This is a genomic window from Flavobacterium sp. FlaQc-57 (assembly GCF_044007395.1).
Taxonomy (GTDB): Bacteria; Bacteroidota; Bacteroidia; order Flavobacteriales; family Flavobacteriaceae; genus Flavobacterium.
This window is the reverse complement of record NZ_JBIPDA010000007.1, coordinates 115,343-173,013: the sequence shown is the minus strand read 5'-3', so window position 1 is coordinate 173,013 and position 57,671 is coordinate 115,343. Positions and strand designations below refer to the sequence as shown.

The following is a 57,671-nucleotide window of genomic DNA, read 5'->3' as shown; positions in this document are numbered from 1 at the left end:
AAATTAGTGTTACTCTAAAGCAGTCACAATGGACAGATGTGGCAATTACCTAGACAAATCTGCCACGATCGATATTCCAACATTTTCCCGAAAAGCAGTAGGTGTAATTCCGGTGTGTTTTTTAAAATAACGGCTAAAATAATTCTCATCATCAAAATTTAATTCGGCAGCAATTTCTTTCATGCTTTTATAACTAAGGTGAATCAGTTTTTTGCATTCCAGTATCACTCTTTGATGAATTAAAGTCGAAGGTGATTTTAAAAAATGCTGTTTACAAATCTTTGAAAAATTATTGGGAGATAATCCCATTTGTTCCGCATAAAACGAAGGCTGTCTTTCTTTATGGAAATTATTTTCCAGCAATGTCTTAAACTTCATTAACGGATGATTGGTTGTTTTTTCTTCAGCAATAATAATTTCTTTCGATTTAATTTTGCTGCATAAAGCCAGAATCAATTGCAAATAGGCTTTTACAACTGCAGTCGCGTAATTGCTGGTATCTTCGAGTTCAATATTCAATTTCTGTAGAATATTATCCATTTCTATATAATCCTCTGTTTCAAGATTTATATAGGTTTGTTGGTAAATATTGTTGAATAAAAGACCGTTACAAGCCACTTCTTTTTTATGATATTCTATACAATAAAAATCACCATGAAATTGGAGTCTTTTTGTTGCAATCGGCTGTTCTGTATCAAAATAAATAATTTGATATGGTGTTGTAAACAAGACAATTTTGCCTTCAAAAGAATATTCGACTAAATCGACACTTACTTTTCCGCTTCCTTCCAAAAGAAAGATATTATACAGCGGAGAACCTCCAATTTGATTGATGTAATCTGTGTTGCATTCCTGAATAATGCAGCCTTTTTGATTGGTTTGTTTATCTTCCATTAGTTATTTCAACTGAAGACTTTATCTTCTGTTTTTAAAGTAATACTCAAAGTTAGAACATTATTCTTTGTTTGAGGCTCATTTTCTTTTGTAATTCAACATAAAAAGAAACTGCCCGAAAATTACTCTTCGGGCAGTTTTTTTATTTCTGAAATTGGTCAATACCAGATTTCAGCCATTGCTCATATTCGGCAATGTCTGGTGTATATCCAGTGGCTTTATTCAAGCTTTTTTCATTGGTATCCAATATAATATAATACGGTTGAGCATTTGCTTTGTAACGTGTAATCTGAAAATCACTCCATTTATTTCCTATTGACGTTATTTTTTTGCCAGTTTCTTTCGAGACATATTGTTCTTCGATTGGCAATTCTCTTTTGTCATCAACATACAAAGAAATTAAAACAACTTTATTATTTAAGATGGATAAAATACGTGGATCAGACCAAACGTAATCTTCCATTTTTCGGCAATTTACACAAGCAAATCCTGTGAAATCCAAAAGAATAGGTTTGTTTACACTTTTGGCATAAGCCAATCCTTTTTCATAATCGGTAAAAGCCATAATATCATGCGGACCTTTATGCGCTCCGTCTGGTAACGCTTTCGCGGATGATGTAGTTTCGCGGTTAGAACCACCTACGGCATACGGAGATTCGCTATAGGTCATTGGAGGAGGGAAGCCACTAATTAATTTTAAAGGTGCGCCCCATAAACCCGGAATCATATAAATTGTAAAGACTAAAACCACCAATCCAACAGACAATCGTCCTACTGAAATAGATGACGAAGGAGAATCGTGCGGTAAAGTTATTTTTCCGAATAAGTAGAATGCCAAAGTACCAAATATCGCGATCCAAATGGCTAAGAATATTTCTCTTTCGAACCAATGCAATTGCAAAACTAAATCGGCATTCGATAAAAATTTAAATGCCAAAGCCAGTTCCAGAAAACCTAAAAACACCTTTACAGTATTCAGCCATCCGCCAGATTTTGGTAAAGTATTTAACCAACCCGGGAACATAGCAAACAACATAAATGGTAATGCTAAAGCAGATGAAAAACCTAACATTCCAACAATTGGGGCAATTCCGCCTTTAGAAGCCGCTTCAACCAATAAAGTTCCGATAATTGGTCCAGTACAAGAAAACGAAACAATTGCAAGCGCCAACGCCATGAATACGATTCCTAATATTCCACCTTTATCCGCTTGACGATCGACTTTATTTGCCCATGAATTGGGTAACATAATTTCGAAAGCACCTAAAAACGATAAAGCAAATACAACCAATAACACAAAGAAAATAACATTAAACCAAACATTGGTAGATAATGCATTTAGCGCGTCTGCACCAAAAATTAAGGTAATTACAGTTCCTAGAAATACATAAATTAAGATGATTGAAATACCATAAATAATGGCATTTTTGATTCCTTTAGCTTTGGTTTTACTTTGTTTTGTAAAGAAACTTACCGTCATCGGAATCATTGGAAACACGCAAGGCGTAAGCAATGCCGCAAATCCGGATAAGAAAGCAATAAAGAAAATCATGTACAAACTAGAATTAGATTTCTCAGATTTGGGCTGTTTTTCTACTGCAGTTTTTGCATCTGTTTTGGTAGTTTTTTCGTTTGAAATATCTGCAGCCTGAATTTCTTTCGCTTCAAGCGTTTTAAGATTAAACTCAAAATATTTGCTTTCGCTAATACAGTTTTCTTTACAAACCTGATATGAAAGTTCTACTTGTATAATTTCTTTCGCAGGATTAATTTGTTTGATTAATTGTGTAAAAACAACTTTGTCAGAAAAGAAGATTTCATCGACACCAAAAACGTCATTAAACTCACGTTTGGTTTCACTTTCGGTTGCTTTTCCAACAAGTTCATAATTGTTTTTGTTATCATGAAAAAGGAATTCGGCAGGAAGCGGACCATCTTCTGGAGTAAATTGAGAGTATACATGCCAGCCCGATTCGATATTTCCTTTAAAAGAAAGAACAAATTCAGAGTTGGATTTTTTCTCAATTGAAGCTTCCCATTTTACCGGATTGATAATCTGTGCTTCGGCTTTAAAAAAAGCAAAAACCAGAAATAATAAATAAAAGATTTTCTTCATTTTATATGTTTAATCAGAACGATTTGTTCTGGTGATAGTTTGATTTTTCTGTGTGCTAAATTATTTTTTAGTCACAGATTAAAAAGGATTTTTGTTTCACGCAGATTCGGCAGATTAGAGCAGATTTTAATTTTATAAAAAATCTGCACATATCAGCTTAAATTTTTTTAGATCTGCGTGAAATAAATTTAGCTATAGATTAAAAAGATTTTTTCTCACGCAGATTTTGCAGAATCGGCAGATTTTTTATAAAATTAAATCTGTGTAAATCAGCTTAAATCTTTTTAAAATCTGCGTGAAATAAAATTTATTAGCTAATTAAAATCTTAAAAAAGTAATTTATTTCGTCACGTTGAAAAAAGTATATTCCAATTTCAGAAAAATACCATCAGTTGCGGCGCGCTCCATCGAGCTATACAATTGTTTTTTGTAAGCAAGGTCAATTCTAGCCTGACTATTAATGATAAACTGAATCGAAGGAACGACATCCATATATGATTTTCCGTTTTCGGTTATTGTTTGTCCCGTAAATTCAAGCATCGCATTAATATTGGTTTGTTTAAAACTCGTATATTTTTTTGGATACATTAATTTACCAACCGAGAAAGTATAGTTTATAGCATTTTTACCCAAAGCATCCGGAAAACTATAATCAGGATTGTTAAGCGCACGCACATAACTTACAGAAGAACTCAAAGCTACTTTATGAATTAATTGCGTTGCTACTAAACCAGCTTCGTAACCCGAATTTCCGTTAGCTAAATCGATCGCTTCCTGATTAAAAAAGGAGTTGTTATAACTGTAGCGCCCAAAAGCTGCCATTCTGAAATGACTCTGTAAATCATCTACAGAAAAAAACCTGTATTTGGCATAAAAACCACCACCTTTAAGTCCAAATCCGTTGTCTTGATTGCTCAAAAAAGCTGAGGTACGAACCATTAAATTTTTATTGATTCCCCAAGTAACTTCTGGTGTTAGATTGTACATTGAACCACTTTCGAATTTATTATCCATAAGTGATTGCCCAACACGAACCCCAATAGAACCCGCCGGAGCATTACTGGCGGGTTCGGTTACTACAAATAATTCTTGTGCATCTATATTGTATGAAACAAAGAATAATAAAATTATTGACAGATATTTCATTTTTATAGTGCTTTTAGATAATACTCATTTTCATTTTCTACTGCATAATCGGGGTATTTAGAATATGATTTTAGTAGTTTTTTGTATTCTTTTTGGGTTACAAAACCTTTATTTAAAATTCTGTATTTTGCTTCTGCATGAGCTACAGGGGTTTTAATATCGATGAAATTATAAGTTGCATCATCGACTTTTAGAGTTGTATTATCCTCAATTTTATCGGTATGGAATTTTGCTGTCAAAACCATAGAACCTACAAAGAAACCTGCTTTTTCGACCGCATTTTTCAAGACTTTAGGTTGTAATGATTGGTCTTTTTTAAAGTAAACCGTAAAGGTATTGGTGTTTAAATCGGTACCAATACTGTCTACTTCAGTATACGATTTTAATTGTTTGTTTATCGCATTCGAGCACATAGAACACGTTAGTCCTGTTGCCATAATTTCGACTTTTGTAGTTTGAGAATAGGAGTTTACACCAGTTAATAATAGTACAAGTGCTACGGCGATGAATTTTATATTTAGGGTTTTCATTTTATTTTTTGTTTTTTTTGATTTGAGCAATTATTTGAGCTTCAGTTGGGTTTATAGCGATCAGTTTTCCTGATGCATCAAAAAGAAAGGTTGAAGGCAAGGCATCAACTCCAAAAGTTACAGCCGTTTTGGCGTCAAAACCTTTAGGGTCTATCAATTGCTGGTGCTTCATTTTATCTTTTTCAATGGCTTTTAACCATTTTGTTTTGTCGTTATCGATTGATATTCCAACGATCTCAAAATTCTGACCTTTATATTGGTCATACATTTTTACTAAGTTTTTATTGGCCATTCGGCAAGGCGCGCACCATGAAGCCCAAAAATCTACTAGAACTGTTTTTCCTTTAAAAGAATTGAGTTTGATTGTAACATTCTTATCATTTTGAAGCTGAACATCCGGAAAAGAATCTCCTATTTTTATTTGCGCACTTGCAATAGAAACAGTGGCTATAAGAGTGAATAATGTGATTATATTTTTTATTTTGAACATGATATTTTGTTTAAATACTTGTCCGTAATTGTTTTTAAAACTTGATATTACGGACAAGTTTTTTATGATTTACTGATGATTACTTTGCTTTTTTAGGACTGGCGTCTCTATCGTATTGGCAACATCCGTGCAACCCGTCGTAAGAAGTATTTGAAGCAGTAAATTTCTCATTATCATATCCTGCATCTGCAACACGTTTTAGTATTGTATCCAGATTAGTTTTCTTTGCATCGTAAGTTACGGTAGCGATTTTAGTGTCTTTGTTCCAGTTTACTTTAGCAACATTATCAATGTTTGCGGCTGTTTCGATGGTCTTTTTGCACATTCCGCAATTGCCATTGATTTTTACAGTTTCAGTAGTTTTATTTTTGATTTGCGCGCTCGCGAAAGTAACAGATAGTAATAAAGTCATTACCATCAATAATTTTTTTATTGAGTTCATTGTATGTAATTTTTTAGAATGAATTAATCCTGAAATACAACAGAAACCATAGCAAATACTGCTAGTTCTGAAAATAGAATTGGATTAAAATTTAAATGATTTTTTGCTGTAAAAACAGACTTTGAATAGGACAGACTTATGGCTGTCAGGAAATAAATCTAGCTTATTTTAGGTGGAAGCCAGATAGAACGGAAATCTGAAGAAATAAAGATTTCTGAGTAATAGTAATTTTGTTTTTTTTCAGAAAAGCTAAAAAGTGAGCTGTTTTCTGTTTGAAAAAGTGCCATCGGTGAAAAACCACAAGAAGCCGTTGGAGAACTACAAGAATTTCCTAAACAACCTTTGTCGCAGTCGTGACCTTTTTCTTTAGAATCTTTTTTCTTGCAACAGTCTTTTACTGTAGATTCTTTTTTACAACATGACATTTCTTTTTTTGTTCCATGTGCATACGTCAAAGTTGGTCCCATAAGGAAACCAAGTGTAACGAACAGCAATATGTAAAACTTTTTTGTCATAATTGAAAGCAAAGATATTTTTATTTGTTCGGTTAGCTTGTTAATTTTTTTGTAAAAATTTTAAAAGAGGTCAAGAGTTGCTCTGGAGATACTTGTAGATTGTATTAATTAAATCTCTTTGGGTAAACACATAGAGACATAGATTCGGGCTTCTCAAAAAAGACGTTTCACTTGTACTAACAAACATAGTTCTATGTGTTAAATTGTTTTTTTACTAATTAAACCCAATGTGTTGATTTTATTTTTAGAGTTAATTACATTTAAGGTTTTATCACTTTCGATAAAATACGAGGTATTTGAATCAAGTCATAATCATCTGAAAAAACAATATATTGATTGTGCCATGAAGGAGAAAATTTATCCTTGAAATCGCGTAAGCCTTTATAATGTGAGAATGATTTTACTTTCTCATATGCGTACTTCATTGATTTTTCCTGAATAGTTTGTGGGTTTCTGATGCCGCTCATTGGTGCCAAACCAAGATCTACATAAGTAATGTCTTTTGATTTTAGATGATTGAAAAACGCGACCATAATAAAGTCGATAACACCGTTGGGAGCATCGTTTGTTTTTCGGATTAGATCATAAGTACTTTCGTTTTTTGCATAATCCGGAATGATGTTTAAGAAAGCAAGAATTTTTCCTTCGCTGTTTTCTACCGTAATGATTGTCTGTTTTTTGAGATCTTCCCAAAGAAAAATTCCCTGCGAAAAAAGCATTTCTTTTCTCGAATTTTCCTGAAGCCATTGATCGCTGACAGCTTTAATTTGCTGCAATAATCCATCTTTTATCGGAGGTTCGTTAATGGTGGCTTGCAAACCAAGATCAGTAATTTTTTTTATTGCATTGCGCAATGATTTTCGGTTTTGACCTTCCATACTAAATTCCTGAAGATTGACAATGGCGGCTTGCCCAAGAAAAAAGTGTTTCTTGCCAATTTCAGTGTAGGTTTTTAAGCTTGCTTCGGGAATTCGATAATAGATACTTCTTAATCCGAAATCGTAACAGAATTGATCAAATTCAAGAATACAACGTTTAATTTCTTCACTCGTATTACCAACCGGATTTTCTAAAGCAACAGCAAAATTTCCTGATAATCGATATGAAATAAAGGCATTTTTACTTTTAGAAATAAAGAATAGCTTATCAAAATAAGTTTTAAAATAATCAAGACTTGAGTTTCCGTATTGCTGAACCAGTTCAATTGCAATTGCTTTTTCTTCGTCAGTTGCGGTGTTTTTTAGTATATAAGGTTTGACCAATGTATAGATTAAAAATCCAAAAGAAAGAAATCCGCTAATTTTGAGCGAAATCAAAAAATGCATTGCAAAAGTTCCAGTTGGATGCAGACTATCACTGCCCATTAAAAAATAATTTTGAAGCGTATATAAAATCGATTGATTTAAACTGAAATCAATATTAAAATGTTTTTTATCAAAGAAGTAAAAGCCTAAGACGCCATAAACAAGAACTGCCAGAACACTTAATATCGAAGTCTGTAAACCAATAAGACCTAGTCTTGGATTTGTTTTTACATAATATTCTTTTCGTGTTGCAATCAAAACGCATAACACTAGAAAAGCGACAGAAGATTCTTCAAAGTCAATTGCTTTGGTAAGGTTTCCAACCAAAGAAATTACAGATAAAAGTACTGCAAACCACCACGCCATTCGGAGCCCTTTTAACATAAATGCTGAGGTAACCAATAGAAAAAGCCCCGCAGTTAATACCAGATAATTAGAGGTTTTTATGGCTTCGATTGGTAAAAAATCTTTCAGTACATGAAGTCTGTCATGAATTGCGGGAGTGAGAACCGAAATGATATTGATAATACCAAGAATCATTAAAAGCAATGCCGGAAAAATGCGCATTAGGAGTTTTTGTATTTTTGAAATAAAAAGAATTATGCCGGCAAGTAAAGGGAGCCAAAACTCAAAAAAGCGATACAATAATGTTATGGCAACAGCTTCCATATTATTAAAACCATAGCGAATTAATATATAACCCATAGATACTTCGACCGCGCCTAAACCTCTTAAAAATGGAGAAATAATCAAGAAAATAACCGCAATTACATAAGCCATTGTCGCTGCATAAAGTGACGGATCAAATGAAAGCGCTTTCATTGCAATATAAACATGCGAAATACCAAGAATGTCAATTGAGATAGAGGCCAGTATTATTTTTAGAAACTTATTTCGATCGATTTTATGCTCTTGTAAGTCAGTTAAAAAAGGTTCGGCTTTAGGGAATTTTGTTGTGATGAAAGTGTAGAACCTTCTCTTTTTAATTAAAGAATTGAAAACAAGAACAAACAATGAAACAATGAAAATTACAAGACCTAAAACGAGCCATTCATCATAACCGACGGTTTCTTTTAATATTGAATACAGAAATAATGGTATCGCAAAAAGAATCACCGATACAATACCAACAAATCCGTATATGGCAGAGGCGATATGAACTTGTGTTTTTGTAGTTCCTTTTTTTAGTAATGGTTCAGTAAAATATAGAAGTGAGGTTATGCCGCCAGCAGGAATAAACACACTTATAAAATTGCGTTTTATAAATAATGACGTTGCATCTCTCCAGGTTATTCGGGCGCCAATGGCAGAAAATGATGCGACATACATCAAGCCTTGCAAAAAGAGGTATAAAAGAGTTACTAAGAACCCAATAAGCAGCCATAAAGGGTTTGCATTGTTAATACTATTTTTAATTTGATAGAGCTCGTTTTGTTCCTCTTTTATAAACCAAAAACCTATTAGAAAAAAAGTAAATGTCAAGACAATTTGAGCCAGTATTTTCCAATTTTTAGAAAAGTAATTAGCAATTCTTTTCCTGAAGAGGTTTGTAGTAGTATTTGCGTTTTTTGTCTCTGTCATAATAAACACAGTTATTTACTTCATTATAAAAATACTGGTTTTATTTGTTATTTATAATGGTTTATGTCCTAAAAATAAATGGATTAAGTTTTTTAGGAGTGTTTTGAATTAGGCCGAAATTAAACAAAGCTCCAGATTTCTCTGAAGCTTTGTTTTGTAATTTATTATGAAAAGGCAATTGCTTTAAAAATTAGTGTTTATTTTTTTAGAACGATCAGCAATGTGTGAGATAAGCCATGTTACTTGTCCTTCTTTTACAAAGTACATTTTCTTTTTTTCTAAGTTTGGAATACCTTCTACACACGACAATAGTATATTATTTGCAGAGATAAGGTACGTTTGGTCATATGTACTCAAAACTCTTGCTGCTTCTTTATTGGTTTTAGCAAGGTTATTGAACTTGTTGAAATTGTTTTTTAGGATTGCATCGTAATACAAAATGTCTTCCATAGTTAAAGGAACATAATGATCTTTAACGTTTTCATCGTAATATAGTGTTGAAAAAGCCCAAACAGCCCCGCCAGACAAATAGATTTTTTCTTTTTTCGCTAAAAGAGGATTTGCATCAAGCATTTCTTTAATCTTCTTACGTAGAACAGTGTTAAAATCAAAAGATTTTTCCTGATATACCGCCATGTCATTTGTTTGGTTTTTGTTTGCAACCGTTTTCTTTACTGCATCAGTAAGTGTTGTTGTACCAAAATCAAGCTCAAGAGGAATAAACTCTAATTTGTTGTCGTCAATTTCTTCAATGTATCCGCCTCTGGTGCTTTTTGCGCCAATATCAAGTAATAAAGCGTTCGAATAATCAACAGGAGGTATTGCACCTTTAACGAGTATTTTAGCTTCTTCGTTAACATCAATAATATCAAAAGATTTGTTTGTTAGTGAAGTAACTTTGCTTTTTAAAGCATCAATGTTACTAGCCGATGAAAAAACAGGAGCAGCTACTATAAAGATGTTTTCTTCTAGAAGTTTAAAATCCTTTCTTATTTTTCTCAATTGATCAAAAACGATAATACCTGTTTTATTGATATCGTCCTGAGTAAGCGCGCCATTAGCCGTAATATGGTCGGCAAGACTAATTCTCTCATTCGCGAAGTAGAGAATTTTATAATCAGCTTTCTTTATGTTATTTACTTCTAGAACTGAAACTTTTATCGCTCTGCGTCCGATTTCAATTCCGGCGTAAACATTTTTTTGAGAAAATGAATTGATTGAAAAAAATAGATTTAATAGAATAAAAAATAAAATTTGGGGTTTGTTTTTTTTAAGCATTGGATTTAGTTGTGTTTATAATATAATTTAAATAAAGAATGTAGGGTAATTTATTTGTTGTACTGGTGTGTAGGTTAGTAGTTTAAATTGAAATTGATGATTTTGAATGTTAATAATTTAACACATTAGAAGTAGATCTGTTTAGAGTGATTTAGTTGTCTTTTAGATTAACGATAAAGTAAAAACAACTTCATTATTGTTAATATTTAAAGGACTAAATAAAAGAGCGGTTGGACACCAGATCTAAAATACTATTATGTAAAAACTATTGAATACAAGTGTGCAAATTTATAAATATTTTATCAATCTAAACCCAGTTCATAGAAGAATAAATTGTTAATTATCCCTTATTTTATGCGGTTTTTTGATAAAAATGAGATGTTTGTTTTTGCCACAAGAAATTTAAAATTTTTGGAAAGTTTTGTCTGTCGCAAGGATTTAAAATTTTATATAATGATAAAAAATCGGTTTTTTGTTCTTTGATTTTTTGTAACTAATTGTTTATTAGGTTGTTTTTGATTTTTTATAACTTTATACTCTGAATTGAATAGTCGTTAATTATAAAAATAAGCAGGCGCCGAGACGTGAAGCAATTCGGCAAAAGGCTTATTTTCTGCAGGATTGTGTGTTTTTCTTTTGTCAGCTTATAGTAATTCGAAAATAAATCAGAAATAAATCAATTCAAGCACTTTTCGACATTCGATTGCCAAACATTATTTTTAATAAAAAATGAATAAGAGATGGAAAAAAGTAAAAAAATCTTTCCACATGAATCTGATGCTTTATTTTTAACGGACGGTGGACTTGAAACAACATTAATTTTTCTGGAAGGATTTGATCTTCCTTATTTTGCAGCTTTTGATTTGCTAAAAAGCGAAAATGGTTATAATGCAATTAAGGATTATTACAGGCGGTATCTTAAAATAGCAAAAGAATACGAAACAAATTTTATTTTGGAAAGTCCAACTTGGCGTGCAAATGCTGATTGGATTCAAAAAATTGGATATTCTGGAAATGCAGTTTCAGTGCTAAATGAAAAAGCCATCAAGCTTTTAGTTGATTTAAAAACAGAATTTACAAATGATCAAAATTCTATTCTTATAAGTGGATGTATTGGGCCAAGAGGAGATGGTTTTGTTCCTGAAAATGAAATGAACATTGAAGAAGCACAACATTATCACTCGGAGCAAATTGGTGTTTTGAGTCAAACTCCAGTCGATCTTATTTCGGCTCTTACTTTAAACTATGTTGAAGAAGCAATTGGAATTACCCGAGCCGCAAATTCTGTTGATTTACCTGTAGTTATTTCGTATACTTTAGAAACAGACGGTCAATTGCCAAGCGGAATGAGTTTAAAAGATGCAATCGAAAAAGTAGATGAAAGTGTTGCTGTTCGGCCATTGTATTATATGATAAACTGTGCTCATCCGACTCATTTTTTTAATGAACTTTTAGAAAATAAAAATGAGAAGTGGGTAAAACGTATCAAAGGTATTAGAGCAAATGCCTCTTGTAAAAGTCATGCAGAATTAGATGACAGTATCACATTAGACAGGGGAGTGCCAACAGAATTAGGCAAAGAATATAAAGCATTAAAAAATTATTTTGCTAATTTAAATGTGTTTGGCGGTTGCTGCGGCACCGATGAAGCGCATATCTTGGAGATTTTAAAGCAATTGAAAAAAATGTAAAGACTATTAGTGAAAAACTGTAGCAATATTGTTGATTTTTCCATTACTTTAATGTTGGAAATTTGCGTAGTGTTGTGGATGGATGAATACCCCTGCTCTCCGAAGAGTTCTTGTGAAAAGCTGTGCGAATGTCTCCTGACTCCGCACCCGCAAAGAGAATCGACAAAGAGAAGTCTGCAAAATGAGTAACAATCAATATAGAATATTGGAACGATACGAAGTCGGGAGACTTCGCACAGCGGGGTGCGTCAACTACAACTCAGCTGTTTGCTGGAGCGGCAGCTGATGTAGGTTCAAGTAAATTAATACCAGGTATTATCGCTGAAAATATTAAAAATGAATTATATCGTAAAACAGAAGTTTTAAAATAAAATAAGATGAGTAAGGAGTATGTTTTTTTTCGCTTTTTCGTATTTGTATTGGTTGTATTTGTATTGAATTTTATGATACTTGTTTCAGGAGGGAATAATTTTTATTATTGGTTTTTGACTTCAATTTCTCTTTTAATTTTTCTTTTGATAAAAGAAAGGAGTAAGATTGAAGGGTTATTATATAAACCATTTTCAGTTAGAATAACAAGACAATCAATTTTTTTATTAGCTTTTTTTGTTACTTATCATAAACATTATCAAGTATATCGGCATTTGAATACTTTTTGGATTATGATGTTGCAAGCTTTGAATGTAATTTTTTTCTTTCTAGTTTTTTGTATTGACAAAAGAGATGATAAGCTTTCAGATGAGTAATGTATCCCTCTGCTCTCCGAAGAGTTCTTGTGAAAAGCTGTGTGGATGTCTCCTGACTTCGAACCCGCAAAGAGAATCGACAAAAAGAAGTCTGCAAAATGAGTAACAATCAATATAGAATATTGGAACGATACGAAGTCGGTAGACTTCGCACAGCGGGGGGGCTAAAACAGCTTGGAGTATTGGTAAAGATGTTTATAATGGTAATTATAGTTCAGCAAAAACTAAAACTTATAATGCAACTGGCATACCTGGGGCTATTAGTACTGTAAAAAGAGCTAGCAAAGGTGATGCAGAAGCTATTGGGAATTTAGCGGTAGTTGCTGTAGCTGCCATAGCAACTAAGGGCTCAATTTCAGCAACAGAATCGTCGATTGCCAAAGGAGTCGCAGCAACTGTTAATGCAGAAGGTTCGACAACATTATACAGAGGAGTGAATAGTACGAGTCCTGCTTTTGAGAATGCTGTTCAAGGTACTGCAACACCAAAAGGAGGTATTGCCACTGCCGTAGAGCATAATGGTGGAAATACTAATAGTAATTTTACTTCTTGGACCACTAATCCAGAGGTCGCCAAAAATTATGCTTTAAGAACAAGTGGAGATGGGGTTATGATGGAAATGCAGGTTCCTAATAGCCAAATAGTCACAAGTCCAAGTGTTAAGAATGTTGTTCTAAAACAAGGTGGAGGAATGGTTAATGAATCGGAATTTTTAGTAAAAGGCTCGATTTCAGGTGCAACTGTAACTCCAATAAAATGATAAAATTATTAAATATGAAGGAATTCCCAATTTTGAGCGAAGAGCAAGTTGCAGTAGTTATTGCTGATGGTGCAACAGGTCATGTATTGAATGTCAAGTTGGAACTATATAAGAATGACCTTAACGATGAAATATATTCGTTATTTAATAATATAGATTTGGCAAAAGAATTTATAAAAAATCAATCTATTTCAAATGATAAATTAGATTTTCTTATATATGATAAAAACCAAACTGTTTTAAAATATATAGAAGCAACTCACTGGAAAAATCATCGCTAGCGCATCGTGATGCCCCGCTCTCCGAAGAGTTCTTATAAGGCGCTGTGCGAATGTCTCTGACTTCGCACCCTCAAAGAAAGTCGATAAAGAGTATAAAAAACCTCACAGATTACCAGTTTTTTTATGTTCAAAGCTGTATGTTTTTTTCAAACCTAAAACATTAGAAAGCCCTTTACTTTCCGAAGAGTTCCTTATAAAAAATTGCGCAAATGTCTCTGACTTTGCGCAATTTTTTACGTTGTAATAAATGATTTTGTATGGTTATGTAATAATGAGTAATCATATTCATATGATTGTACAATCTGAAAATGGGAAATCATCAGATTTAATAAGATGTTTTAAAAGTTTTAGCGAAGAATATTTTATAAAAAATAATAATCTAGTTATTAATGTTTTAGCTTCTAAATTCTCAATAAGATACAATTCATATTAAACTATATTTTGAAAGTCGGAGACTTTAGAGCTTTTTCGTTTTTAGATTAAATTTGTTTAAGAATAACGTAAAGTCAGAGACATTTCCGTAGCGCTGACAATGAATACTTCGGGGAGCGAAAAGACAGTGTTTGCTTATCTTTATATTGTAAACTATTGTTTCACAATAGAACAATAATTTACAAATCACTATTCTATTTGTACTTACTCAAATCGAGGTTAAGAATATTGCCTACTCTGCCAAACTCTTCATTAATCTTTGCATTCAGGATTAATTGTTCATTGTGTATTGGATGATTAAAAATTAATTGATGCGCATGCAGCATCATTCCTTTTAGGTCATAATTCTCCAGCCATAATTTATTTTGTTTGTTACAACCATGTGGACGACTTCCTAAAATGGGATGAAAAATATGTTTAAAATGTTTACGTAATTGATGCATACGTCCAGTTTCAGGAATCGCTTCTACCAAACAATATCGTGAAGTTGGTCGATTGTTAAATTCTAACTCAATTTCGACATTTTGCAAACGATGAAAGTATGTTATTGCATTTTGTTTAATGTCATCATCATTAATTAAATCATAATCAATCGTTAGTTCTTCTGGTGACCAACCACGTAAAATGGCTAGATATTTTTTTTCGACTTCGCGTGTGGCAAAACGATCATTCATGATTTTTAAAATCTCTTTATCCAACGCAAATAACAAGATACCTGATGTTTTGCGATCTAATCGATGAATAGGATAAACGTGTTGGCCTCCTATTTGATTTCTCAATTCTTGAATAGCATAAACTTTTGCATCGCGCGCATAAAATGATTTGTGAACCAATAATCCACTTGGTTTATTAATTGCTATAATGTATTCGTCTTGGTAAAGAATTTCTAACATTTGGCAAAAATAAACGAGATTTCGATTAAAACGACTTTTAAGACTTATTTGTTTCGATGCTTTTCTTTTTTTTATTTTAGATCGAAGAACAAAATAAGAGATTGCCATTGCAAAAATTCCCGCTCTCCGAAGAGTTTTTATGTAAGCTGTGACAAATTTCTCCTGACTTCGTATCCGGAATCTTGATCAAATAAACAAAATTGATATTACTAACCAGAGTAGTTTTTGTTAGTATAGCTACATTCATTCTGTGTATCAAAAACATCCAGTAAAATAAAAGCCCTAATGATGATTTATAATAGAAAAATTATATATTTGAAAACAAAAAATGTGTAATACTTATCACACATATATACCCCGATTTTGGTCGCTTTGTGTGGTTTTGCAACACATATGAATAAGTTGGTGGCAATTTGATGGAACGATAATAATAAAAAATAAACTAAAAAATAAATGACTTTCATTAAAACAATTGCTACATTTTTAATTACGCTTTTAATTGCAACAACAACTTTTGGACAAGAATCTAAACATAAAACAAAAATCTTATTAATTGGGACAATTCACTTCGAAACGCCTCATTTGGATCAGTTTGAATTAAAAACAGATGATTTTTTAGCACCCAAAAGACAGAAAGAGCTGGAGGAATTGACTGAAATTTTAAAGCGAACAAATGCTGATAAAGTGATGATAGAAAGGCCACTTAATCAACAAACGCAAATCGATAGTTTGTATAACGCGTATTTACAAAACAGGTATAAATTAACAGTTTCTGAACGAGAGCAAATTGGTTTTAGGTTAGCTAAAAAATTAAATTTAAAACATATAAATTGTGTAGATATTTTTTATGGAATGAAACATGATAGTTTAGTTTCTGTAACTGCTAAAGAAAAAAATCAATTGTATTTGTTAAATGAATTAGGTGCTTCTGCAAATAGCTTAATGCGTGAATTAGATAGTGTAGTAAGACGAAATTCAATAACCGAAGTAATAAAATACATAAACAAAGATGAACTTTTGCGTAAAAATTTATCATTGTACTTAAAGTATTATGCGAAAATTGGTGCAGGAGAGAATTATATTGGTGCGGAATCAGTTTCTGATTGGTATTTGAGGAATTTAGCGATTTACGCTAATGTAATAAGTCAAGTAAATAAAAATGACAAATACGTTATACTAATATTTGGACAAGGACATATTCCTGTACTAAAACACTTACTACAATATAATGACGACTTTGAAGTCGTTGAATTGAATAGCGTACTAAAATAGCCAACCACCAGCACCTAAAGTTAAAATTACAAAACTAAATTATGCAAGAAGAAATAACGAAACATTCAGAAAAAATTTACAAAACAGTGAAAAATTCAGAGCACACATTGGGAGAGAAAGTGAAAGAAATCATCATAGAAATTTTTATAATCGTTTTTGCGGTAACGCTTTCAATAGGTTTACATAGTTGGAGTGAACACAAACATCAACAGGACGAAGTGGCTGTATTTCTTGGTAATTTAAAGAATGATTTGAAGAGTGACATAAAAAATATCGATATTGAAAAGGAAGCTTACAAAAAGTCAAACATAGGTTATGAAAATATTTTAGCACTAACGACTCTCCAACTTGACAGTATTTATAAATCTAAAGACAAGGTAGATTTTCCAATTTATTCACATGGACAAATGATAAGTGTTGGTAATTATGAAGGTTTTAAGTCAAGTGGTAAAATTGGCTACATTGAAGATGAAAAATTAAAACAGAAAATCTTAAGCTATTACCAAATATATGTACCGGCAATTAACGAAGTTGATAAAATGTATAATGATTTTCTGTTTAAGTGTTTTGACAAAATGATAGAAAATGCAGATAAATCAGAAGAAAAACTATATTCAGACCCAAAGTTTAAAAAGACAATCGAATTTCTTGTCAAACTAGGTAATAATAACATAAGGGTTTATGACCAAAACACAAAACCGGAAGCAATTGAACTTATTAAAGCAATTGAAAAAGAGTTGAATAAATAAAAACAGCACACAACCGCCGTTTGATAATCACTCGAGAGAGCGTCCCACTCGCGAACAGATCTAGATGTTGACAAAGAGGAGGGTAAAAAGTGAGTTAAAACAAAAAAGCTTCAGAGAAATCTGAAGCTTTTTAAATTAAGTAGTTAATTGTAAAATTATAGGATTTAAATTTCATCGAATTAAGTCATTGTAAATATTTTTTTTAGTAATTTAAAAATGGAATTAATCGCGTATAAAATTTTATAATACTAATTAGGCTTATGGCGGTGGTATTTTTGATTAAAATGTTATTAGTTACGATTATTGTATGTAGGTTTTTATTTGTTTTTTTATAATTTTGAGTGGTAAAACTTACTTATGAAAATTGTTCAAAATCCGAAAGTATCTACTAAAAATTTCTTTAGAAATAATTTAAAATTCAATAGATTATTTATACCCTTTTTTTTTCTTTTGAGTCAAATTTGTATTTCGCAAAATAGTGAGGAAAGTAAGTTAATGATTGCGGGCGAAAAAGCTTTTCTAGAAAATAACTTTTTATTAGCTAAAGATATCTATACCAAAGCAATAAAAATTGATCCAAGTAACAAAAATTACTGGTACAACCTAGCAACTTCTGAATTGCAGCTTGGTGACAAAGAAAATGCTTGTGAGCATTTTTATCAAGCTTTTATACTTAATGATGGAGAAGCATTAGCTGTAATTAAAGAGAATTGTCCTAATTTTAGAGATGGTACTATAATGTCTATAAATGATGTTGAAGAAAAACCGAAATTCATCTACAATGGTAAGGAGTTTTTTTTCATAGAAAAAAATGCTATTAATGAAAAGTTTTTAAGTCTTTTATACAGCAAATTTAAAAACTCTAAAATATTATTGCAGAAAAATATTAGTAAAGTCTATATTCAGCTTACCATAAATAAATATGATTCTGCAGATGTCAAAATACTTAAAATTATTGGAGATGAAAAAGAAGCAGCACTTGCAAAAGAAGAAATTTTATCAATATTTAAGAATTTAGTAATTTACGTTTCTGCTAAGAATAAAGGTATAAATGTCGATTTATGGGAAAAATGGAACCTTCCTATTGCATTTTAATTTTCATGAATAACCCTTAGATTTAGTTTTTATTTTGTCAATTATTATAGGTTTTCAAGTAAAAATTCCGCTCTTCAGTTCTTATGAAAAGCTGTGCGAATGTCTCCTGACGTCATACCCGTATTCTAAATCAATTTAAAAAACGCTTTCATAACAATAACAATAGGATAGGTAAACTTTAGAATTAAAAACCGAATTCGTATATTGTTCTGTTAAAATTAGCTATGCCAGGTATATACATTTTTAAGACATCAGTTTTCAAATATTTTTCAGTTCATTTTAATAGAAATAGTTCAGATTATGAAAAATTCATTAATGCTCTTCATTGCATTCTTAGCTTTTACAGCGTGCTCAAAACATCAAGAAAAAAAAGATATTACCATCACTGGAATAGATTCCACATTGCGACCTGGTGATGATTTTTTTAAATATGTAAATGGCAAATGGTATGATTCTGTCTCAATTCCTGCATCTCAAGCCGGAGTTGGTGCCTATATGTTTATGAATTACCCGCAGCGAATGCGCCTGCAAGGAATATTAGACAGTCTTTCGCAAAGCAAGAATTCAGCAGGGAGTATAGCACAAAAGGTAGGAGACTTTTATGCATCAGGTATGGATACTGTAACCATTGACAAACGCGGTTATGCACCTATCAAACCTCTGCTTTCTAAAATTGAAGCGATTAGTGATTTACCATCCTTAATGTACTTTGTCGTTAATGAGGTAAAAGTGAGCAATTCTTCTATTATAGCTTTTGGAGTGTCACCCGATGAAAAAAACAGCAGTATGAACATTGCCCAAATTTATCAAACGGGTATTGGTTTGCCTGACAGGGACTATTATTTCAAATCAGATTCATCCACTGTTGCCATACAGGAAGCGTACAAAAAATACCTTACTACATTGTTTCAACAAACAGGCAGCAATGCAGTAGAGGCTAAAAAGAATGCTAATTTGGTTTATGATATTGACAAACAACTCGCAGTTTCGCATAAAACAAAAGTTGAACTTCGGGATGTACAGGCAAATTATAATAAAATGGCTGTTTCGGATCTTGCTAAAAGACATCCCAACATAGACTGGACTACTTTTTTTAATAATTTAGGAGCTCAAACTGATTTCATTAATGTAGGCCAGCCTGCTTATTATGATGCCCTTAATAAGCTTTTAAAGACGATTCCTATTAGTAATTGGAAAATTTACCTCAAAGCAAATGCTATAGAAAGATATGCAGATGATTTAAGTAAACCTTTTGTCGATGCCTCATTTGAATATACTAAAGTGCTTTCTGGTCAGGCAGTTCAAAAATCACGTGGCGAAAAAATGGCGAATGTCGTTGATAATTATTTAGGCGAAGCGTTGGGTGAATTGTATGTAAAGAAATATTTTTCTGAAGATGCTAAAAAACGTATGTTAATCCTCGTGAATAATCTGCAAAAAGCGTATGCCAAAAGAATTGATAAATTGGAATGGATGAGTCCTATTACAAAACAAAAGGCTAAAGAAAAATTGTTTGCCATTACTAAGAAAATAGGATATCCGGATAAATGGAAAGATTATAACAATGTACATATAGTTAGGAATACCTATTTTGAGAATATGGTATCGGCTGCTACAGCTGCATATCAATTTCAATTGGCAAAATTGGGTAAACCGGTCGATAAATCAGAATGGTATACAACAGTACCAACAGTTACGGCATATAATAACCCGACTGCAAATGAAATTGTTTTTCCTGCAGGTATTTTGCAACCTCCATATTTTGATAATAATGCAGATGATGCACTTAACTATGGAGGTATCGGAATGGTTATAGGTCACGAAATAACCCATACTTTTGATGATCAGGGTGCTCAATATGACAAGGATGGCAACTTGAAAAACTGGTGGACAAAAGAGGATTATGCACAGTTTAAGTCAAGAATACAACAGGTTATCAATTTATACAGCACATACACTGTTTTAGGCGATCTGCACATTAACGGTGCGATGACAGTTGGCGAAAATACGGCAGATATTGCCGGAATAGCAGTTGCTTATGATGCTTTTAAAATGACCGAGCAGGGACAAGGAAATACAAAAATTGGCGGTTTTACTTCAGACCAACGCTTTTTTATTTCTATAGCCAAAATATGGAGAGTAAAAATGAAAGACGAGTTCCTGCGTTTGTGGATTAATAACAATCCACATTCTCCACCAAATTGGCGTGTTAATGGTCCTCTAATGAATACTACGCCTTTTTACGAAGCGTTTAATGTAAAAGCTGGAGATAAAATGTTTTTGCCTAAGAAAGACAGAATAACAATTTGGTAATTTCGCTCTTCGAATTGTGACCATGAAAAGCTGCGCAAATGTCTCTGTGAACTTTGCGCAGTTTTTTGTTTCTTATAAAATTTACAAAAGCACTCAAATTTTTTACGTTTTAGCCTAAACGAAAAAAGCTCCAGATTTCTCTGAAGCTTTGTCTTAGTAGTCCTAACGAGACAATTCTCGAACCATTTTGTGGATGATTTGAAAAAAATGAGATATTTAGTAAATGATTATTAGAAAAATAACTTAACTGCAGTTCTTCTTCTAGTTTGCATTTACATAATAATTTTATGCTTTATTTTTTTTGTTCATTTTTTTCCTTTAATCTTTTCGCATTCTTTAGGCTATTATTAAGCATCCACTCAATCTGACCATTGATACTACGAAATTCATCATTAGCCCATTTTTCAATTGCTTTCATTGTTTCTGAATCAATTCTTAATGCAAATGACTTTTTTTCAGACATCTTTTTATTGATTTAAAGTACCAGTATTTATTACAGGTTTAGTTTCACTATCGCCACAAAGTACTACCATTAAATTGCTTACCATTGTTGCTTTTCTATCTTCATCAAATTCTATAACTTCTTTATCTGCTAATAGTTTTAAAGCACTTTCAACCATACCTACAGCGCCTTCTACAATTTTATGACGTGCAGCAACAACAGCCGATGCTTGTTGTCGTCGTAACATAGAATGAGCAATTTCAGGAGCATAGGCTAGATATCCAATTCTTGATTCTATTACTTCTATTCCAGCGATTTCTAATCGTTGTGTCACTTCGTGTTCAAGTGCTTTGTTAACATCATCAAAATTAGTACTTAATGTTATCGTTGCTCTCTCATCTTCAAAATGGTCATACGGAAAAGAACCTGCAAGTTTTCTAACAGCCGAATCCGTTTGGATTCTAACGAATGCCTCATAGTTATCAACTTCAAACGTGGACTTAAATGTATCTTTAACTTTCCAGACTAATATAACACTAATTAAAATAGGATTTCCCATTTTATCATTAACCTTAATTTTTTCACTTTCAAAGTTTCTTGCACGTAAAGACAAACTCGTTTTATTATAAAATGGGTTTACCCAAAACAAACCGCTTTGTTTAATACTTCCTTTATAATCTCCAAACAGTAATAGAACTTTTGAGCTGTTAGGGCCTATTACAATAAAACCCTTTGTTAAAAGAACAGACACTAGAAGTGAAGCCACTGCTAATACCATGCTGTTTGTGATAAAGCCATAAAGCGTTATTGCTATTGAAAGTAATAGAATTGCAACAACTAAATAGCCATTGAAGGGTATTAAAACTTTTTCTGTTTTCATAATGAGTAATATTTAAATGATATTAAATTGATATCATAAAGATATATAATTTTTTAATATAAAAATATTCTTTTTCTAATAATATTGTAAGCTTGGACAAAGAGAAAAATTAGAATTTAAGGTATAAGTTCCTGATCATAAAGAAAATCTAAAAAGCACTGATAACAAAAAAAGCCCCTGCTGTGCAAACGTCTCTGACTTTGCACCCGCAACTATAATCCACAAAAAATAGAAATAAGAAAGTCCATTCCGGAAAGAGTTCCTAATTTAAAAATGCGCAAATGCCTCTGACTTTACACATTTTTTTGTGTTCTTAAAAACCGTAAGACCATAAAAGGCTTCTGACTTTTTATAACTAGTTCTTGGTGTTCTTTTATTTCGCTCAGAATGAGTAAAAAATAGCATTAAACAACAAAAAGCTCCAGATTTCTCTGAAGCTTTTTGTTTTAGTAGCGGGAACAGGACTCGAACCTGTGACCTTCGGGTTATGAGCCCGACGAGCTGCCTACTGCTCTATCCCGCGTTGTTTCGGGTGCAAAGATACACAGTTTATACAGTTATGCAAAGAAAAACATGAATTATTTTTCGATTTAATATTTTTTAGTGTAAAGCTATGATTGTTAGGGTCTTGTTTTTTGTGTTTTAGACTAAGAAGTTCGGTAGTAAGAAAAAACGCTGTTTGGTTTTATTTATTATAATTTTTTTCTTCTCTAATTTCGGCTTCAATTCTTTTATTTATATTGATTTTTGCCTTTGTAAAAACAAAAATTGTGGTTTTGTATTCGCGTGCAAACTTGTTCGTTATTTCGTCGGCAATGACTGATGAGTTAAAGTAGGGGCTCGTTTCTTGAAATTCAGTACTTTTTTCTTCGTAATCTTTAATTCTGATGAGGTTTTTATACGGAATAGAAAGATCAAACCAATTGACATAATCAGCACTAAAAGAAACTGCTTTTATTCCTTTTTTTGAGTAGTAATTGATAGCGCCGGCTTGTCCGTAATTGTCGCAAAGTATTAATGTTTTTTCAGAATTTGGAATCAATGCATAAACAGAGTCTGTTTTTCGGGCGAGTTCTTTCCATCCCAGCATATCGGCAAAATCCTGAGGCAACGCGTGATCTTTTCCATCTTCCCAGCGAAGCATTCCTAGTTTTTTATATTTCTCAGGATGTGTCATGATATATTCCGGACTTTTATTTGGAAAAGCTAAGTTGTACATCGGTATAAAAAACAATAACGGAATAATAATAAAAACCGGTTTTAGAAAACGTTTCCAGCCTGTTTGTAGCACTTCCGAAAGGAAAACTGCTCCAAAGGCAATATAAATGGGGTACAAGCCAATGGCATAATAAGCTTTGGCTTTAAAATAAATAAAAACAACAAGTGTAAAAATGATCGAAGCAAAAAAGAACTTGTATTTGGCGAAAGGTTTATAAAATAATAACGCATACAAAGCCGCAAGAATAACAAAAAACGAGCCGATGAAAAATAATAATTGCTCTTTTAAAAAGTCAATTCTGTCAACATTTACCAATTGTGTTTCCGCCAATTCTTTCATATGATGCACAATCGGAAATTGGTTTTTGTACTGCCATAATAGATTTGGTAAAATCAGCATCAATCCTAGAATCAGTGCAAAATATAGTTTTTTGTTTGCCAAGATTTTCCTTTGATCAGACAATAAAAGAGCAGGCAAGAGGCCAATAAGTAAAAAGAGAATATTGTATTTGTTTAGAAATCCAAAAGCAAAAGTGATCGCGCCAATGTACAGCCATTTTGTTTTTTCGGTCGAAACGTATTGAATAATAATGTAATAAAATCCTGTCCAGCACAAAACGTCGAGAGAGTTGGGTTGATACAGCATATTAATGCGCAACAAAGACGAAAACAAAACGCAGGTTGCGCCCAAAATTAAAGCATACAAATTTCCTTTGAGTAACTCGATCGTTTTCCAGACAATTAAAAGTGTCAATGCGCCAAAAAGGGCAGGGAAGAACTTAATCCAGAAAACAGAATTGCCGAGTAAGAATATACTATACGAAATCCAGGAAGTTACCGGCGGAACTGATAAATAACCCCAAGCCAAATGATGTGCCTGATCAAGATGCAAGTATTCATCGCGCTGCAAATCGTATTCGGGACTAATTAAAATATATTGCAATGCGAATTTTAAAAGAATAAATCCGAGTAGAATTAAGGTTTTTTTGGTCATTGAGGTTCTTGGTTTCGTGGTTGGTTGTTTTTGATACTTTGAACTAAAATTCCTGATCAAAATGTTAAGCTAATATATCATTTTTTTTGAATTAAGTTTAAGATGAGAACGTTATGCAGTATTGTAAACAAAAAAAGCTTCAGATTTCTCTGAAGCTTTTTTGCATTTTATCGGTTTTAGGATTTATTCCTCCAACGCAGTTTCAAATTCCATATGGTCAACAGTTTCTACGTCCGGTTGAGCAGGTTTTGAAGCTTTCAATTTATTGAATCTTTCCAATTGTTCCGTTTCACCTTCTTCACCGCTGAAATATGGAAATACATCCATAATTGGAGACTCAGAAACCGCCGGAATAGAATATTCCCCCATTGTACTTTGCATGATATGAAGCGTGTTGTCATAAGCTTCTCTCACATCATTGGCTTGTACCAACATATACATGTTAGTTTTTCTTTCTTTACCACTTTCTTCATCATAAGCCAGTAATGAAACTTTTGATTTAAACCAACGATCCGCATTTTCAAAAGGATGAATCTCGGCATAATTAGCCACTTTTATATTTGTAATTTTAAATTCTTCACTAATATAAGCCGCCATCTCTTCATTAATCCTTTTTTCGGCTTCAGTATAAGACAAAGCATCTACCAAATAAGGTTCTGTTAGTACTTTTTGTCCACCAGTTTCGTCAGTTTTTCTATATTTTACTTTGCATTCGTACCAAGTTGCGCTCATCTCTTTAATTTTTTTAAGGATGCCAAAGATAGATTTTACAGGAAAATAAATTCTGAATTTACGAAATAGATATTCACAATTTCAAGTGGAATTTTATAAATCATTAGTTATGAGTCTTTAAGGTTTAGTAAGTAGGATTGATTCTAATACTGGCTTTAATTACCGCAAGTCCTTTGATATTCTTAAAAAGAACGTCTTTTGATTCGTGTTGCGGATTTTCGCTCACCAATTTTATCCAATCTTCTCCTTTGGCCGACTTTTGAATCCATTTGAGTAAAATAAATTCTTCAAGATCATTGTTTGTTAAGGAGATTATATACATTTCGCCCCAAAAAATAGTATCGATAGTGTTAGCTATTTTTTTGTATAAAATAATATCTCTTCCTCTTAAAAGCGGATACATACTATCTGTATTGGCATAAATTGCACCATCGCATTTGGGTAAATTAGGAACTGTAATATAATCTATAGGTTCCAAATTTAGATCTTCAAACAGCGAAATTCCTGTAGAAGTTTCTACATTATAAAGCGGAACTTGCTGTTTTTCGATTCTTCTATAACTAGCCGGCAGTTCTTCAAATTGATCAAATTTACTGCCAAGATCATTGTCGTAAATAATGGTATCAGTCATATTACCATTTCCTGTTAAAAGCCATTCAGGATTGATGTCAGGATATGTAGTAAGTATCTGTTCTATTTTTGATGCACCAATGTCTTTCACCTTGTCTAAGAAGCCATTAGAAAGACCGGTTTCAATGTAGAATTTTCTTTTATTAATTCCTTTATATTTAATAAGTTGTAGGATTCTATTGACAATCATTTTATATTTTATTGATTATTTACTCTTTTTTATTTTTATATGTAGTTAATACTCTCTATATTTGTAAGTAAAAAGAAACAAATTGAGCAATAAGCAAACGTACAAAAAAAATCAAGAAATATCTTATGATCTCGATTATCATTATCAATAAGAGCGAAAAATCAAGAAAATATTTTGGAATGCAAGTCAGATTTGTGCAATTGTAAAAACAGAGAGTACCAAAAAAAGAGAAGTCAGGTTTAATATTTAAAAATAAAGTATGGATTATTTACTTAAAATAGCTCGAAACAATCCTCATCGTGACCGATTGGAAATGGCAATTATAGATTTACTCCATTTTATTAAAGCGGGAGCAGTTTACGTTTCGTATAATAATTTTACCAATGTTGTTGTTGTTACTTTTATTCTCAGAAAAAATTGTGATCAGGATGGAGATACTTTAGGAAGTGCTTCAGATAAACTGATAGAATTATACCCGGATTTTATTTTTAAGTTTGTTAATTACAACTGGGCTTCGTACGGATTTAGAAAAGGAAAACCATATTTTATTCAACATTGTACACTTAAAGAATTGGTTTATTTTGAAGCGGATGCTAAAATATTTTATCCTCAAAAAAACACTTCAAAAGCGCTGGTTCAAAAAGCTAAAAAACGATTTTATACTGATTTTGAGGCGGCTGTAGTTTGCTTGAGAAACGTTTCTATTTTTACCAGAAACAAAAAAAATGTAGAAGCAGCTTTTGCATTGCATCAAACCTTGCGTTATATTTATATCTGTGCCTCAGAATTTCTAACTCCCGAGTTTATTAGCTCGACCTGTTTATTATTGCACTACGATTATATAATTGATTTTGCGCCCAAGTTCAAAGAAATACTAAATAAAGAGTCACAAGATGATAAAGAAATTTTTGTTGCGCTAAATGCTGCCTATAGCAGTATTGTGCAAGGACAAACCATGAACTCTATCGATGATGCTTTGATTGCAAAAGCAAAAACAAAAATTGAATTAATGCAGCGGGAGCTCAACAGACTCTTTTTAGAATATTCAGAATTATGTAAGGAAAAGCTAAGAGAATTAAGTCGTCAAAATTTTCTAGGAAAAGCTATTTTCAATCATAAAATGTTACCCAATTATATAATTGACAATGCGTTGACTGAGATAAGCGCTGTGCTGGCAGAATGTTTTAAAATACGATCTGTTTATTGTTTTGGTTATGAAACAATTTACAACAAGAATAAGAGAAATAAGGAGGAGAGTTATTCTAAAGACGTTCCTAAATATCACTTTTATTTATTGGTAGTATATCTGGAACATACGGAGAAAGCTATGTTGTTGATGCAAAGTTTAATAGAAGCCAGATTTGATGGTAAGTACAAAGTCACCATTCTTTATCACAGCTCAAGTTATGTGCGTAAGAAGAATCAAAATCAGAAACATTTTTTTGATACGATTATTGCAAACGGACATTTGGCATATAATAATCCGATGTATTTGGATTATTCTGAAGCCAATATCGTAGCGCGGGACATTAATTTTTCGAAAAAATATGTAGAGAATCGAATACTGATTGCACAGCAATTATTTAGTCTTGCTCAAAATTGTTTCAAAGATGATTCTGTTATTATAAAAAAGATACTTTTTCGAAAAGTAATGGAGCAAATTTCTATTGGGCTTATTTATATGTTTTTGGGATATTATTCCAGTAAATTTTCAATTAGCTATTTGTTTTCTCTTTTAAAATACATTCAAGAAGTCGATTCGCCTTTTGATTTTAGTGCCGCAAAAGAAAGAGAACTTTATAAGTATTTATCTGAAGCTGCTGAAAGATCAACTAAAAAAGGAAAGAGTAACAATAATATTTCCAACAATAAACTTCTGGAAGATAAATGTGCTGCTTTTTTAAAACATGCAAAAGAATTGACAGAATACGCATTTGAAAAATTGGAGAATACACACCAATAGAATTTTTAGTTAATTAGTTGCGTCTCAAAATGAGTTTGATTTTGGGACAAAAATAAATTTTTCTCATAAAATTCATTATCGTTAATTTTATGGGAAAAATTATTTTTAAAACGCAGTTTTTATAACGATAATCTTACGTCCTTTAATTATTGTCTTAATTTGTATATTTGGACATCAGTTTTTTTAATAAACTACAGTTATAATGTCCGAACTATTACCGCTAGATCCAAAAACACTTTTTCTTCTTTATTTTTGGGCGAACTTTTTTATCTGCATTCTTATTTTCAGTTATTCGTTTTCGTATGCGACCAGCGATAATAGAAAAATATTAAAAATCTTCGGTTTCGGAAAATTGTTATTGACGATTGGATGGATTCTGATTGCTTTAAGAAATTTGGTTCCGGATTTTATCTCTATTAATATTGCCAATACATTGATTTTTTTGTCTTGCTGTTATGAAACGATAGCAATGTTGTCGCTGCTAAAAACTAAGTCGAAAAAACGTTACAAATGGCAAATTGGGATAACAATTGCTGCTGCAGCAATTTTTAATGTTGCGGCTTTTTTAGATAGTTCAATCAATACGCGTGTTTTAATTGTTTCTGTTGGAATATTTGCAATTTATTTGCCGCCAACAATTCGATATTCTTTCGAAAAAAGAAATACTTTTTTTAGAAATTTTTATGTGTTTTGTTACGGTGGATTTGAGATGCTGCTTATAATGCGAACGGTTTATAATTTTCTGAATCCGCAGGAACAGTTTTTTAATAACAGCGTTTTTGACAGTTTGTATAGTATTAGTTTGTTTTTACTGACGCTCATTGGTACAGTTGGATTTTTATTGTTGGTAAAAGAAAAGCAAGATCTTAAAATCCGAAAACTGTTAAGCGACAAAAATCAGTTCTTTTCGATCATAGCGCATGATTTAAGAGGACCATTAGGATCATCGGTCGGACTTTCGGAAATATTAGTCGAAGAGATTGACAGTTACAGCCTTGAAGAAATTAAGGAAATTACAGAAATGCTTCATCAATCAAACAAAAACAGTTACAAATTGCTGGAAAACCTCTTAGATTGGTCACGCGTGCAAACGGGAATGATCGAATTTAGCCCCAAAAAAATAATACTGAATACATTGATTAATGAGAATATAGAACTGAATAAAAATGCAGCATTAAACAAAAATATCAGTCTTTGTTTCAAATCAGATCAGCTTGTTGAAGTCGAAGCAGATAAAAACATGATTGATACCGTTGTGCGTAATTTACTGACCAATGCAATTAAGTTTACCGAAAAAAATGGCAAAATTGACGTAAAGCTTATAGTGAAAAATCAGAAAGCTGAAGTGTCAATTATCGACAATGGCATAGGAATTCCTGATAATGTCAAAGAAAAGTTATTTAAAATTAACAGAAAAGCGACTCAAAAAGGAACCGAAAATGAAACCGGAAGTGGTTTAGGATTATTACTTTGTAGTGAATTTATAAAAAAGCACAAGGGCGAAATTTGGGCAAATGGAGAACCAGGAAAAGGAAGTACTTTTGTATTTACCTTGCCATTAGAGCAGCGATGATTTGGCGATAATTGCGTGGAGTGGAGTATGAAATATTAAATTTGAAGGTATGAAAAAGTTAGTCTTATTGATAATGATAATATTTTCAATATTGAATTCACAATGTTCGAATTTGAAAAAAAGCACTGCAAATGGTTGTAAAGAAAATATTGAATTTAAGGATGCTTTTATATTAAATATTAATAAAGTCGAGAATTACACTTTACAGAAAGAGTTTAACAAAAAAGAGTTTAATGACGGTATTGAATTTTTGTCAAAATATTGTCATGTTTCAGAAGAAGAATTAATGAACTACGCTAATGAATATACTAATTCGACAGTGTTTTATAAAGACAAAGAGGGCTGGTTAAAATGGTATAATGAAAATAAATGTCGCAACATTCAGTTCAAATAGTACCAAATATTTCTTTTCCCTGCTCTACAAAGAATTCAAATAAAAAAATGCGCAAATGTTCTCAGACTTTGCGCATTTTTTGTTCATTTTCTATTTAAATAAAAAAAGCTCCAGATTTCTCTGAAGCTTTGTTTTTAGTAGCCCGTAGCGGAATCGAACCGCTCTTACATGGATGAAAACCATGCGTCCTAACCGATAGACGAACGGGCCTACTTTTGTATTGCGGGTGCAAAATTACAAGTATTTTTAGATTACACAATAAGATCGTAAAATATTTTTTTTGAAATTATTCTGAAAATGGAACGTCATCAAAATAGTCAACCGTAAATGGATTGAGTTAAGTAAAATGTATTTATTTGATTAATAATGGGTTGTTTTGTACTAAAATTGAAGTAAAGAAGTTTTTTTTCGTGTTTTATTGCAATTATAGCTTTGAATAATTTTAAAAAATATTTTGATATTTTCTCAATTTTAAAGAATATTCGTATGGTTTTGTGTTGCGATTTTTATGTGATTTTTTCAAAATGACTGTTTTATAGTCTCGTGATGTATCAAATTTTAATGCGAAGCTGTTTAAATCTCCTTGGGTTTGTGTGATTTTTTTAGGTTGATCCTTAATTTTTTTTATATTTATTGAAACTTCTAATAATGGATATAATTAAAATAAAAAGCATTTTACTTTTTACTATTTTGCTAATTACTTGTAGCAATTGTTACAGTCAATCCTCTAAAAAAGTAGCGAATCTTGATAGCTTATTTCAAAAAGCTCATAAGTTGAAAGCATTTAATGGAAATGTTTTAGTTTCTGAAAACGGAAAAATAATTTACGAAAAATCCTTTGGGCAAGCAGATGCAAGTGGTAAAGTGCAATTAAACAAAAAGTATCGCTTTCATATTGGTTCAATCGCCAAAGAGTTTAATGCGGTAGGTATTTTGATGCTTAAAGAGCAGGGGAAATTAAAACTAGATGATTCAATTTCTAAGTTTCTGCCTGAGTTGCCTTCTTGGGCAAACAAAATTAAAATTATTCATTTACTTCAATATACAAGTGGTCTTCCGCAAATAAAATGGAATGAAGTTAATCAGGATTCTGACAATATGATGCATTTAAAAAACACTGTATCTCTTGATTTTGAACCAGGAACAAAGTATGATTATAATAACAACAACGTATTTCTGCAAAGGAGAATCATAGAGAAAATAACCAATATGTCTTTCGATTCTTTTGTAATGAAAAAAATGCTTCAACCCGTCGGAATAAAAAATGGAGTTGTAGATCCTACTGAAAATGAAAAACTTTTTGCAAAATCATTTAATAATAAAGGAAAACAAGATATTATTAAATACAATATTTCTGGCTGGACAGCTTTAAATCTTGAAGATTTTTATAAATGGTCTGAAGTAATCAATTCATTTAAACTTATTAGTCCACAATCAACGCAGGAACTTTTTAATCCTTTTTCTGAAGGAAGTCAAACCGGTCTTGGCGAAGGTGAAATTCATCAGGGACAAGTAAAAAAGCATGTACACGATGGAGCGGCGTTCAATTATCAAGCTTTACTTGTCAGTAATCCTAATTTTACAATTATTCTGGTAACAAATAATAAACAGAATAATCTAGATGAAATTAGTAATTCAATACAATCTATTCTTGACGAAAAGCCGTTCAATCAAATTGAAAGTCCTGTAAATAACTAGAAAGTTTAATTTCTTAAATATTTTAATCGTTTAAGAATTTAAAACGGATCACATCTTGATGCTTAAAGAACAAGTGCTGATTTTGTATTTCGGTTTTGTTTCGTTTTTAAAAAATAAAACACGGCTAATAAACCAGCAAAAACAATTTCGATTACGATCCAGGGTAGTAATTTTTTTTCTAAAGCGTCTTCGGCAGTTTGATATTTCTGGATGTACATTACGTTTTTTGAGTTGCCAAATTGTACAACTCTCACATTTAATTTTAGCGGCTTTAAGTTATTGAAATCAATGTTTTGTAGGTTTTCCTGCTGCGACTCATTTAAGTATGAAAGGAAATCATAAGCTTCATCATCAAATAGTCCGAAAAAGGCCTGTTTTTTATTTATGCTGCCCTCTACACTAACAGATTTTCTTTTTGAACTGGAACCGCTTGTACATTTTTCGACTCTCATGATTTCTGTTTTGTAACCGTTCGTAAAATAATAATACTGTTTAGATGCCGTAAACAGTAAGATTATCGGCTGAATCAAAATGTTTAAAACAAGAAGGAATAAGTATATTTTGTGAATTTTCATTTCTATTGTTGTTTCCCGCTTTCTCGATCTTAATCTGAATTCGCAATCAAAAAAAGCTTCATTCAAAAAAAAGCTTTTTTGCTTTTAAAACTTGAATAATTCGATATAATCGATTTGTAAAGCATGACAAACTTTTTCTAGTGTTGAAAGTGTCGCATTAGCATTTCCTTTTTCCAATCTCGACATATTACTTTTTTCAAAGTTGCATTTTGAAGCTAATTCCTGTTGGGAAATATTTTTTTCAAGTCTAATTTCCTGAATTCGTTTTCCTACTTTTTGTTGTAATGATTGTTCCAAATTAAATTATCTTTTATGATAATTCAAATTTTGTTATATATTTGTAAAAACAGGTTATCTTATATGATAACTAAAAGAGCAAAATGAAATATAATGGAAATAAATAAAATCAAAGATTTGGAAAATCTTAAAAGATTAGCTGATGGATACTTAAATACGCTAAAACCAAATAATGATAAAAGAGGGTTTTATAGAGCCGAAATCGCAGTAATGAATTATTCTGAACTTGGATGTATTATTACAAACATGCTCAAATTATGTATTTTGGCATTAAATCAGGAGGAGTGTAAAATTTCAGAAACTGTCAAAAAATCCTCTATAGATGTTGGTCTTGTGCTGGAAGTTGTGCTTCAGCTTTTTCCTAATGATGAATTTGAATTACTAAGTGAAATCAATGAAGTTCTAGTTTTCAATGATGTTGAAACTTCCTAAGAGTTACTTATGAAAAGGTGTATAAATGTCTTTGGCTATGCATTTTTTTTGAACAATGGTACTTAAATAAACAAAGCTCCAGATTTCTCAGAAGCTTTGTTTTTATTTGAATTGAATACCAGAACGTCATAAATCAGACATTTCTAGAGATAAAAGTCTTAAAATGATTAAGTTTTAGAAAAAGAAATAACCAACAGATACTTGAAATACTCCATTTTTGTTTTTAATAGAAGAGTTCTCGACATTATTAATATCAGTTAATCCCAGATTATATCTTACACCAAAATTAAGTCCGTTGTCAAGTTTATAGCCTAAGCCAAAATTAACTCCAAATTCAAACGTATTAAACGAGTCTTTTACATTTATTTTTTCATTTTTAGCAGCAAGTAAAAAACCTATTTGCGGCCCGGCTTCAACACTTAATCCTTTTGTTACATAATATTTTCCCATTAAAGGAATGTTCAGATAACTTAAGGCAATTGTATTGTCATTGAAACTATATCCCTGACCAGAATACATTAATTCAGGTTGAAAAGAGAATTTATCTGAAATGGGAATTTCCGACAATACACCAAAATTAAACGATGTTACAACATCAATACCTTTAGTATTGTCTCCGCTTATAGTTGCAAAGTTTAATCCTCCTTTGGCACCAAATTTAATTTCTTGGGCATTAACATTTGCAAAACCTAAAACTGTAAGAACAGCTAGTAATAAAATTTTTTTCATAAAAAGTGATTTGAATTATTTAGCTGCAAAATTCACGTAAGAAAAACTAGAAGAGGTTCCAAAAGCTTAAAAATGTATAAAATGGTACTTATTTTTGGGTATTTTTATATTCATTTGGTGTCTGACCGGTAACTTTTTTAAAGGCCTTATAAAAAGTTGTTTTTGAAGTAAACCCAGATTCTAATCCCATTGTCAGCAAATTGTAGTTTTCATATTCAGAATTTGAGATCATTTCCTTGACAGCTTCAACGCGATAGTTATTTATGTAATTGGCAAAGTTATCTTCTGTTATCGTGTTTACAATTTGCGAAACATATCCTGGGCTTATGCCTAGTTTTTCGGCAACTTTTTCTCTGTTTAAGGTACTGTCAGTATAAATGTGCTGATTTTTGCAAAGAAGTTCCAGTTTCTGAAAATAGAGATTATCTGCCGTGATAGATTCTTTGTATTCTTCGGGGGCATTATTTTCTGCAATTTGCAAATTGCTATACGAAAGAGCTAAATCTGTATTTAGGAAATTATAAACAGCATCTTTGTCTTTGGCCAGTTTGTATTTGTAAATGCCTACATAAGCTGTCCAATGCATTATGAATGTTGCAGATAAAGCCAGGCCACTCATAGTAGAGGAAATGTCAGAATGAAAAAACAGACCAACTAAATAAGTACTTAACCAGACAAATAAAAGCAAATACATGATAGTTAATAAGATAATAATCCATTTTTTCTCTTGAGGGTCTTTTAAATGCCTTATCATAAAATAAGAATAAAGAGGTAGAAACAGGACGATGGTAACGGCCAGTAAAAGCTGAATCAGCTGAAGTATATTGATTAGGTGCATGTAGGACTCAGGAATTTTATAAATTCCTGCTACACTGTCAAGGCAGATTGTAACATTAAGGATACTGTTGTAGGCAAATGGAATATAACACAAATAAGTTTTTTGTCTGTTTTTTACCGTATCATCAATGCGGTTTATAATAAATAGAAATGTGAAAACAGGTAATAGAAATACCCAGTCGATAACGTCTATAAAACGTAATAAGGGATAAGATGTAAACACATCTTCCATTTCAAAAACATAATTTAGTAAAACGATTGAAAGTACAAATAGTAAGCCTGCCAGATATTTATTGGAATTACTATTGAATAAGGAAGACTTTAAAATAATTAAGCCTAAGACTATTCCCTGAAAAATCGCAATATTTAAAAGTGTTGTATAAATCAATTTTTAAAGATAAAAGTTGTTTTTAAGATTTGTTTTGGGATATCTGTGGTAATTAGTCTTTTTTAAAATATAGCTTATTTCATACGTATTGACAAGACGAATTTATAGTAATACTGATAACTTTCTCAATCGATTAAGAAATGATTAACTAATTTGTATAAAAAACAGTCCCAGCTCTGCAAAGAGTTTCTCATGATAAGCTGTGCAATTGTTTCTGGCTTTTCGCAATATTGTTTAAACGAAAAAAGCTCCAGATTTCTCTGAAGCTTTTTTTTTGATAGCGGGAAACATTGAAATGTCCAGCTAATTTTTCGAAGATTATTATAAAGTAGTTTGTGTTAATACTGTAGCTTAACTTGGGTTTTAATTCTCTTTTACATATCAGGACTTACTACATAAAGAAATCTAGATCCAGAACAAATAAGTATTCTGTTGGTGGCAGTTATTTTATCTTAATAAATTTGACATTTGTTGCTCCAAAATTTGTTATACTTAATTCTATAATTTTACTTTTTTTGTTTCTTTGAAAACTTACTTCCACAGGAAATGTAATTGTTCCCGTAAATTTATCTTTCTCGACTTCAGTTAGCTGAACATCACTTAATCTATTATGTGTCATTGTTAACTTTCCATTGATAATTTTAACGATAAAAAGTGATGATAAGTCATTGTTCTGAAATTCACCTTCAAAGTCGTTTAGGTTTGTATTAGAATTAGATTTTGTCTTTTCTTCAGCTTTCTTTTCAATTTCAGTTATTTTTTCTCTCTTTTTAAATTTATCATATAAATAAAATTCTGCAATATCCATTCCTGCTTTGTAGGCAACAAAATTTTCATCATTACTCAAAAGTATTATGGATAATTTATTGTCTTGAAAACGACCCAAATAAGATTTAAAACCCATATCACTTCCTGTATGGTTGTATACAGTTAGACCTTTGTAATTTCTTATAAACTGACCTTTGGCGTGGTAAATAGTTTCTCCATCTCTTACCGCTAAAATAGCAGGTTCTCCATTATCTAATAATGATCGTTCATTGAAATGATTAATATACTCAACATCGCCCACTACAGGATTTTCAAAATTGGTAGTCCACTTGCTTAAATCTTCAACTGTTGTATAAACGTTTGAAGGTCCAACAGAAGAACTGTTAAGGTTTCTTTTACTATATACTCCATTTTCATCTCCGTATGAATAGGCTCTGTTTTTAACTATTTTCTCGTTATCATCAAACACTAATGTGTTTTCCATACCAAGTGGATTGAAAATGTTTTCTTTTGAGAACTCACTGAAACTTTTTCCCGAAACTCTTTTTACGATTTCGGCTAATAATGTAAATCCTGTATTGCTATATTTAAATTGGCTTCCAGGTGTAAAATTCAACTCTTTCTGTTTAGATACTATTTTCATTACTTGTTCAGAAGTAATTATATCATCCATTCTCCATCCTGCTAATGTCAACAATGCCCACTGGTCTTTTAACCCACTTGTATGAGAACATAAATGTTTAATTGTAATTGTTTTTTCATAAATCGGTAATTCCGGAATGTATTTCCTTACATCATCATCCAATGATATTTTGCCTTGTTTCTCCAGTAAGTAAATTGAAAAAGTTGTAAATTGTTTAGAAACAGAGCCTATATTAAAAATAGTTTTAGGTGTTATAGGTATATCGTATTCAAGGTTCGCCATACCATATCCTTTTTTAAAAATAATTTTTCCGTCTCTAACAATAGCAACTGCAACACCAGAAGTTTTTGAGTTGTATTGAGAAAATAATGAATCAATTTTTTGTTCTGAACTTGTTTGTGCTGACAAATTAGTTGTAAAAAAAATATAAACTAGAATAATAGTTAAATGCTTCATTTTCGTTAATTAAGTTTCTTGATTTCTACTTCGTTTCTGTGTAATTGCTACCAAATCTAAGATTTATATCTTTGTTATGGTTTTCAGTGTTATAATCATTGCTGTTTTATTTTATTCACAGTTTCCTGACTATTGGTAAATTATCCTAATTATTTTTCTCAATCAATTCAATAATTTTTAAGGCAACACCATTTGATGATTGAAAATTTTGTCCTGTAACAATTCGACCATCTTGTTCAACGTAAGATTCATTTCTCTTTGAAAATTTAAAATTCCCTCCTCTTTCTTCTATTGTCTTCTGAATTAAGAATGGAAAGTGCTTAAAATATTCGTCATCTTGTTTTTCAAAAGAGTCAGGATAACCGCTTATTTTTTTTCCTTCAACTAAGAATTTACCATTTTTAGTTTTCAAGTTAACTATACCTGCGGTTCCATGACATACTGAAGAAATAATGCCATTATTGCCTTCGTATACTTGCATAGAAATGTGTTGAATATCTGAGTTTTCAGGAACATCAAACATTGCACTTCCGCCTCCAATATAATGAACTGCTTTGTAAATTTTAGAATCAACTTCTTTTGGGGTCAGCGTATGTTTTAGGGCGTACATAAAGTCCAGATTGTATAAATATTGCTTTTGCAAGCTATCAGAGGTATTAATATAGGCTAAAGGAATATCGCCGCCTTTAGGACTTACAAAATCAACGGTATAACCTGAATTTATAAAAGTATCATAAGCGTTTACGATTTCGACAAAGCTATTTCCTGTTGAAATGGTAGATTTTCCATAATAATGTGCATTGGAAACAATGAATAATATTTTTTTTCCGGATTTATTGCTTGCCTTGCTACTTGCTGCTTTACTAATTATTTTCCATTCGCCCTGAATTTTTTTGAGCAGGAACATATCCATAAATTCTTGTTTTTTTTCAGGAATGAGAATTTCGGCTTTTGCTATAGCAATATCATTATAAGATTCTATAGAGATGATTTTTCCTAAACGACCATTAAATACACCTTTATTCCCTTTTTGAAACCAAGTCACATATTCTGAAATTGGAACGATCCATAAAGGTTTGTCTTTGTGGCTTAAAAAAAGATTGGCTTCAGGATAAAAAGCCTTTGCAATACTGTCAGGCTCATTATAAGATGTTCCCTCGATATAGTTTTGAATACAATTTTCAATCGAAGACTGCTCCGATTGTGAAAAAGACAAATTTGATAGTAGTGTAAATAGAATTCCGAAAAAGACTTTTTTCATAAACTTTGGATTTTGATGGTTTAAAAATGTTTCTCAAAATTATATTGATTAAGTTTTAAATCATTCCAAGTTTATCATAATGGAGTCCAAATGTATATTTTAGGAGTAGAATTATTTTTTTTGATAGTTTGAAGGCGTGGTACCTGTGATTTTTTTAAATGAACTATAAAAGGTACTGCTGGAATTAAATCCCGATTCAAAACCCACAGCATCTATTTTGAACTGAGTACTTTCCTTTAATAGACGTTTTGCTTCGTCAATTCGATATTCATTGATGAATTGAGTAAAACTTTTATTCAAATTATCATTAATAAATTGTGATAGCAATTGCGGACGAATATTCAATTCTTTTGCTAAAATTGATAAAGTAAGGTCAGGGTTGGTGTAAATTTTTCTTGTTTCAAAAAGTATATTAATTTGTTCCTGAATTTCTTTTACCAGCTTTTCATCTATTTTGTTGATGTACTTTTCTTTATTAATCACCGAGATTAAAGTTTTATTTTTTGCATAATAAATAAGAAGCAAGGAAATGTAAAAACTGAAAGAAAAAGTCAAAGCACCCGAAATATAAGAAGTATATCTTGCTAAAAAATACGAAAGCCAAATTGCAAAAACACCACAAATAACCGACAATATCCAAGTTTCATGATAGCTAATTTGGCTGCGGTTCGTAATTAACTTTTTGAAAATTTGTCTCGTCTCATAAATGGATAATACAATAAAAATAAACCATTGAATATTTATAAAGTAATAAATTATTCCGCTCCATATAACAGGGTTTTCCTTGTATGGAAAAAGAAAACCAAAAACACTTATCGTTATAATTATTAAAGCGAGACTATATTTTGCAAAAGAATAATTAAGATTTTGCAAAATTGATCTAACATAAAAATATAATAGAGGGCCAATTAAAAAACAAGCTGACAAACCTATTTGCAAATATGTTTTTGACAACTGATGATTGAAATTATAAAACACTGATTTTCCTATTCTTACACTTAAAGACAATAATAAAAGTCCAAGAAATAAATCAGATTTAGTTTTGTTGTTCTTGAAGAATAAAAAATAAAAACTCAAGACGACACTATTAAAAACACCCAGAGCACTTAAAAAAAATAATATTTGATTGTTAATATTCATTAATTGAAAATATGCTTTCTTTTTAGATTTGTTTGCAGTTAACTTAAAAATACCCGTTAAAAACGGTCGAGTAAGTTTTTTACAATACTACATAAAAATATCAATACGTTAAGTACGTTTTTCATAAACAGAATATTATTTTTCCATGTAAAAGAAAAATGAATCAATAATTCCATTAAAATAAAAGTTTTTATAGTCAATCCAGGTCAGCAAATAAAAATAGATTTCACTTGTTCATCAGAGTGTTTTTATGGAAAGTTATTCGAATGTCACCTGACTCCGCAACCTTAATCTGAATCAGACATTGTTTTGTTAATCTGAATAAATAAAAAGAGCTCCAGATTTCTCTGAAGCTTTGTCTTAGTATTGGGTTATATTTCTCGGAATAATTCTGATATTTCTACATTCAAAGCTGCCAAATTTAGGTAGCTTTGTATAGTTGGTCACACATATAAACATGTTGCGCATTATTTTAGTGGAATAAACAATAATTAAATTTAATTTTTATGACTACAGTAAATCCATACATTTATTTTAACGGTAATTGTGAAGAAGCATTTAATTTTTATAAAACAGTTTTTCGAAAGGAGATTACATATATTGGACGTTATAAAGATGTTCCAAAAACTGATAGAAAAATTTTTGCGGAAACTGACGAAAAAATTATGCATATCACTTTACCTATTAGTGAAGAAACAACATTATCGGGTTCTGACAACACAGTAGCATATAAAGAATCAATTGAATATAATAATTTTGCACTTATCATTCATACAGATAGTAAAGTAGAGGCTAATAGATTATTTAACGAAATGTCTAAAAATGGACAAGTAAAAGTACCTATGAATTTAGCCTTTTGGGGTTCTTATTATGGTATTTGTATTGACAAATTTGGTATTAATTGGAAAATTACTACTGAAGAAAAATAATAAAACAATTCCCTGGCTGGCGCGAGCGTCCCGCTCGTGAACACAAAGTTATTTCAAAATAGTCCAAACCAAAAAAGCTCCAGATTTCTCTGAAGCTTTGTCTTAGTAGCGGGAACAGGACTCGAACCTGTGACCTTCGGGTTATGAGCCCGACGAGCTGCCTACTGCTCTATCCCGCGATGTTTCGGGTGCAAATATACGCCGATTTTCTAGAAATCCAACGAAAACTTTAAAAAATGTTTTATTTTCTGTATTGAGTTGATATGACTACCTTTGCAAAATAAATAGTACACAAATGTCACATAAAGCAGGTTTTGTAAACATCATCGGGAATCCAAACGTTGGAAAATCAACATTGATGAACGCCTTTGTTGGAGAAAGGTTATCGATTATTACATCAAAAGCACAAACAACGCGTCACCGTATTCTTGGAATCGTGAATGGCGAAGATTTTCAACTTATATTATCGGATACTCCCGGAATCATCAAACCCGCTTATGAAATGCAGGAATCGATGATGAACTTTGTAAAGTCAGCTTTTGAAGATGCTGATATCTTAGTTTACATGGTCGAAATAGGAGAGCAGGACTTAAAAGATGAAGCTTTCTTTAATAAAATCATTCACGCTAAAATTCCGGTTTTATTATTGTTGAATAAAATCGACAACTCAAATCAGGAACAATTAGAAGAACAAGTAGCGTTCTGGACAGCAAAAGTGCCAAATGCTGAAATTTTCCCAATCTCGGCTTTACAGAATTTTAATGTACCGGAAGTTTTTGGAAGAATCATCGAATTGTTGCCAGAATCTCCGGCATATTATCCAAAAGATCAATTAACAGACAAACCGGAACGTTTTTTCGTAAACGAAACCATTCGTGAAAAAATCTTGTTGAATTACAGCAAAGAGATTCCGTATGCAGTTGAAATCGTTACAGAGGAATTTTTTGAAGACGAGAATATAATCAGAATCCGTTCGATCATTATGGTAGAACGCGAAACTCAAAAAGGAATCATTATTGGACATAAAGGTGCAGCTCTTAAAAAAGTAGGTACTGAAGCTCGTGCCGATTTAGAGAAATTCTTCGGAAAACAAATACATATTGAACTTGTTGTTAAGGTGAATAAAAACTGGAGAAGCAATGCCAATATGTTGAAACGTTTTGGTTATAATCAATAAAAAAATGTTTCAAGTTTCAGGTTTCAAGTTTGAAATACGAAATAGGAATGTTTAAATTGTTTAGGTTTTATGTTGAAATGCGACTGATGACCGAAAAAGTTCCTGATACCCTGAAGCCTAGCCCTGATAGCAGTGGAAATCCTTTTGTGAAGCTTTAGCGGAACAAAAGATTGAAACGGATAGCAGGAAACAGCTCCTGAAAATACTCCTTATATAACAGGAAAAATAATAAAAAACTTAGGTACTTAGAAACTTAGCATCTCAGCAACTTTTTTTAACTACCTTTGCAAAAAATTAAAATAAAGCATTTTGGATTACAGGCGATTAGGTTTTTAGCAAGCTAGAGATCTAAAATCTATAATCTGAAATCAAAAATTCAAAAAAATGAATAACATTGTTGCGATAGTAGGAAGACCTAATGTAGGGAAATCAACCCTTTTTAATAGGCTGATACAAAGAAGAGAAGCTATTGTAGATTCGGTTTCTGGAGTTACCAGAGATAGAAACTACGGTAAAAGCGAGTGGAACGGAAAAGAGTTTTCTGTAATTGATACCGGTGGATACGTTCGCGGATCTGATGACGTATTTGAAGGAGAAATTCGTAAACAAGTGGAGCTTGCTATCGATGAAGCAGATGTTATTATTTTTGTTGTTGATGTAGAAGAAGGTATTACGCCAATGGATGACGTTGTTGCACGCTTATTGCGTAAGGTGACGAAACCAGTTTTATTGGCTGTAAATAAGGTAGATAACGCAATGCGTGAAAAAGATGCTTTGGAGTTTTATAATCTTGGTTTAGGAGATTACTTTACGTTTGCAAGTATCTCAGGAAGTGGAACTGGAGATTTATTAGATGCTTTAATCGAATCTTTTCCAGAAAAACCAGAACCAGTTCAGGAAGAAGTAGTTCTGCCTCGTTTTGCTGTTGTAGGTCGTCCAAATGCTGGAAAATCAAGTTTTATCAATGCATTAATTGGTAAAGAACGTTTTATGGTAACTGATATTGCAGGAACTACACGTGATGCAATTGATACCAAATTTGACCGTTTTGGTTTTGAATTTAACTTGGTTGATACTGCGGGAATCCGTCGTAAAGCTAAAGTAAAGGAAGATTTAGAATTTTACTCGGTAATGCGTTCAGTGCGTGCAATTGAGCATGCTGATATTTGTATTTTGGTTATCGATGCCACTCGTGGATTTGAAGGTCAGGATCAAAGTATTTTTTGGTTGGCTGAGAAAAACCGTAAAGGAGTTGTAATCTTAGTAAACAAATGGGATTTGGTTGAAAAAGATACCATGTCGACTCGTGATTACGAAGAGAAAATCAAAAAAGAATTAATGCCTTTTACTGATGTGCCAATTTTGTTCGTTTCGGCTTTAACGAAACAACGTTTATTGAAAGCATTAGAAGCTACAGTTCAGGTTTTCGAAAACAGAAAACAAAGAATTGCAACTTCAAAATTCAACGAATACATGTTGAAAGTAATTGAAGCTTATCCGCCGCCAGCGACAAAAGGTAAATATGTAAAAATTAAATATTGTATGCAGTTGCCAACTCTAACACCTCAGTTTGTGTTTTTTGCTAATATGCCACAATACGTTAAAGAACCATATAAAAGATATCTTGAAAATAAGATTAGAGAAAATTGGGATTTTTCTGGAGTACCAATCGATATTTATATCAGAGAGAAATAAAAAAAGATAAATATTTAAATTATGTTAAACCCTTGTAAAGCTAAAGCATTACAAGGGTTTTTTCTTTTTTGCGTTTTGTTTTAATAAAAATTTCTCTAAAGAAGGAAATCCGTAATCAAAAAATATTTAAATAAATTAATATTGCCTATTAACAACAATAAAAACATGAAAAAATTATTATTAATAGTCTTGTTAGCTGTAGGGTTTGAAATGAATGCTCAAATTTCAGAAGTTGTAAAACCAATAAAAAAAACTGCCGTTTTAGCAAAGAGTGTCGGAATTTCTTGGTTTGAGTCAGGTACTGCCTATATCTATTTTCCTAATACTTCTGTATCTATTTCAGATACTTGGTATGTAGATACTAATTCGGAAGAAATTGAAAATCTCTATAATGAGATAGCTAAAAGGCTTAATGGAGAATTAAGCGAATTTGAATTTAAAGACAGTAAAGGACAGTATACTATATTTAAATTTTCAAAATCATTTGGAATCCCAATGGTACAAGCAATTAGAAGTACGTCAGTAAGTGGATATATCAAACTAAGTGGAAGTTATAATAAAAAAAGTATAGATAAAATATTTGGGAAAGTAAATTAAATAAAAAATAAAATGAAAAAAATAATTGCTCTTTTTGGTTTATTGGTACTTTTCGCGTGCACTAAAGAAACTCCTATTGAAAAAAGTGTTTCAGAATATGTTCAAACGAATTTAAAAGACCCTGCGAGTTACGAGAAAATTTCAATTAAGGTTTTGGATACTATTACAGTCGGTGATCAAATTAGAGAGGAAAAGATAGGATATGAAAGTATTATTAAGGAATACGCAGAGCGTAATGACGAGCTTAGAAAAGGTGTACAGAGTGAAGTTATCAAAGCTTATTTAAAAGACAACAATAATCAAATAGACAACTATAGAAAAAAAATAGCAGAGCGTTGTAAGGATTCAAGCTCAACGGAAACTAAATATTACACAGTAAGTCATAAGTACAGAACAAATAATTCATTCGGTGCAAAGGAATTATATAATGACATTATTTCAATCGATAAAAATTATAAAATTACTGATAGGCACGCAATAGATAAGTAGTAATATTGTAGCATATCGATATTTATATCAGAGAAAAATAAAAATAAAAGTCCTCAGAAATGGGGACTTTTTTCATGTCTTTTTATTGATTAAAATATTTTTGGTGTTGTTACTGGCATACTGTTTGATTAAATGTGAAAAACACAATTAAACCTTTTGGCTTTTTTATAGTCTTACTATTTCTAACTAACCATTTTATGACCAAAATTTATTATTTTCTAATTTTTTCCTTCTTTTGTTATTCGGCAAGTGCCCAGAACGAAATCGTTATTAAAGGAACAGTTGTCGATATTAATACACAATTGCCGCTAGAGCTGGCAACCGTTTATTTTACAACGGTTAAAGATTCTACAGTAATCGAATACGCTACAACCGATAAAAATGGTGCTTTTAGCATTAAAACCAAAAAATATGATAAACCTGTTTTTTTGAAGGTAAATTATATGGGATATCAACCTTATTTTGAAGAAGAAAAAAGTCTTTTAGAAAATAAGGATTACGGTAAATTGTATTTGCTCGAGGCTGCAAATGCCTTAGATAATGTAGTTATAAAAAGTGAAGCTCCGCCAATTACTATTAAAAAAGATACTTTAGAGTTTAATGCTGCATCGTATAAAGTTCGCCCAGACTCAAATGTAGAAACGCTGCTAAAACAATTGCCAGGTTTTGATGTGGGCACAGATGGTAAGGTTACCGTAAACGGACGAGAAGTAAATCAGGTTTTGGTAAACGGAAAAACATTTTTTGATAAAGATGGAGCTATTGCGTTGAAAAATCTTCCGGCTGAAATTATCAAAAAAATCCAAGTTTCAGATTTTAAAACAAAGAAAGAAGAACTCTCTAAACAAGAATCGACTTCAGATTATTCCAGTATCAATATTACAATCGACGAAAAGAAAAACAAGGGGTATTTTGGAAAAATACTTGGAGGCTACGGTTCTGATGAACGTTATGAAAGTAGTCTTCTCTTAAACTTTTTCAATAACAAACAAAAGATAAGTGTTCTGGCATCGTCAAATAATATTAACTCAACCGGTTTTGCAATGGATGAGGTGTTTGATAATATGGGTGGCGGCCGAAACAGCAAAGGCAATGGCGGAAATTCCGGAAGCGGTAAAGGAATTACACAATCGAATTTAGTTGGACTTAATTATTCTGACGATTGGACAGAGAAGTTAATGGCTATGGGAAGTTATAATTTTTCGAATTCGATTAATAATAACGAAAGCAAATCAGATCAGGTTAGTTTTTTGCCCACAGGAAACATTGCAACTTCGGCCGATTCGAAAACTAGAAATGAAAGCACAAGCAATAATGTGAATTTAGAATTGGAGTATAAAATAGATCCGTCGACACGATTGGTAATTGTGCCAAAAGTTAATCAATCACGTTCCAATGGTAATTCGTCTTCATCCAGTGCTTCAGAAGATGAGAATGGAGCTGCTTTGAACGAAAGTAATGCTAAATCATTCTCAGAAAGTACCAATACCAGTTTTACGAATACCATTAACTTTAATAAAGCATTCAAGAAAAAGTCACGTAATTTTAGTGTTGTTTTTGATAACAACAATTCCAATACCGATGCAGATGCCTTGAATCTTTCTCAAACTATTTTTTATAAGGACAACAAGCCCAACGATGATAGAAATCAGAAAAGCATCAATAAGAATAAAAATGATACTTATTCTCTTGAACTTGAATATACAGAGCCTGTTACAGATTCATTAAGGATTCGTTTTGGATCTGATTTTGATTGGAGTAATGACATGAAAGATGCAAAAACATTCGATTATAATGCTACATCGCAATCTTATTCTAGTTTAAATGATTCATTGTCAAATTACACTACTTCAAAGCAAAATTCCTTTAGCCCTAAAGTAGGGATTACATGGCAGAAAAGTAAGTTTACAGTCAATCTAAACACTAGAACAGCACTTATTCAGTTTGATAATCATTCGTTATATTTGAACAATGCGACAGATTTAAACAAGAAATATGCGTTGCCATATGGAGATTTTCAGATACGTTATAAGTTTAGCCGATCAAAAAATCTATCATTCAAATACGATTATTCGAATGCGCTTCCATCTGCGGTGCAATTAATGCCAGTTTTAAATTTAAGCAATCCGTTAAATACTTTAATTGGAAATCCTAATTTAAATCCGATCGAGAAAAATAGTGCGAACTTTAGTTTCAGGAATTATGATTTCCGCACGCGTTCCGGATATAGTTTGTATGTAAAAGGAGATTACTATAATAACGATGTGGTTTCGACTTCGATTTATGATGACAGTGGAAAAAGAACGACTACATACGCAAATATTTCAGGCACTTATATAGCTTCTATTGGTGGAAACTGGAATCAATCGATAAAAAAAGACGCTAATGTTTTTAGATATGGTTTTGGGTTAAACGGTAGTTATTCGTTTGATAAAGGTTATACCAATGCTATTATTTACAACGCAAAATCTACAGCGATTACGCCAAAAGTAAATTTAACTTATGAGTACGGAGAGCTTTTGGTTATTTCACCATCGTATAGTTTATCATATAATCAAACCAATTATGAAAATTCTTCGCGAGATGCAAGTTCAAATGTTGTACACAGAATCAATTTGCAAACCACAAGTTACTGGCCAGAAAATTTAATTTTCGGAAATGATTTTGGATATACTTACAATTCAAGTATTTCGAGCAATTTCAAAAAGGATTTTTATTTGTGGAATACGAGTTTGTCTTATGGTTTTTTTGATAAAAAAGTATATGCTAAAATTAAGGTATATGATGTTTTGAATCAAAACCAAAGTGCTACAAGAACTATTTCGGCAACCTCAATTCGTGACGAAGAAAATACAGTTCTTAAACGTTACATAATGTTTTCAGTCAGTTATAAAATTGGAAATTTTGCTGCTGCAGAAAAAGGAAAGAAGAGAAGACAAAGAGAGGAATAGTTTTTTTGTTTTAGGCTCAAAAAGGGGTAAAGGTTCAAAGAAACAAAGGTTTTATAGCAGAGGACGCACAGCAGTGCGTCTTTTTTTTTGAATCAGAAGGTTGAATCGGTTCCATTTTTATGGAGAACTAAGAGCGCCAAATTTGTAATCTTATATTTTAGGTCTTCGATTTATTCTATGATAAAATGTTACTCTAATAATATCCCGATCATAAAAATCGACTCCACTAGAACGCCTTTGAAAGCTATTTAAATAACCTAATTCTAATCCAATGTTTGGGTTGAAATGATAACGTAATGCAATGTAAATGCGGTTTTGGTCGAAAGTGTTTCTTTTGTTGTCTTCTCCGAAATTAAACATTACTTCATCAGAAATGGTCGCTTTTAAGCTTTGTTTTTCTTTTTTCCAAAGATCAAATGTAGATTGTAATCTGTAACGGAACCGGTAAGAGAAAGAAAAAATATTAAGTAATTCTGTCTGATTTGCTTTTTGAATGAAACGTTCTTCGAGCTGAAAACGATTATGAAAGGTAACTTTTGCAATGTCATTAATAAAAGTAACATCCTGTTGGATTCTATATTCAGGAACAGAATAATCAGGATCAACATCTGAGCTTTGAGTGTTGACATTAAAATAGGCAAAACCACTGCCTAAATCTATATTTTTATGAATCCTGTAACGGCCTTGAACTCTTAAAGCAATTAAATTTTCATGAATGGGGCTTATAAAACTTCGATTATCAATCTCAGAATGAATGGCCCATTTTTCGGTTATTGGTAAAATGTTGTAATACCTAATCCAGGTTAAGGTTTGTTGATCTGTCTTTTTTAGACTTTGTGCCGATAAAAATGGACTTATTAAGCCGAATAAGAGCAGTATTTTGATAAATTTCATTTAATCGATATAAATTCAAGGCGCGAATATATACAAATCAGGAATTATCTGGGGAAGAGTAGATTGATTTTTAAATTCGTTTTAAATTTTATTTTGTGATTTCAGATCATAAAAAAACGAGGTAGATTTAAAAATCTACCTCGTTTACTATATTTAAAATTAACTAATTGCTTACAATGAATATTTTAAAGTTACACCATAAGTTCTTTGATCACCAATTACTCCGGCATATTGTCCAGTGTTTCCACCTGCAGGTAATAGTTGTTCGTAGTAATCTTTATTTAAAAGGTTACGACCCCAGAAATGAATAGATAAACCATCTGCTGCTCTAAAGCCTAAACGAGCATTAAAAATTGCGTAACCAGGAACTACTAAGTATTTTGAAGCCGATGGGCTTGATGAAAATTCAGAACGTGCATAAGAATCTAATGCAAGGAAAACTTTTCCTTTATTTCCGAAGAATTTTGCATTATTAGAAAGTTCACCTCCCAAAGATCCTGCCCATTTCGAAGCACCAGGCAATTCAGTTCCGGAAACATCTTTAAAAGCTACAGGAGCTCCAGTTTCTTCTAACGGAAGCGGTGCATTTGTAAATTTCACATATTTACCATCAGTATAAGTTGCAGCAGCATTTAAAGTAAAGTGCTGGCTAAACACGAAACTAGCATCAAGTTCAGCACCTCTTACACGTACTTTGTCTGCATTTGCAAGATATCCACGGTTTACACCCAATTCAGCTGCTTGTACGTTAGTCTGAAAATCTTTAATATCTGTATTAAAGAAAGCAAGATTAAAGATTGAATTTTTAAATGGAGAAGTCTTTATTCCTATTTCATAGTGATTTACTTTTTCCGGTTTAATTACAGCAAGATCTAACAACGGCTGACCTTTTGCATCAGTTGGAAGTCCGGCTACGTTTACACCAACAGGTTTGTAACTTTTTGCATAAGTAGCATAAGCATTAATTTTGTCTGAAGCTTTGTAAGTCAATGTTAAGTTTCCTGAAAAGTCAGTATTATCGGTACTAGAGTCAAACGCTTGGTCAGAATAAACTAGTTTTTTCAAAGCCAATAATGCCGGATCAGTAGTTTGTAAACCTCCGTATGTTGTACGAGCATAATGCGCGTCTTTTTTATCAAAATTATATCTTACACCCGGTAAAACGTGAAAACGTTCTGTAATTGCCCAGTCAATTTGACCGAATACTGCCGCACTTGAAGATCTTATGTTTGCATCAGTTTTGATTCCGTATCCTTCAAAAAGACCTGGAGTTTTCCATAAGGCACTAGTAGTACTTTGAGCAAATCTCCATTGCGCATTACCAGATTCCTCAGTTCCGTTTGTTTGCGATGTTTGATCAATAAAGAATGCACCAACAACACCGCTTATTTTAGATGTAAGTTGACCTGCATAACGAACTTCTTGTGTAAACTGTGTTTGTCTTGTAGGGTTTTGTGATTTTGCCAAAACTTGTAATCCTGTAAAATCTCTGTCATTTGATGGATCCCAGTTCCAAAAACGCCAAGCAGTTGTTGAAGTAAGTGTTCCTGATCCAATTTTTGTGTCAATATTAAGAGAAATACCTCCCATGTCTTGTCCTGAACGCCATGGCGTGTCATGATCAATTTTACGGTCGAAAGCATTTCTACTTGGAAGTTGGTAGTTCAAATCTTTAATAATAGCATCAAATTGTCTGTAAGCAGCTCTTTGTGTTGGTGCAACACCTGCAACAACCTGCGCATATCCGTCAGGACGCTGAGTTGTAATATCTGCCGCCAATATAATATTCGTATTTTCTGATGGAGTAAAAAGTAATTGACCTCTAATTCCTTGATTGTTTAAAGTATTTGTTGGTCTTCCAGTTGCAACATTGTCAATTAAACCATCACGTTGTGTACCAGAAAAAGAGATGCGTCCCGCTATTTTACTGCTTAAAGCTCCAGTAACCGAGGCCTTTGCTTGTAAAAAGTTGTAATTTCCATAGCTTACTTCAAAATCGGCGCCAGTAGTAAAACTCGGTTTACGAGTAGTGATGTTGAATGCACCAGATGTTGTGTTTTTACCAAACAATGATCCTTGTGGTCCACGTAAAACCTCAATTTGCTCTACATCAATAAAGTCTAAAGTAGTGGCAGCCGGACGCGCATAATAAACACCGTCAACATAAAAACCTACTCCGGGATCAATTCCATCATTCGTTAGTCCGAAAGGAGAACCAAGGCTACGAATGTTAATTCCGGTATTTCTTGGATTTGATGAGTACAATTGTACAGACGGAACCAGTTCTTTAATGCGGTTAACGTTAAAAGCTCCCGTTTGCTCAGCTTGTTTACCTGTAATTACAGAGATTGCAATTGGCACATCCTGCACTTTTTCAATTCGACGTCTAGAAGAAACAACAACTTCAATAAGTTCATTTTCTTCTTTTAAAGAAACTTGTAATGGAGATGTAGGTAAATCAGTAAGTTCAATTTCTGTAGTTTTATAACCTACATATTGAATTAAAAGAGTTAAAGGAAGTTTTCCTTTAGTATCGATGCTAAATTTTCCGTTATGATCAGAAGTAGTGTTAGAAGTTGTTCCTTTTACAACAATGTTTGCTGCTTCTAACGGAGTATTTTCATTTATTTTAACGACACCATCAATGTTTTGTGCGAATGATATTGAGAAAGTTAAAATTGATAAAACTGTAAGTATATTTTTGATAGATTTTTTCATTTTTATATTAAGTATATGTAATTAGTAGAATTTAAGATAAATTTTTTTACCAACACATACAGATCATAGAAGAATTGTTTTTCAAAGTTGTAAATTGACTATTTTGGTTTCTTTGCAAAAGATTTTTAAATCCACCAGATAGATTGTAATGTACTTTCATAGGGTTAAAATTTTGTAAATGGTTTGTTAATTATTTTCTGCAAATATAAATATTAATTCTATCGATTTACTAGGAATTAGAAAATATTTTTTTATTTCTTTATAAGTGAGGCGATTGTGATGCCTTGCATCGCTTTTAAAGTTTCATCACGAATGATCATTAAACCGTGTCTTAGGCTACATTCCTGCTCGGTTTTACAATCTGAACATGGTTCGTAAAAGTTTAACGAAGCGCATGGTAAAAGTGCAATTGCACCGTCAAATAAACGATGAATTTCTGCTAAAGTGATATCATTTTTTGAGCGTATCAGATAATATCCGCCAAATTTTCCTTGTTTGCTGCTCACAAAACGTCCTCGTTTTAGATCTAATAAAATTTGTTCTAAAAACTTTTTTGGAATATTAGCTCCATCAGCAATTTCTATAGTTCTAGAAATGTGATTTTCATCTTGTTCTGCTAGATAAAGTAAGGCCTTAAGGGCGTATTTTGCTTTATGTGATAACATTTTTCCTTATTATTTTTTACAATGTTCAATTATTAATTCCTGTGCCGATAAATAGCCAAAATTAAACGCTTTTTTTAAATCTGAACAATAATCTCCTTTTATTTTGAAATTAATAAAATAAAGTGCTCTATTAAAATAAGTTTCCGCATTTTCGGGTGCTAATTTTACCGCAGTGTTAAAATCAGCCAAGGCATCTTTTGAATTAAGCATGGCTTTTGAAATACCCCTGTTTTGATATGCATCAACTGATTTTGGGTCCATTTCGATTACTTTATCAAAATCAGCGATTGCTTCTTTATGTAAATTTAATTCTTTTTTTAATAATCCCCTATTTTGGTAGGCCGCTAAATTATCCGGTTTAAGGATTATACATTTAGAATAATCTCGTATTGCGCCCGTACGATCGAATATTTTTCTTTCAGCAAATGCGCGGTTAAAATATGCTTTTTGAGAATCTTTATTTAATGAAACGCATTTTGAAAAATCAGCAATGGCGTTTTTATAATCTTTTAATTTAAGGTTTAGATTACCTCTGCTAAAATAAATATTAAAATCATTTGGTGTCAATGATAGTGCATGATCATAGTCAGAAAGTGCATCATCATAATTTTTATTTAAATAATTATTATATCCTCTGTAATAATAATTTTCAGCGCTTGGATTCTGAGCAATTAAAGTGTTCAGTTCTTCAATTTGTTTCGTATTTTCGATTTTATCAGTATCAAAAAACTCCTGTGAATAAGAGGTGAAATAAGAACAAAAAATAAAGAAATAAATACTAATTCTCATAAATGGATTTTAATGAAACAAAAAAACTGAAAACTGAAAACTGAGACTGAAAACTGAAATCTACCAGCCTCCACTAGAACCTCCACCAGAGAATCCGCCGCCGCCAAAACCTCCACCGAAGCCTCCGCCACCGCCAAAACCTCCACCAGATGATCCACCGCCGAAACCTCCAAATCCGCCACCGCCACTTCGTCCAAGATTACTTAGAATAATAACGTCGAGCAGGCTAGGACCTCCGCCGCCATTGTTGCCTGAATTTCCTCCACCACCTCGTTTGTTTCGAGATAGTAAAATTAAAACAATCACAACAATTACAATAAAAGGTAATATTGGAAAGTCTTTTCCTTTGGTTTGTTTGCGTTCACCTTTAAATTTTCCTTTGAAAACATCGATTATAGCATCAGTTCCTTTGTCAAGACCATTGTAAAAACTTCCGGCTTTGAATTCGGGAATAATTATATTTCGAATTATTGTTCCGCCAATTCCGGCAGTCAAACGATCTTCAACACCATAACCGGGATTAATAGCAATTTTCTTTTCGTTTTTGGCCAATAAAATTATAACACCATTGTCATCTTTTGCAGTTCCTCCAATTCCCCAGGTTTGTCCCCATTTTGTAGCTAACTGACTAACATCTTCACCTTTTAAACTTTCGATTGTAATTACTACAATTTGAGTTGTTGTTGAATCTGCGTAACGAATTAGTTTTTCTTCAAGCTGAGCTTTTTCAGATGCGCTTAAAACGTTGGCATAATCATAAACCGAAGTTTGCTTTTCCGGGACTTTAGGAATCTCAAATTGCGCAAAAGCACAAGTGGTAATAAAAAATGCGATGAAGAGAAAGGATAGTTGAAAAAGTCCTTTTGAATGTGATATTTTGTTTTTGGAAATTTTCATTATTTATCCTTTTGAGATTTCGTTAGATAATTCGTTGGTGTCATTTTCAGACCAAGGGAAGTATTTTTTCAATTGTTCACCGGCATTCAAAATTCCGTCAACGATACCTTGCTTAAAGTTTCCTGATTTAAATTGTACCACCATTGCATCTTTGGTACAATCCCAAAAATCTGCGGCTACAACATCATTAATACCTTTGTCTCCACAAATAGCAAAAGTTTTATCTGCAACAGCAAAGTAGAATAAAACACCATTTTGTTGTTGGGTTTCATTCATTTTTAATTCATAAAAAACTTCTAAAGCCCGGTCAAAAGGAACTTTAGAAGTTGTTTGTTCTATATGTACTCTAATTTCGCCAGAAGTGTTTTTTTCGGCCACGCGAATAGCTTCAACAATGTTTCGTTCATCTTCTTGGGATAAAAAATCTTCTACTTTTGACATTGAAATTATTTTAGATATTAGTCCCGATCCCAAAACTTCGGGGCGGGATAGATTTTAGATTATTAGACTAAATCTTAGATTCTAAGAAGTCTAATAATCTAAAATTTTAAATTTAGAATTTTACTTCAACTGGTTTTTCAGCGCCAGCAACAGCTTCGAAGTATGGTTTCTCTTTGTATTCGCTTAGGAACCATTTGTTTGGAATAGAAAGAACGTATCCGTTATAGGCTTGCACAGCTTCGTTGAAACGTGTTCTAGCTGTTAAAATTTGATTTTCTGTGCTAGCCAATTCATCTTGCAATTTCAAGAAATTTTCGTTTGCTTTTAATGTTGGATATTGTTCAACAGAAACTAATAATCTTGACAAAGATGAAGATACACCGCTTTGAGCCTGGTTGTATTGAGCTAATTGTTCAGGAGTTACATTGCTTGGATCAATTGTTACCGAAGTAGCTTTTGCACGAGCTTCAATAACAGCTGTCAAAGTTGATTTTTCGAAATCAGCAGCACCTTTTACAGTGTTAACCAAGTTTCCAATAAGATCATTTCTTCTTTGGTAAGTCGTACTTACATTTCCCCATTCTTTGTTAACAGCCTGACTGTATTTTAAACCATTATTTTTAATTCCAATTGACCAAAAAGCAATAATAGCGATTAGTGCTATAATAATTCCTACAGGGATTAACCATTTTTTCATATCAGTTTTGATTTAAGTTTGTTTCTAATTTTTAATAAATATACTATAATTCGTTCTTAATTTCGTTTAATTGTGTTTTTATGGTCTCTAATTTACGTATTATTTCGAATTTATCTAATGTTTTCTTTTGCCCTTCTTTCAAATGTATCTTGGCACCTTCGAGCGTAAAACCTCTTTCTTTGACCAAATGATAAATCAATTGCAGGTTGGTAATATCGTCGGGAGTAAACATTCTGTTGCCTTTGGCATTCTTTTTAGGCTTTAGAATATCGAATTCACTATCCCAAAACCGAATTAATGATGCATTGACATTAAAGGCTTTGGCAACTTCGCCAATGCTATAATATCTTTTATCTTTTGAAAGCTCAATATGCATGTTTCTTAATTTTCTGTTTTAATTCCAAAAATACTACTTTTTGGAGTATTAATCTAATGACTGATTCTCTTGATTTGCCATTTGTGAAATTGCGACATATTCTACAGCCGAAATATTTCCGTAATAAAAATTCAGCGGATTCACGACTTTTCCGTCTTTATGTACTTCGTAATGACAATGCGGACCTTCAGATCTGCCTGTGCTTCCCACATATCCAATAATATCACCACGTTTGACATGTTGTCCGGCTCTACAATTGTATTTACTTAAATGTGCATACAAACTTTCATATCCAAAACCATGCCTGATCACTACGTGATTTCCAAATCCCGAAGCCGAATTATCTGCTCTGTCTACAACTCCATCACCAGTGGCATAAACAGGCGAACCTGTGTTGGCGGTGAAATCCATTCCGTTATGCATTTTTCGCACTTTCGTGAAAGGATCAGTTCGATATCCAAAACCTGAAGCCATTCGCTTTAAATTTTCATTTCGAACTGGCTGAATCGCAGGAATGGCTAACAGCAAGTTTCCTTTTGTACTTGCCAACTTCAAAATATCATCTAATGATTTGGATTGAATGGCCAATTCTTTAGACAATCTGTCAATTCGTTTTGTTGTGTTTAAAACCAATTGCGAGTTGTTGTAACCTTCCAAATCTTTGTATCTTTTCGAATCTCTAAAACCTGCTTTTCTAATAGAATCCGGAATTTCGGTTTTATTAAAATAGACTCTATATATATTATTGTCTCTATTTTCTAACGCTTCAGTAACATCATCAATTTCATCCATTTTTTTGTTCAAAATGGCATATTGAAGTTTTAAATTCTCAATCTCACGCGCTTGTAAACGATCTTTTGGAGTTTCGAAGTAAGGAGTATTGATTAAAAGTATAAAAACTAAAAAACCAAACAAGGCCGAAGCCAACAAAAACAGCAATGCGTAGCCAAATTTAGCCCGTTTTCTGGTTTTTATTTTCGTATAAGCCAGATTTTCTGAGTCGTAATAATATTTTACTTTCGCCATATTTTAAAATACCCTATTTTTGCAGCTTGTAAAATAAGTTAGTCGAACAAAATTAATAAATGTTTCAGTTGTTCGAAGCTTTTTTCAAGAATAAAAAACAATTAGATAATTAGATAATGCGACAATCAGATAATTATTGTTACAATAATTTTTAATTATCTCATTGACACATTTTCAAATTATCACTTATTCCATTTTCTAATTAAAATATGAAATCACAAGACGTACGTAAACAATTTTTAGACTTTTTTGAGAGTAAAGGACATACTATTGTACCATCAGCTCCTATTGTACTTAAAGACGATCCAACCTTAATGTTCAACAACTCGGGAATGGCCCAGTTTAAAGAGTATTTTTTAGGAAACGGAACGCCAAAAAGTCCAAGAATTGCCGATACGCAAAAATGTCTTCGTGTTTCAGGAAAACATAACGATCTTGAAGAAGTAGGTATTGATACCTATCATCATACTATGTTTGAGATGTTAGGAAACTGGTCTTTTGGCGATTATTTCAAAAAAGAAGCGATCAATTGGGCTTGGGAATTATTGACTGAAGTTTATAAAATTCCAAAAGAAAATCTTTACGTTTCTGTTTTTGAAGGAAGTAAAGAAGATAACGTTCCTTTTGATCAGGAAGCTTGGGATATTTGGAAAGAATTGATTGATGAAGACAGAATTGTTTTAGGAAATAAAAAAGATAATTTCTGGGAAATGGGAGATCAGGGGCCTTGTGGACCTTGTTCTGAAATTCACGTTGATTTACGTTCTGAAGAAGAAAAAGCGCTAAAACCAGGAAAAGGAGAAGTTAATGGTGATAACGCTCAGGTTGTTGAAATTTGGAATAACGTATTTATGGAATTCAACCGTAAAGCGGATGGTTCTCTAGAAAAACTTCCTGCACAGCATGTTGATACCGGAATGGGATTTGAGCGTTTGTGTATGGCATTACAAGGAAAAACATCAAATTATGATACTGATGTTTTCATGCCTTTAATTAGAGAAATTGAAACTATTACCGGAGCAAAATATACACCTAATGAAGTGAAAAACATTAGCGATGATCAAAATAAAATGAATATCGCTATTCGTGTTATTGCAGATCACGTTCGTGCGGTAGCTTTTGCTATTGCCGATGGTCAGTTGCCGTCTAACACCGGAGCTGGATATGTAATTCGTAGAATTTTGCGTCGTGCAATTCGTTACGGATTTACTTTCTTAGGTACAAAAGAGCCATTTATTTATAAATTGGTTGAAACTTTGAGCGAGCAAATGGGAGATTCTTTCCCGGAAATCAGAACTCAAAAAGCACTTTGTTCAAATGTTATTCGTGAAGAAGAAAATTCTTTCTTGCGTACACTTGATCAGGGATTAATTTTGTTAGACGCTGTAATTTTAAATAATCAAGGAGATACAATCGATGGTAAAAAAGCTTTCGAATTGTATGATACTTATGGGTTTCCAATTGATTTAACAGCTTTGATTCTTTCTGAAAAAGGATTAAAATTAGACGAAGCCGGATTCCAGGAACAATTGCAATTGCAAAAAGAAAGATCTCGTGCTGCATCAAAAGTGACAGCCGGAGACTGGAATGTAATTGTAGAAGATGATATTCAGGAATTTATTGGTTATGACAGATTATCTCATCAAGTAAAAATCACTAAATACCGTAGAGTTGATAGTGTAAAAGATGGTGAAATTTATCAGTTGGTTTTTAATGCAACTCCATTTTACGGAGAAAGCGGAGGACAAACAGGAGATAAAGGATATTTAGAATCTCAAAATGGAGATATCACTTATATCATTGATACTAAGAAAGAAAACAACCAAACCATACATTTAACACAATCGTTGCCGGAAAATATTACAGCAACTTTTAATGCGGTTGTTGATGCAAACCAAAGAGCTAAAACTTCGTCAAACCACTCGGCTACGCATTTATTGCACCAAGGTTTGCGCAAGATTTTAGGAACTCATATTGAGCAAAAAGGTTCGATGGTTCGTAATGCTTCGTTGCGTTTTGACTTTTCGCATTTCTCTAAAGTTACTGATGAAGAACTATTAGAAGTAGAAAACTTTGTAAATGCAAGAATTCGCGAAAGTTTGCCATTAATCGAGAAAAGAGCGATCCCAAAAGATCAGGCTATCGAAGAAGGAGCAATTGCTTTGTTTGGAGAGAAATATGGAGATTTAGTTCGTATGATTAAATTTGGTGATTCTGTTGAATTATGTGGAGGAACTCACGTGGCAAATACATCTGATATTTGGCATTTCAAAATTGTTTCTGAAGGTGCTGTAGCATCAGGAATCAGAAGAATTGAGGCAATTACAAGTGAAGCTGCAAAAGAGTATTTTGAGTCACAAGCTGTTTCTTTAAGTGAAATTAAAGAAGCGCTTAAAAATGCTCAGGATCCTGTAAAATCGATTTTAGCACTACAAGACGAAAACGCTCAATTGAAAAAACAATTGGAAGTTTTATTGAAAGAGAAAGCTAAAAACATGAAAGGTGATTTGGCTAAAGAATTGCAAGAAATCAACGGAATCCAATTTTTAGCGAAACAAGTTG

The 57,671-nt window shown here is 32.1% G+C and carries 52 protein-coding genes and 3 tRNA genes (1 of these 55 cut by a window edge); 20 read left to right on the top strand and 35 right to left on the bottom strand.

From position 1 onward, the window contains the following. Window positions 1-45 precede the first annotated feature (45 nt). The 9 genes from ACHRVZ_RS19730 to ACHRVZ_RS19690 form a co-directional block, all read right to left on the bottom strand. Window positions 46-894 (bottom strand): helix-turn-helix domain-containing protein, encoded by an 849-nt coding sequence (locus ACHRVZ_RS19730; RefSeq protein WP_395424612.1) that lies wholly within the window; start codon window positions 892-894, stop codon window positions 46-48. Between the two features lie 142 nt (window positions 895-1,036). After that, window positions 1,037-3,010, bottom strand: a complete 1,974-nt coding sequence (locus tag ACHRVZ_RS19725; protein ID WP_395424610.1) for a cytochrome c biogenesis protein CcdA — start codon at window positions 3,008-3,010, stop codon at window positions 1,037-1,039. 339 nt (window positions 3,011-3,349) lie between these two features. After that, window positions 3,350-4,156, bottom strand: a complete 807-nt coding sequence (locus tag ACHRVZ_RS19720) for a hypothetical protein (RefSeq protein ID WP_395424609.1) — start codon at window positions 4,154-4,156, stop codon at window positions 3,350-3,352. Between the two features lie 2 nt (window positions 4,157-4,158). Then, window positions 4,159-4,686: a heavy-metal-associated domain-containing protein gene (locus ACHRVZ_RS19715; protein WP_395424608.1), complete on the bottom strand. Its 528-nt coding sequence runs from the start codon at window positions 4,684-4,686 to the stop codon at window positions 4,159-4,161. Between the two features lies 1 nt (window position 4,687). Then, window positions 4,688-5,176 (bottom strand): TlpA family protein disulfide reductase, encoded by a 489-nt coding sequence (locus ACHRVZ_RS19710; protein ID WP_395424607.1) that lies wholly within the window; start codon window positions 5,174-5,176, stop codon window positions 4,688-4,690. 79 nt (window positions 5,177-5,255) lie between these two features. Continuing rightward, complete coding sequence (locus ACHRVZ_RS19705; RefSeq protein ID WP_395424605.1) at window positions 5,256-5,618, bottom strand: heavy-metal-associated domain-containing protein; 363 nt, start codon at window positions 5,616-5,618, stop codon at window positions 5,256-5,258. Window positions 5,619-5,776: 158 nt separating this feature from the next. Beyond that, complete coding sequence (locus ACHRVZ_RS19700) at window positions 5,777-6,133, bottom strand: DUF6769 family protein (protein WP_395424603.1); 357 nt, start codon at window positions 6,131-6,133, stop codon at window positions 5,777-5,779. 260 nt (window positions 6,134-6,393) lie between these two features. Next, the gene (locus ACHRVZ_RS19695; protein WP_395424601.1) at window positions 6,394-9,018 is read right to left on the bottom strand and encodes a phosphatidylglycerol lysyltransferase domain-containing protein; all 2,625 of its coding nucleotides are present in this window, start codon (window positions 9,016-9,018) and stop codon (window positions 6,394-6,396) included. Between the two features lie 183 nt (window positions 9,019-9,201). Continuing rightward, window positions 9,202-10,296 carry an exopolyphosphatase gene (locus ACHRVZ_RS19690; RefSeq protein ID WP_395424599.1) on the bottom strand — a complete coding sequence of 365 codons (1,095 nt, stop codon included), beginning with the start codon at window positions 10,294-10,296 and terminating at the stop codon, window positions 9,202-9,204. 740 nt (window positions 10,297-11,036) lie between these two features. Here ACHRVZ_RS19690 and ACHRVZ_RS19685 point away from each other — a divergent pair. Both ACHRVZ_RS19685 and ACHRVZ_RS19680 read left to right on the top strand, forming a co-directional pair. Next, window positions 11,037-11,987, top strand: a complete 951-nt coding sequence (locus ACHRVZ_RS19685; RefSeq protein ID WP_395424597.1) for a homocysteine S-methyltransferase family protein — start codon at window positions 11,037-11,039, stop codon at window positions 11,985-11,987. A gap of 377 nt (window positions 11,988-12,364) precedes the next feature. Next, a complete protein-coding gene (locus tag ACHRVZ_RS19680) occupies window positions 12,365-12,733 on the top strand; it encodes a hypothetical protein (RefSeq protein ID WP_395424595.1) in 369 nt (122 codons plus the stop codon). A gap of 231 nt (window positions 12,734-12,964) precedes the next feature. Here the strand turns inward: ACHRVZ_RS19680 and ACHRVZ_RS19675 are convergent, their stop codons facing one another. Then, window positions 12,965-13,114: a hypothetical protein gene (locus ACHRVZ_RS19675; RefSeq protein ID WP_395424594.1), complete on the bottom strand. Its 150-nt coding sequence runs from the start codon at window positions 13,112-13,114 to the stop codon at window positions 12,965-12,967. Window positions 13,115-13,166: 52 nt separating this feature from the next. Between ACHRVZ_RS19675 and ACHRVZ_RS19670 the strand changes: the two genes are divergently transcribed. Together ACHRVZ_RS19670 and ACHRVZ_RS19665 are read left to right on the top strand one after the other, a co-directional pair. Then, window positions 13,167-13,493 carry a hypothetical protein gene (locus ACHRVZ_RS19670; protein ID WP_395424592.1) on the top strand — a complete coding sequence of 109 codons (327 nt, stop codon included), beginning with the start codon at window positions 13,167-13,169 and terminating at the stop codon, window positions 13,491-13,493. A 14-nt stretch (window positions 13,494-13,507) separates the two neighbouring features. Next, window positions 13,508-13,774 carry a hypothetical protein gene (locus tag ACHRVZ_RS19665; RefSeq protein WP_395424590.1) on the top strand — a complete coding sequence of 89 codons (267 nt, stop codon included), beginning with the start codon at window positions 13,508-13,510 and terminating at the stop codon, window positions 13,772-13,774. Window positions 13,775-14,400: 626 nt separating this feature from the next. Here ACHRVZ_RS19665 and ACHRVZ_RS19660 read toward each other — a convergent pair. Further along, window positions 14,401-15,099, bottom strand: coding sequence for a pseudouridine synthase (locus ACHRVZ_RS19660; protein ID WP_395424589.1), 699 nt, complete (start codon window positions 15,097-15,099; stop codon window positions 14,401-14,403). A gap of 453 nt (window positions 15,100-15,552) precedes the next feature. Here ACHRVZ_RS19660 and ACHRVZ_RS19655 point away from each other — a divergent pair, with 453 nt between their 5' ends. The 4 genes from ACHRVZ_RS19655 (at window position 15,553) to ACHRVZ_RS19640 (ending at window position 20,528) form a co-directional block, all read left to right on the top strand. Further along, window positions 15,553-16,371, top strand: coding sequence for a DUF5694 domain-containing protein (locus tag ACHRVZ_RS19655; RefSeq protein ID WP_395424588.1), 819 nt, complete (start codon window positions 15,553-15,555; stop codon window positions 16,369-16,371). 41 nt (window positions 16,372-16,412) lie between these two features. Next, a complete protein-coding gene (locus ACHRVZ_RS19650; RefSeq protein WP_395424586.1) occupies window positions 16,413-17,120 on the top strand; it encodes a DUF6090 family protein in 708 nt (235 codons plus the stop codon). A gap of 357 nt (window positions 17,121-17,477) precedes the next feature. Further along, complete coding sequence (locus ACHRVZ_RS19645) at window positions 17,478-18,215, top strand: tetratricopeptide repeat protein (protein WP_395424585.1); 738 nt, start codon at window positions 17,478-17,480, stop codon at window positions 18,213-18,215. A 300-nt stretch (window positions 18,216-18,515) separates the two neighbouring features. Next, window positions 18,516-20,528: a M13 family metallopeptidase gene (locus ACHRVZ_RS19640; RefSeq protein WP_395424584.1), complete on the top strand. Its 2,013-nt coding sequence runs from the start codon at window positions 18,516-18,518 to the stop codon at window positions 20,526-20,528. Between the two features lie 292 nt (window positions 20,529-20,820). On the opposite strand, the gene ACHRVZ_RS19635 is transcribed toward ACHRVZ_RS19640, so the two are convergent. The 6 genes from ACHRVZ_RS19635 to ACHRVZ_RS19610 form a co-directional block, all read right to left on the bottom strand. Beyond that, window positions 20,821-20,991, bottom strand: coding sequence for an Arc family DNA binding domain-containing protein (locus ACHRVZ_RS19635; RefSeq protein ID WP_395424583.1), 171 nt, complete (start codon window positions 20,989-20,991; stop codon window positions 20,821-20,823). Window positions 20,992-20,995: 4 nt separating this feature from the next. Next, a complete protein-coding gene (locus ACHRVZ_RS19630; RefSeq protein WP_395424582.1) occupies window positions 20,996-21,850 on the bottom strand; it encodes an SPFH domain-containing protein in 855 nt (284 codons plus the stop codon). Between the two features lie 450 nt (window positions 21,851-22,300). After that, window positions 22,301-22,373, bottom strand: a tRNA-Met gene (locus ACHRVZ_RS19625). A gap of 162 nt (window positions 22,374-22,535) precedes the next feature. Then, entirely contained in the window at window positions 22,536-24,062 is a 1,527-nt protein-coding gene (locus tag ACHRVZ_RS19620; RefSeq protein ID WP_395424581.1) for a glycosyltransferase family 39 protein, read from the bottom strand. 183 nt (window positions 24,063-24,245) lie between these two features. Then, complete coding sequence (locus ACHRVZ_RS19615; protein WP_395424580.1) at window positions 24,246-24,794, bottom strand: DUF4494 domain-containing protein; 549 nt, start codon at window positions 24,792-24,794, stop codon at window positions 24,246-24,248. Between the two features lie 124 nt (window positions 24,795-24,918). After that, window positions 24,919-25,614, bottom strand: coding sequence for a helix-turn-helix transcriptional regulator (locus ACHRVZ_RS19610; RefSeq protein WP_395424579.1), 696 nt, complete (start codon window positions 25,612-25,614; stop codon window positions 24,919-24,921). Window positions 25,615-25,873: 259 nt separating this feature from the next. Between ACHRVZ_RS19610 and ACHRVZ_RS19605 the strand changes: the two genes are divergently transcribed. From ACHRVZ_RS19605 to ACHRVZ_RS19595, 3 genes are all read left to right on the top strand, one after another. Beyond that, the gene (locus tag ACHRVZ_RS19605; protein ID WP_395424578.1) at window positions 25,874-27,577 is read left to right on the top strand and encodes a hypothetical protein; all 1,704 of its coding nucleotides are present in this window, start codon (window positions 25,874-25,876) and stop codon (window positions 27,575-27,577) included. A gap of 202 nt (window positions 27,578-27,779) precedes the next feature. Beyond that, complete coding sequence (locus ACHRVZ_RS19600; protein WP_395424577.1) at window positions 27,780-29,150, top strand: sensor histidine kinase; 1,371 nt, start codon at window positions 27,780-27,782, stop codon at window positions 29,148-29,150. A gap of 49 nt (window positions 29,151-29,199) precedes the next feature. Further along, window positions 29,200-29,544, top strand: a complete 345-nt coding sequence (locus ACHRVZ_RS19595; protein WP_395424576.1) for a hypothetical protein — start codon at window positions 29,200-29,202, stop codon at window positions 29,542-29,544. A 138-nt stretch (window positions 29,545-29,682) separates the two neighbouring features. On the opposite strand, the gene ACHRVZ_RS19590 is transcribed toward ACHRVZ_RS19595, so the two are convergent. Further along, window positions 29,683-29,754, bottom strand: a tRNA-Glu gene (locus tag ACHRVZ_RS19590). Window positions 29,755-30,192: 438 nt separating this feature from the next. Here ACHRVZ_RS19590 and ACHRVZ_RS19585 point away from each other — a divergent pair. Then, complete coding sequence (locus tag ACHRVZ_RS19585) at window positions 30,193-31,242, top strand: serine hydrolase domain-containing protein (protein ID WP_395424575.1); 1,050 nt, start codon at window positions 30,193-30,195, stop codon at window positions 31,240-31,242. 62 nt (window positions 31,243-31,304) lie between these two features. Here the strand turns inward: ACHRVZ_RS19585 and ACHRVZ_RS19580 are convergent, their stop codons facing one another. Together ACHRVZ_RS19580 and ACHRVZ_RS19575 are read right to left on the bottom strand one after the other, a co-directional pair. Continuing rightward, window positions 31,305-31,694: a hypothetical protein gene (locus tag ACHRVZ_RS19580; RefSeq protein WP_395424574.1), complete on the bottom strand. Its 390-nt coding sequence runs from the start codon at window positions 31,692-31,694 to the stop codon at window positions 31,305-31,307. A gap of 207 nt (window positions 31,695-31,901) precedes the next feature. Next, entirely contained in the window at window positions 31,902-32,114 is a 213-nt protein-coding gene (locus ACHRVZ_RS19575) for a helix-turn-helix domain-containing protein (RefSeq protein ID WP_395424573.1), read from the bottom strand. 93 nt (window positions 32,115-32,207) lie between these two features. On the opposite strand from ACHRVZ_RS19575, the gene ACHRVZ_RS19570 reads away from it, so the two are divergent. Further along, a complete protein-coding gene (locus tag ACHRVZ_RS19570) occupies window positions 32,208-32,546 on the top strand; it encodes a hypothetical protein (protein ID WP_395424572.1) in 339 nt (112 codons plus the stop codon). A 174-nt stretch (window positions 32,547-32,720) separates the two neighbouring features. On the opposite strand, the gene ACHRVZ_RS19565 is transcribed toward ACHRVZ_RS19570, so the two are convergent. The 5 genes from ACHRVZ_RS19565 to ACHRVZ_RS19545 all read right to left on the bottom strand — a co-directional run bounded on the left by ACHRVZ_RS19565 (window position 32,721) and on the right by ACHRVZ_RS19545 (window position 38,111). Further along, window positions 32,721-33,275 (bottom strand): porin family protein, encoded by a 555-nt coding sequence (locus ACHRVZ_RS19565; RefSeq protein WP_395424571.1) that lies wholly within the window; start codon window positions 33,273-33,275, stop codon window positions 32,721-32,723. 88 nt (window positions 33,276-33,363) lie between these two features. After that, a complete protein-coding gene (locus ACHRVZ_RS19560; RefSeq protein ID WP_395424570.1) occupies window positions 33,364-34,500 on the bottom strand; it encodes a helix-turn-helix domain-containing protein in 1,137 nt (378 codons plus the stop codon). 442 nt (window positions 34,501-34,942) lie between these two features. After that, complete coding sequence (locus ACHRVZ_RS19555) at window positions 34,943-36,367, bottom strand: serine hydrolase domain-containing protein (protein ID WP_395424569.1); 1,425 nt, start codon at window positions 36,365-36,367, stop codon at window positions 34,943-34,945. Between the two features lie 145 nt (window positions 36,368-36,512). Next, window positions 36,513-37,628: a nuclear transport factor 2 family protein gene (locus tag ACHRVZ_RS19550; protein WP_395424568.1), complete on the bottom strand. Its 1,116-nt coding sequence runs from the start codon at window positions 37,626-37,628 to the stop codon at window positions 36,513-36,515. Window positions 37,629-37,739: 111 nt separating this feature from the next. Beyond that, on the bottom strand, window positions 37,740-38,111 hold the full coding sequence (locus ACHRVZ_RS19545; RefSeq protein ID WP_395424566.1) for a helix-turn-helix domain-containing protein: 372 nt from the start codon (window positions 38,109-38,111) through the stop codon (window positions 37,740-37,742). Between the two features lie 1,163 nt (window positions 38,112-39,274). Here ACHRVZ_RS19545 and ACHRVZ_RS19540 point away from each other — a divergent pair. Next, window positions 39,275-39,697, top strand: a complete 423-nt coding sequence (locus tag ACHRVZ_RS19540) for a VOC family protein (RefSeq protein WP_395424565.1) — start codon at window positions 39,275-39,277, stop codon at window positions 39,695-39,697. 106 nt (window positions 39,698-39,803) lie between these two features. On the opposite strand, the gene ACHRVZ_RS19535 is transcribed toward ACHRVZ_RS19540, so the two are convergent. Further along, window positions 39,804-39,876 (bottom strand) — tRNA-Met (locus ACHRVZ_RS19535). A 116-nt stretch (window positions 39,877-39,992) separates the two neighbouring features. On the opposite strand from ACHRVZ_RS19535, the gene era reads away from it, so the two are divergent. From era to ACHRVZ_RS19510, 5 genes are all read left to right on the top strand, one after another. Then, entirely contained in the window at window positions 39,993-40,874 is an 882-nt protein-coding gene (era, locus tag ACHRVZ_RS19530; protein WP_041517423.1) for a GTPase Era, read from the top strand. Window positions 40,875-41,258: 384 nt separating this feature from the next. Next, the gene (gene der, locus ACHRVZ_RS19525) at window positions 41,259-42,569 is read left to right on the top strand and encodes a ribosome biogenesis GTPase Der (RefSeq protein ID WP_230716175.1); all 1,311 of its coding nucleotides are present in this window, start codon (window positions 41,259-41,261) and stop codon (window positions 42,567-42,569) included. Between the two features lie 165 nt (window positions 42,570-42,734). Next, on the top strand, window positions 42,735-43,166 hold the full coding sequence (locus tag ACHRVZ_RS19520; protein ID WP_395424564.1) for a hypothetical protein: 432 nt from the start codon (window positions 42,735-42,737) through the stop codon (window positions 43,164-43,166). A gap of 12 nt (window positions 43,167-43,178) precedes the next feature. Then, the gene (locus tag ACHRVZ_RS19515; RefSeq protein WP_395424563.1) at window positions 43,179-43,655 is read left to right on the top strand and encodes a hypothetical protein; all 477 of its coding nucleotides are present in this window, start codon (window positions 43,179-43,181) and stop codon (window positions 43,653-43,655) included. A gap of 197 nt (window positions 43,656-43,852) precedes the next feature. Beyond that, a complete protein-coding gene (locus tag ACHRVZ_RS19510) occupies window positions 43,853-46,606 on the top strand; it encodes an outer membrane beta-barrel protein (RefSeq protein ID WP_395424562.1) in 2,754 nt (917 codons plus the stop codon). 150 nt (window positions 46,607-46,756) lie between these two features. Here the strand turns inward: ACHRVZ_RS19510 and ACHRVZ_RS19505 are convergent, their stop codons facing one another. The 9 genes from ACHRVZ_RS19505 to ACHRVZ_RS19465 form a co-directional block, all read right to left on the bottom strand. After that, window positions 46,757-47,500, bottom strand: coding sequence for a DUF2490 domain-containing protein (locus tag ACHRVZ_RS19505; protein ID WP_395424561.1), 744 nt, complete (start codon window positions 47,498-47,500; stop codon window positions 46,757-46,759). Between the two features lie 171 nt (window positions 47,501-47,671). Further along, window positions 47,672-50,218 (bottom strand): TonB-dependent receptor, encoded by a 2,547-nt coding sequence (locus ACHRVZ_RS19500; protein WP_395424560.1) that lies wholly within the window; start codon window positions 50,216-50,218, stop codon window positions 47,672-47,674. A gap of 251 nt (window positions 50,219-50,469) precedes the next feature. Further along, window positions 50,470-50,883 carry an RrF2 family transcriptional regulator gene (locus ACHRVZ_RS19495; protein ID WP_395424559.1) on the bottom strand — a complete coding sequence of 138 codons (414 nt, stop codon included), beginning with the start codon at window positions 50,881-50,883 and terminating at the stop codon, window positions 50,470-50,472. 9 nt (window positions 50,884-50,892) lie between these two features. Beyond that, window positions 50,893-51,672 (bottom strand): tetratricopeptide repeat protein, encoded by a 780-nt coding sequence (locus ACHRVZ_RS19490; RefSeq protein ID WP_395424558.1) that lies wholly within the window; start codon window positions 51,670-51,672, stop codon window positions 50,893-50,895. Window positions 51,673-51,732: 60 nt separating this feature from the next. After that, window positions 51,733-52,569, bottom strand: a complete 837-nt coding sequence (locus ACHRVZ_RS19485) for a TPM domain-containing protein (RefSeq protein ID WP_395424556.1) — start codon at window positions 52,567-52,569, stop codon at window positions 51,733-51,735. Window positions 52,570-52,572: 3 nt separating this feature from the next. Next, window positions 52,573-53,010: a TPM domain-containing protein gene (locus ACHRVZ_RS19480; protein ID WP_395424554.1), complete on the bottom strand. Its 438-nt coding sequence runs from the start codon at window positions 53,008-53,010 to the stop codon at window positions 52,573-52,575. Window positions 53,011-53,122: 112 nt separating this feature from the next. Next, window positions 53,123-53,707 carry a LemA family protein gene (locus tag ACHRVZ_RS19475; RefSeq protein WP_395424553.1) on the bottom strand — a complete coding sequence of 195 codons (585 nt, stop codon included), beginning with the start codon at window positions 53,705-53,707 and terminating at the stop codon, window positions 53,123-53,125. 43 nt (window positions 53,708-53,750) lie between these two features. Then, complete coding sequence (locus tag ACHRVZ_RS19470; protein WP_041517414.1) at window positions 53,751-54,083, bottom strand: MerR family transcriptional regulator; 333 nt, start codon at window positions 54,081-54,083, stop codon at window positions 53,751-53,753. Between the two features lie 48 nt (window positions 54,084-54,131). After that, window positions 54,132-55,109, bottom strand: a complete 978-nt coding sequence (locus tag ACHRVZ_RS19465; protein ID WP_395424552.1) for a peptidoglycan DD-metalloendopeptidase family protein — start codon at window positions 55,107-55,109, stop codon at window positions 54,132-54,134. A gap of 209 nt (window positions 55,110-55,318) precedes the next feature. Between ACHRVZ_RS19465 and alaS the strand changes: the two genes are divergently transcribed. After that, window positions 55,319-57,671: the 5' portion of an alanine--tRNA ligase gene (gene alaS, locus ACHRVZ_RS19460; protein WP_395424551.1), read on the top strand. It continues 287 nt past the right edge of the window; the window shows 2,353 of its 2,640 coding nt (coding positions 1-2,353); it begins with the start codon at window positions 55,319-55,321; the stop codon falls past the right edge of the window.

Excerpts from the sequence above, each read along its gene's own strand:
- ACHRVZ_RS19730 (WP_395424612.1), bottom strand. The coding sequence starts at position 894 with ATGGAAGATAAACAAACCAATCAAAAAGGCTGCATTATTCAGGAATGC.
- ACHRVZ_RS19725 (WP_395424610.1), bottom strand. The coding sequence starts at position 3,010 with ATGAAGAAAATCTTTTATTTATTATTTCTGGTTTTTGCTTTTTTTAAA.
- ACHRVZ_RS19720 (WP_395424609.1), bottom strand. The coding sequence starts at position 4,156 with ATGAAATATCTGTCAATAATTTTATTATTCTTTGTTTCATACAATATA.
- ACHRVZ_RS19715 (WP_395424608.1), bottom strand. The coding sequence starts at position 4,686 with ATGAAAACCCTAAATATAAAATTCATCGCCGTAGCACTTGTACTATTA.
- ACHRVZ_RS19710 (WP_395424607.1), bottom strand. The coding sequence starts at position 5,176 with ATGTTCAAAATAAAAAATATAATCACATTATTCACTCTTATAGCCACT.
- ACHRVZ_RS19705 (WP_395424605.1), bottom strand. The coding sequence starts at position 5,618 with ATGAACTCAATAAAAAAATTATTGATGGTAATGACTTTATTACTATCT.
- ACHRVZ_RS19700 (WP_395424603.1), bottom strand. The coding sequence starts at position 6,133 with ATGACAAAAAAGTTTTACATATTGCTGTTCGTTACACTTGGTTTCCTT.
- ACHRVZ_RS19695 (WP_395424601.1), bottom strand. The coding sequence starts at position 9,018 with ATGACAGAGACAAAAAACGCAAATACTACTACAAACCTCTTCAGGAAA.
- ACHRVZ_RS19690 (WP_395424599.1), bottom strand. The coding sequence starts at position 10,296 with ATGCTTAAAAAAAACAAACCCCAAATTTTATTTTTTATTCTATTAAAT.
- ACHRVZ_RS19685 (WP_395424597.1), top strand. The coding sequence starts at position 11,037 with ATGGAAAAAAGTAAAAAAATCTTTCCACATGAATCTGATGCTTTATTT.
- ACHRVZ_RS19680 (WP_395424595.1), top strand. The coding sequence starts at position 12,365 with ATGAGTAAGGAGTATGTTTTTTTTCGCTTTTTCGTATTTGTATTGGTT.
- ACHRVZ_RS19665 (WP_395424590.1), top strand. The coding sequence starts at position 13,508 with ATGAAGGAATTCCCAATTTTGAGCGAAGAGCAAGTTGCAGTAGTTATT.
- ACHRVZ_RS19660 (WP_395424589.1), bottom strand. The coding sequence starts at position 15,099 with ATGTTAGAAATTCTTTACCAAGACGAATACATTATAGCAATTAATAAA.
- ACHRVZ_RS19655 (WP_395424588.1), top strand. The coding sequence starts at position 15,553 with ATGACTTTCATTAAAACAATTGCTACATTTTTAATTACGCTTTTAATT.
- ACHRVZ_RS19650 (WP_395424586.1), top strand. The coding sequence starts at position 16,413 with ATGCAAGAAGAAATAACGAAACATTCAGAAAAAATTTACAAAACAGTG.
- ACHRVZ_RS19645 (WP_395424585.1), top strand. The coding sequence starts at position 17,478 with ATGAAAATTGTTCAAAATCCGAAAGTATCTACTAAAAATTTCTTTAGA.
- ACHRVZ_RS19640 (WP_395424584.1), top strand. The coding sequence starts at position 18,516 with ATGAAAAATTCATTAATGCTCTTCATTGCATTCTTAGCTTTTACAGCG.
- ACHRVZ_RS19635 (WP_395424583.1), bottom strand. The coding sequence starts at position 20,991 with ATGTCTGAAAAAAAGTCATTTGCATTAAGAATTGATTCAGAAACAATG.
- ACHRVZ_RS19630 (WP_395424582.1), bottom strand. The coding sequence starts at position 21,850 with ATGAAAACAGAAAAAGTTTTAATACCCTTCAATGGCTATTTAGTTGTT.
- ACHRVZ_RS19620 (WP_395424581.1), bottom strand. The coding sequence starts at position 24,062 with ATGACCAAAAAAACCTTAATTCTACTCGGATTTATTCTTTTAAAATTC.
- ACHRVZ_RS19615 (WP_395424580.1), bottom strand. The coding sequence starts at position 24,794 with ATGAGCGCAACTTGGTACGAATGCAAAGTAAAATATAGAAAAACTGAC.
- ACHRVZ_RS19610 (WP_395424579.1), bottom strand. The coding sequence starts at position 25,614 with ATGATTGTCAATAGAATCCTACAACTTATTAAATATAAAGGAATTAAT.
- ACHRVZ_RS19605 (WP_395424578.1), top strand. The coding sequence starts at position 25,874 with ATGGATTATTTACTTAAAATAGCTCGAAACAATCCTCATCGTGACCGA.
- ACHRVZ_RS19600 (WP_395424577.1), top strand. The coding sequence starts at position 27,780 with ATGTCCGAACTATTACCGCTAGATCCAAAAACACTTTTTCTTCTTTAT.
- ACHRVZ_RS19595 (WP_395424576.1), top strand. The coding sequence starts at position 29,200 with ATGAAAAAGTTAGTCTTATTGATAATGATAATATTTTCAATATTGAAT.
- ACHRVZ_RS19585 (WP_395424575.1), top strand. The coding sequence starts at position 30,193 with ATGGATATAATTAAAATAAAAAGCATTTTACTTTTTACTATTTTGCTA.
- ACHRVZ_RS19580 (WP_395424574.1), bottom strand. The coding sequence starts at position 31,694 with ATGAGAGTCGAAAAATGTACAAGCGGTTCCAGTTCAAAAAGAAAATCT.
- ACHRVZ_RS19570 (WP_395424572.1), top strand. The coding sequence starts at position 32,208 with ATGGAAATAAATAAAATCAAAGATTTGGAAAATCTTAAAAGATTAGCT.
- ACHRVZ_RS19565 (WP_395424571.1), bottom strand. The coding sequence starts at position 33,275 with ATGAAAAAAATTTTATTACTAGCTGTTCTTACAGTTTTAGGTTTTGCA.
- ACHRVZ_RS19555 (WP_395424569.1), bottom strand. The coding sequence starts at position 36,367 with ATGAAGCATTTAACTATTATTCTAGTTTATATTTTTTTTACAACTAAT.
- ACHRVZ_RS19550 (WP_395424568.1), bottom strand. The coding sequence starts at position 37,628 with ATGAAAAAAGTCTTTTTCGGAATTCTATTTACACTACTATCAAATTTG.
- ACHRVZ_RS19540 (WP_395424565.1), top strand. The coding sequence starts at position 39,275 with ATGACTACAGTAAATCCATACATTTATTTTAACGGTAATTGTGAAGAA.
- era (WP_041517423.1), top strand. The coding sequence starts at position 39,993 with ATGTCACATAAAGCAGGTTTTGTAAACATCATCGGGAATCCAAACGTT.
- der (WP_230716175.1), top strand. The coding sequence starts at position 41,259 with ATGAATAACATTGTTGCGATAGTAGGAAGACCTAATGTAGGGAAATCA.
- ACHRVZ_RS19520 (WP_395424564.1), top strand. The coding sequence starts at position 42,735 with ATGAAAAAATTATTATTAATAGTCTTGTTAGCTGTAGGGTTTGAAATG.
- ACHRVZ_RS19515 (WP_395424563.1), top strand. The coding sequence starts at position 43,179 with ATGAAAAAAATAATTGCTCTTTTTGGTTTATTGGTACTTTTCGCGTGC.
- ACHRVZ_RS19510 (WP_395424562.1), top strand. The coding sequence starts at position 43,853 with ATGACCAAAATTTATTATTTTCTAATTTTTTCCTTCTTTTGTTATTCG.
- ACHRVZ_RS19505 (WP_395424561.1), bottom strand. The coding sequence starts at position 47,500 with ATGAAATTTATCAAAATACTGCTCTTATTCGGCTTAATAAGTCCATTT.
- ACHRVZ_RS19500 (WP_395424560.1), bottom strand. The coding sequence starts at position 50,218 with ATGAAAAAATCTATCAAAAATATACTTACAGTTTTATCAATTTTAACT.
- ACHRVZ_RS19495 (WP_395424559.1), bottom strand. The coding sequence starts at position 50,883 with ATGTTATCACATAAAGCAAAATACGCCCTTAAGGCCTTACTTTATCTA.
- ACHRVZ_RS19490 (WP_395424558.1), bottom strand. The coding sequence starts at position 51,672 with ATGAGAATTAGTATTTATTTCTTTATTTTTTGTTCTTATTTCACCTCT.
- ACHRVZ_RS19485 (WP_395424556.1), bottom strand. The coding sequence starts at position 52,569 with ATGAAAATTTCCAAAAACAAAATATCACATTCAAAAGGACTTTTTCAA.
- ACHRVZ_RS19480 (WP_395424554.1), bottom strand. The coding sequence starts at position 53,010 with ATGTCAAAAGTAGAAGATTTTTTATCCCAAGAAGATGAACGAAACATT.
- ACHRVZ_RS19475 (WP_395424553.1), bottom strand. The coding sequence starts at position 53,707 with ATGAAAAAATGGTTAATCCCTGTAGGAATTATTATAGCACTAATCGCT.
- ACHRVZ_RS19470 (WP_041517414.1), bottom strand. The coding sequence starts at position 54,083 with ATGCATATTGAGCTTTCAAAAGATAAAAGATATTATAGCATTGGCGAA.
- ACHRVZ_RS19465 (WP_395424552.1), bottom strand. The coding sequence starts at position 55,109 with ATGGCGAAAGTAAAATATTATTACGACTCAGAAAATCTGGCTTATACG.